The organism is Gilvibacter sp. CC01 (assembly GCF_055755295.1).
Map to the genome: position 1 here is coordinate 1,727,206 of NZ_CM146909.1, position 57,014 is coordinate 1,784,219.

Annotated in this window: 60 protein-coding genes and 1 tRNA gene (2 of these 61 only partly in view); 32 read left to right on the forward strand and 29 right to left on the reverse strand. The window is 41.7% G+C overall.

The window, feature by feature from the left end; translation table 11 throughout:
- A protein-coding gene (locus AC0J2F_RS08145; RefSeq protein ID WP_473007215.1) for a M4 family metallopeptidase crosses the window boundary here: on the forward strand, positions 1–607 show its end. 2,402 nt of this gene lie to the left of the window's left edge; 607 of the gene's 3,009 nt are visible here — the last part of the coding sequence; its start codon lies beyond the left edge, outside the window; its stop codon occupies positions 605–607.
- A gap of 58 nt (positions 608–665) precedes the next feature.
- Here the strand turns inward: AC0J2F_RS08145 and AC0J2F_RS08150 are convergent, their stop codons facing one another.
- The 13 genes from AC0J2F_RS08150 to hemA form a co-directional block, all read right to left on the reverse strand.
- The gene (locus tag AC0J2F_RS08150; protein ID WP_473007216.1) at positions 666–1,373 is read right to left on the reverse strand and encodes a 3'-5' exonuclease; all 708 of its coding nucleotides are present in this window, start codon (positions 1,371–1,373) and stop codon (positions 666–668) included.
- 30 nt (positions 1,374–1,403) lie between these two features.
- Positions 1,404–2,546: a serine hydrolase domain-containing protein gene (locus tag AC0J2F_RS08155; protein ID WP_473007217.1), complete on the reverse strand. Its 1,143-nt coding sequence runs from the start codon at positions 2,544–2,546 to the stop codon at positions 1,404–1,406.
- Between the two features lies 1 nt (position 2,547).
- Positions 2,548–3,021: a methylated-DNA--[protein]-cysteine S-methyltransferase gene (locus tag AC0J2F_RS08160; protein ID WP_087525490.1), complete on the reverse strand. Its 474-nt coding sequence runs from the start codon at positions 3,019–3,021 to the stop codon at positions 2,548–2,550.
- Between the two features lie 4 nt (positions 3,022–3,025).
- Complete coding sequence (locus AC0J2F_RS08165; RefSeq protein ID WP_374959098.1) at positions 3,026–4,123, reverse strand: CNNM domain-containing protein; 1,098 nt, start codon at positions 4,121–4,123, stop codon at positions 3,026–3,028.
- Positions 4,124–4,168: 45 nt separating this feature from the next.
- On the reverse strand, positions 4,169–4,669 hold the full coding sequence (locus tag AC0J2F_RS08170; protein WP_473007218.1) for a DinB family protein: 501 nt from the start codon (positions 4,667–4,669) through the stop codon (positions 4,169–4,171).
- Between the two features lie 147 nt (positions 4,670–4,816).
- Positions 4,817–5,791, reverse strand: a complete 975-nt coding sequence (gene hemB / locus AC0J2F_RS08175) for a porphobilinogen synthase (RefSeq protein ID WP_473007219.1) — start codon at positions 5,789–5,791, stop codon at positions 4,817–4,819.
- A 7-nt stretch (positions 5,792–5,798) separates the two neighbouring features.
- Positions 5,799–6,722, reverse strand: coding sequence for an oxygen-dependent coproporphyrinogen oxidase (gene hemF, locus AC0J2F_RS08180; RefSeq protein ID WP_473007220.1), 924 nt, complete (start codon positions 6,720–6,722; stop codon positions 5,799–5,801).
- The gene (locus AC0J2F_RS08185) at positions 6,712–7,473 is read right to left on the reverse strand and encodes an EI24 domain-containing protein (protein ID WP_473007221.1); all 762 of its coding nucleotides are present in this window, start codon (positions 7,471–7,473) and stop codon (positions 6,712–6,714) included. The genes hemF and AC0J2F_RS08185 overlap by 11 nt, the downstream gene beginning before the upstream one ends.
- A 2-nt stretch (positions 7,474–7,475) precedes the next feature.
- A complete protein-coding gene (locus tag AC0J2F_RS08190) occupies positions 7,476–7,961 on the reverse strand; it encodes a DUF6973 domain-containing protein (RefSeq protein ID WP_087523764.1) in 486 nt (161 codons plus the stop codon).
- A gap of 3 nt (positions 7,962–7,964) precedes the next feature.
- Entirely contained in the window at positions 7,965–8,990 is a 1,026-nt protein-coding gene (hemE, locus tag AC0J2F_RS08195; RefSeq protein WP_087523763.1) for a uroporphyrinogen decarboxylase, read from the reverse strand.
- Positions 8,987–9,640, reverse strand: a complete 654-nt coding sequence (locus tag AC0J2F_RS08200; RefSeq protein WP_473007222.1) for a uroporphyrinogen-III synthase — start codon at positions 9,638–9,640, stop codon at positions 8,987–8,989. Before AC0J2F_RS08200 ends, hemE begins: the two co-directional genes overlap by 4 nt.
- The gene (gene hemC / locus AC0J2F_RS08205; RefSeq protein WP_473007223.1) at positions 9,637–10,545 is read right to left on the reverse strand and encodes a hydroxymethylbilane synthase; all 909 of its coding nucleotides are present in this window, start codon (positions 10,543–10,545) and stop codon (positions 9,637–9,639) included. Before hemC ends, AC0J2F_RS08200 begins: the two co-directional genes overlap by 4 nt.
- Positions 10,545–11,813, reverse strand: coding sequence for a glutamyl-tRNA reductase (hemA, locus tag AC0J2F_RS08210; RefSeq protein ID WP_473007224.1), 1,269 nt, complete (start codon positions 11,811–11,813; stop codon positions 10,545–10,547). The genes hemC and hemA overlap by 1 nt, the downstream gene beginning before the upstream one ends.
- A 197-nt stretch (positions 11,814–12,010) precedes the next feature.
- Here hemA and AC0J2F_RS08215 point away from each other — a divergent pair, with 197 nt between their 5' ends.
- The 3 genes from AC0J2F_RS08215 (at position 12,011) to AC0J2F_RS08225 (ending at position 15,403) form a co-directional block, all read left to right on the forward strand.
- Positions 12,011–12,895 carry a helix-turn-helix domain-containing protein gene (locus tag AC0J2F_RS08215; protein WP_473007225.1) on the forward strand — a complete coding sequence of 295 codons (885 nt, stop codon included), beginning with the start codon at positions 12,011–12,013 and terminating at the stop codon, positions 12,893–12,895.
- Positions 12,896–12,979: 84 nt separating this feature from the next.
- Entirely contained in the window at positions 12,980–14,023 is a 1,044-nt protein-coding gene (gene hemH, locus AC0J2F_RS08220) for a ferrochelatase (RefSeq protein WP_473007226.1), read from the forward strand.
- A complete protein-coding gene (locus tag AC0J2F_RS08225; RefSeq protein ID WP_473007227.1) occupies positions 14,024–15,403 on the forward strand; it encodes an MATE family efflux transporter in 1,380 nt (459 codons plus the stop codon).
- Here the strand turns inward: AC0J2F_RS08225 and AC0J2F_RS08230 are convergent.
- From AC0J2F_RS08230 to AC0J2F_RS08245, 4 genes are read right to left on the reverse strand one after another with little or no spacing between them, the layout of a single operon-like run.
- Positions 15,400–16,557: a hypothetical protein gene (locus AC0J2F_RS08230; protein ID WP_473007228.1), complete on the reverse strand. Its 1,158-nt coding sequence runs from the start codon at positions 16,555–16,557 to the stop codon at positions 15,400–15,402. The genes AC0J2F_RS08225 and AC0J2F_RS08230 overlap by 4 nt on opposite strands.
- Before the next feature lie 4 nt (positions 16,558–16,561).
- Positions 16,562–16,978 carry a hypothetical protein gene (locus AC0J2F_RS08235; protein ID WP_473007229.1) on the reverse strand — a complete coding sequence of 139 codons (417 nt, stop codon included), beginning with the start codon at positions 16,976–16,978 and terminating at the stop codon, positions 16,562–16,564.
- Between the two features lie 52 nt (positions 16,979–17,030).
- Entirely contained in the window at positions 17,031–17,804 is a 774-nt protein-coding gene (locus tag AC0J2F_RS08240) for a CPBP family intramembrane glutamic endopeptidase (protein WP_473007230.1), read from the reverse strand.
- Positions 17,805–17,815: 11 nt separating this feature from the next.
- Positions 17,816–18,424 (reverse strand): hypothetical protein, encoded by a 609-nt coding sequence (locus tag AC0J2F_RS08245; RefSeq protein WP_473007231.1) that lies wholly within the window; start codon positions 18,422–18,424, stop codon positions 17,816–17,818.
- A gap of 334 nt (positions 18,425–18,758) precedes the next feature.
- On the opposite strand from AC0J2F_RS08245, the gene AC0J2F_RS08250 reads away from it, so the two are divergent.
- From AC0J2F_RS08250 to AC0J2F_RS08290, 9 genes are all read left to right on the forward strand, one after another.
- Complete coding sequence (locus AC0J2F_RS08250) at positions 18,759–21,857, forward strand: WD40/YVTN/BNR-like repeat-containing protein (protein ID WP_473007232.1); 3,099 nt, start codon at positions 18,759–18,761, stop codon at positions 21,855–21,857.
- Entirely contained in the window at positions 21,850–22,347 is a 498-nt protein-coding gene (locus tag AC0J2F_RS08255) for a S41 family peptidase (protein WP_473007233.1), read from the forward strand. Before AC0J2F_RS08250 ends, AC0J2F_RS08255 begins: the two co-directional genes overlap by 8 nt.
- Before the next feature lie 31 nt (positions 22,348–22,378).
- Positions 22,379–22,918, forward strand: a complete 540-nt coding sequence (locus AC0J2F_RS08260; protein WP_087523751.1) for a CopD family protein — start codon at positions 22,379–22,381, stop codon at positions 22,916–22,918.
- A gap of 87 nt (positions 22,919–23,005) precedes the next feature.
- Positions 23,006–24,442: a sensor histidine kinase gene (locus AC0J2F_RS08265; protein ID WP_473009380.1), complete on the forward strand. Its 1,437-nt coding sequence runs from the start codon at positions 23,006–23,008 to the stop codon at positions 24,440–24,442.
- Entirely contained in the window at positions 24,429–25,211 is a 783-nt protein-coding gene (locus AC0J2F_RS08270; RefSeq protein ID WP_473007234.1) for an enoyl-CoA hydratase/isomerase family protein, read from the forward strand. The genes AC0J2F_RS08265 and AC0J2F_RS08270 overlap by 14 nt, the downstream gene beginning before the upstream one ends.
- 84 nt (positions 25,212–25,295) lie before the next feature.
- Positions 25,296–26,363 (forward strand): PA0069 family radical SAM protein, encoded by a 1,068-nt coding sequence (locus tag AC0J2F_RS08275; RefSeq protein WP_473007235.1) that lies wholly within the window; start codon positions 25,296–25,298, stop codon positions 26,361–26,363.
- Between the two features lie 101 nt (positions 26,364–26,464).
- Positions 26,465–29,467, forward strand: coding sequence for a carboxypeptidase-like regulatory domain-containing protein (locus AC0J2F_RS08280; protein WP_473007236.1), 3,003 nt, complete (start codon positions 26,465–26,467; stop codon positions 29,465–29,467).
- Between the two features lie 139 nt (positions 29,468–29,606).
- Positions 29,607–31,586 carry a YfaP family protein gene (locus AC0J2F_RS08285; protein WP_473007237.1) on the forward strand — a complete coding sequence of 660 codons (1,980 nt, stop codon included), beginning with the start codon at positions 29,607–29,609 and terminating at the stop codon, positions 31,584–31,586.
- A 112-nt stretch (positions 31,587–31,698) separates the two neighbouring features.
- On the forward strand, positions 31,699–33,711 hold the full coding sequence (locus AC0J2F_RS08290; protein ID WP_473007238.1) for a hypothetical protein: 2,013 nt from the start codon (positions 31,699–31,701) through the stop codon (positions 33,709–33,711).
- 1 nt (position 33,712) lies between these two features.
- Here the strand turns inward: AC0J2F_RS08290 and AC0J2F_RS08295 are convergent, their stop codons facing one another.
- The 3 genes from AC0J2F_RS08295 to AC0J2F_RS08305 all read right to left on the reverse strand — a co-directional run bounded on the left by AC0J2F_RS08295 (position 33,713) and on the right by AC0J2F_RS08305 (position 35,571).
- Positions 33,713–34,369, reverse strand: a complete 657-nt coding sequence (locus tag AC0J2F_RS08295) for an HD domain-containing protein (RefSeq protein WP_473007239.1) — start codon at positions 34,367–34,369, stop codon at positions 33,713–33,715.
- Positions 34,356–35,096, reverse strand: coding sequence for a lysophospholipid acyltransferase family protein (locus tag AC0J2F_RS08300; RefSeq protein ID WP_473007240.1), 741 nt, complete (start codon positions 35,094–35,096; stop codon positions 34,356–34,358). The genes AC0J2F_RS08295 and AC0J2F_RS08300 overlap by 14 nt, the downstream gene beginning before the upstream one ends.
- A gap of 64 nt (positions 35,097–35,160) precedes the next feature.
- Positions 35,161–35,571 (reverse strand): BrxA/BrxB family bacilliredoxin, encoded by a 411-nt coding sequence (locus AC0J2F_RS08305; protein WP_473007241.1) that lies wholly within the window; start codon positions 35,569–35,571, stop codon positions 35,161–35,163.
- A gap of 136 nt (positions 35,572–35,707) precedes the next feature.
- Here AC0J2F_RS08305 and AC0J2F_RS08310 point away from each other — a divergent pair, with 136 nt between their 5' ends.
- Positions 35,708–36,454, forward strand: a complete 747-nt coding sequence (locus AC0J2F_RS08310) for a TerB family tellurite resistance protein (protein ID WP_473007243.1) — start codon at positions 35,708–35,710, stop codon at positions 36,452–36,454.
- A gap of 55 nt (positions 36,455–36,509) precedes the next feature.
- Here the strand turns inward: AC0J2F_RS08310 and AC0J2F_RS08315 are convergent, their stop codons facing one another.
- Both AC0J2F_RS08315 and AC0J2F_RS08320 read right to left on the reverse strand, forming a co-directional pair.
- Positions 36,510–37,121 carry a hypothetical protein gene (locus AC0J2F_RS08315; RefSeq protein WP_473007244.1) on the reverse strand — a complete coding sequence of 204 codons (612 nt, stop codon included), beginning with the start codon at positions 37,119–37,121 and terminating at the stop codon, positions 36,510–36,512.
- A gap of 196 nt (positions 37,122–37,317) precedes the next feature.
- Complete coding sequence (locus AC0J2F_RS08320; RefSeq protein ID WP_473007246.1) at positions 37,318–37,926, reverse strand: hypothetical protein; 609 nt, start codon at positions 37,924–37,926, stop codon at positions 37,318–37,320.
- Positions 37,927–38,120: 194 nt separating this feature from the next.
- Here AC0J2F_RS08320 and AC0J2F_RS08325 point away from each other — a divergent pair, with 194 nt between their 5' ends.
- The 7 genes from AC0J2F_RS08325 to AC0J2F_RS08355 are packed head-to-tail and all read left to right on the forward strand — an operon-like array spanning position 38,121 to position 43,935.
- The gene (locus tag AC0J2F_RS08325) at positions 38,121–38,780 is read left to right on the forward strand and encodes a metal-dependent transcriptional regulator (protein WP_473007247.1); all 660 of its coding nucleotides are present in this window, start codon (positions 38,121–38,123) and stop codon (positions 38,778–38,780) included.
- Positions 38,781–38,818: 38 nt separating this feature from the next.
- On the forward strand, positions 38,819–39,583 hold the full coding sequence (locus AC0J2F_RS08330; protein WP_473007248.1) for a transporter: 765 nt from the start codon (positions 38,819–38,821) through the stop codon (positions 39,581–39,583).
- Entirely contained in the window at positions 39,584–40,495 is a 912-nt protein-coding gene (locus tag AC0J2F_RS08335) for a metal ABC transporter solute-binding protein, Zn/Mn family (protein WP_473007249.1), read from the forward strand. It abuts the gene before it with no gap.
- Positions 40,492–41,229, forward strand: a complete 738-nt coding sequence (locus AC0J2F_RS08340; RefSeq protein ID WP_473007250.1) for a metal ABC transporter ATP-binding protein — start codon at positions 40,492–40,494, stop codon at positions 41,227–41,229. Before AC0J2F_RS08335 ends, AC0J2F_RS08340 begins: the two co-directional genes overlap by 4 nt.
- Entirely contained in the window at positions 41,226–42,338 is a 1,113-nt protein-coding gene (locus AC0J2F_RS08345; protein ID WP_473007251.1) for a metal ABC transporter permease, read from the forward strand. The genes AC0J2F_RS08340 and AC0J2F_RS08345 overlap by 4 nt, the downstream gene beginning before the upstream one ends.
- On the forward strand, positions 42,335–43,495 hold the full coding sequence (locus AC0J2F_RS08350) for a metal ABC transporter permease (protein ID WP_473007252.1): 1,161 nt from the start codon (positions 42,335–42,337) through the stop codon (positions 43,493–43,495). Before AC0J2F_RS08345 ends, AC0J2F_RS08350 begins: the two co-directional genes overlap by 4 nt.
- Before the next feature lie 32 nt (positions 43,496–43,527).
- Entirely contained in the window at positions 43,528–43,935 is a 408-nt protein-coding gene (locus AC0J2F_RS08355) for a hypothetical protein (RefSeq protein ID WP_473007253.1), read from the forward strand.
- Here AC0J2F_RS08355 and AC0J2F_RS08360 read toward each other — a convergent pair.
- The 4 genes from AC0J2F_RS08360 to AC0J2F_RS08375 form a co-directional block, all read right to left on the reverse strand.
- Positions 43,929–44,093, reverse strand: coding sequence for a hypothetical protein (locus AC0J2F_RS08360; protein ID WP_473007254.1), 165 nt, complete (start codon positions 44,091–44,093; stop codon positions 43,929–43,931). The genes AC0J2F_RS08355 and AC0J2F_RS08360 overlap by 7 nt on opposite strands.
- A 1-nt stretch (position 44,094) precedes the next feature.
- Positions 44,095–46,194, reverse strand: a complete 2,100-nt coding sequence (feoB, locus tag AC0J2F_RS08365; RefSeq protein WP_473007255.1) for a ferrous iron transport protein B — start codon at positions 46,192–46,194, stop codon at positions 44,095–44,097.
- A complete protein-coding gene (locus AC0J2F_RS08370; protein ID WP_473007256.1) occupies positions 46,194–46,421 on the reverse strand; it encodes a FeoA family protein in 228 nt (75 codons plus the stop codon). Before AC0J2F_RS08370 ends, feoB begins: the two co-directional genes overlap by 1 nt.
- 75 nt (positions 46,422–46,496) lie before the next feature.
- Positions 46,497–47,162: an SCO family protein gene (locus AC0J2F_RS08375; protein ID WP_473007257.1), complete on the reverse strand. Its 666-nt coding sequence runs from the start codon at positions 47,160–47,162 to the stop codon at positions 46,497–46,499.
- Between the two features lie 208 nt (positions 47,163–47,370).
- On the opposite strand from AC0J2F_RS08375, the gene rseP reads away from it, so the two are divergent.
- The 4 genes from rseP to AC0J2F_RS08395 all read left to right on the forward strand — a co-directional run bounded on the left by rseP (position 47,371) and on the right by AC0J2F_RS08395 (position 50,550).
- Positions 47,371–48,696 carry an RIP metalloprotease RseP gene (gene rseP / locus AC0J2F_RS08380; protein WP_473007258.1) on the forward strand — a complete coding sequence of 442 codons (1,326 nt, stop codon included), beginning with the start codon at positions 47,371–47,373 and terminating at the stop codon, positions 48,694–48,696.
- A gap of 65 nt (positions 48,697–48,761) precedes the next feature.
- Positions 48,762–48,835, forward strand: a tRNA-Asn gene (locus tag AC0J2F_RS08385).
- Positions 48,836–48,975: 140 nt separating this feature from the next.
- Entirely contained in the window at positions 48,976–49,257 is a 282-nt protein-coding gene (locus AC0J2F_RS08390; RefSeq protein ID WP_473007259.1) for a GIY-YIG nuclease family protein, read from the forward strand.
- Between the two features lie 333 nt (positions 49,258–49,590).
- On the forward strand, positions 49,591–50,550 hold the full coding sequence (locus AC0J2F_RS08395) for a hypothetical protein (RefSeq protein ID WP_473007260.1): 960 nt from the start codon (positions 49,591–49,593) through the stop codon (positions 50,548–50,550).
- A 43-nt stretch (positions 50,551–50,593) separates the two neighbouring features.
- Here the strand turns inward: AC0J2F_RS08395 and AC0J2F_RS08400 are convergent, their stop codons facing one another.
- Entirely contained in the window at positions 50,594–51,247 is a 654-nt protein-coding gene (locus tag AC0J2F_RS08400) for a hypothetical protein (RefSeq protein ID WP_473007261.1), read from the reverse strand.
- A gap of 179 nt (positions 51,248–51,426) precedes the next feature.
- Here AC0J2F_RS08400 and AC0J2F_RS08405 point away from each other — a divergent pair, with 179 nt between their 5' ends.
- The 6 genes from AC0J2F_RS08405 (at position 51,427) to AC0J2F_RS08430 (ending at position 55,245) form a co-directional block, all read left to right on the forward strand.
- Positions 51,427–52,155 (forward strand): hypothetical protein, encoded by a 729-nt coding sequence (locus AC0J2F_RS08405; protein ID WP_473007262.1) that lies wholly within the window; start codon positions 51,427–51,429, stop codon positions 52,153–52,155.
- A 106-nt stretch (positions 52,156–52,261) separates the two neighbouring features.
- Positions 52,262–52,633, forward strand: a complete 372-nt coding sequence (locus tag AC0J2F_RS08410; RefSeq protein ID WP_473007263.1) for a hypothetical protein — start codon at positions 52,262–52,264, stop codon at positions 52,631–52,633.
- Positions 52,620–53,093: a PH domain-containing protein gene (locus AC0J2F_RS08415; RefSeq protein ID WP_473007264.1), complete on the forward strand. Its 474-nt coding sequence runs from the start codon at positions 52,620–52,622 to the stop codon at positions 53,091–53,093. The genes AC0J2F_RS08410 and AC0J2F_RS08415 overlap by 14 nt, the downstream gene beginning before the upstream one ends.
- 22 nt (positions 53,094–53,115) lie before the next feature.
- Positions 53,116–53,577 carry a hypothetical protein gene (locus AC0J2F_RS08420; protein WP_473007265.1) on the forward strand — a complete coding sequence of 154 codons (462 nt, stop codon included), beginning with the start codon at positions 53,116–53,118 and terminating at the stop codon, positions 53,575–53,577.
- The gene (locus AC0J2F_RS08425; protein ID WP_473007266.1) at positions 53,571–54,488 is read left to right on the forward strand and encodes a hypothetical protein; all 918 of its coding nucleotides are present in this window, start codon (positions 53,571–53,573) and stop codon (positions 54,486–54,488) included. The genes AC0J2F_RS08420 and AC0J2F_RS08425 overlap by 7 nt, the downstream gene beginning before the upstream one ends.
- Before the next feature lie 106 nt (positions 54,489–54,594).
- Positions 54,595–55,245, forward strand: coding sequence for a hypothetical protein (locus tag AC0J2F_RS08430; protein WP_473007267.1), 651 nt, complete (start codon positions 54,595–54,597; stop codon positions 55,243–55,245).
- 410 nt (positions 55,246–55,655) lie between these two features.
- Here AC0J2F_RS08430 and AC0J2F_RS08435 read toward each other — a convergent pair whose 3' ends face one another.
- Positions 55,656–56,024, reverse strand: coding sequence for a winged helix-turn-helix transcriptional regulator (locus AC0J2F_RS08435; RefSeq protein WP_473007268.1), 369 nt, complete (start codon positions 56,022–56,024; stop codon positions 55,656–55,658).
- A gap of 55 nt (positions 56,025–56,079) precedes the next feature.
- Entirely contained in the window at positions 56,080–56,607 is a 528-nt protein-coding gene (locus AC0J2F_RS08440; RefSeq protein ID WP_374957619.1) for a hypothetical protein, read from the reverse strand.
- 55 nt (positions 56,608–56,662) lie between these two features.
- Between AC0J2F_RS08440 and AC0J2F_RS08445 the strand changes: the two genes are divergently transcribed.
- On the forward strand, positions 56,663–57,014 hold the start of the coding sequence (locus AC0J2F_RS08445; RefSeq protein ID WP_374957620.1) for a hypothetical protein. Its footprint extends 383 nt past the window's final position; only the first 352 of its 735 coding nucleotides appear in the window; its start codon is at positions 56,663–56,665; its stop codon lies off the right edge, out of view.

A 57,014-nucleotide genomic window follows, 5' to 3' on the forward strand; every position in this document is an offset into this window, starting at 1 on the left:
CTTAGGCACTTTCGATGTTAGCGGACACAGCACTATCGACATTGAATTCTATTTCTATGCTTATAGTATGGAGAACGGTGAGGATTTCTGGGTACAGTTCTATGACGGATCTGCTTGGAGAACCGTTGCCGCTTACGCGAGAGGAACCAACTTCAACAACAATACCTTCTATACTGCTACGGTAAGTATCGATAATGCATCGTACAACTTCCCGACCAATGCGCAGTTCAGATTCCGTTGCGATGCCTCTGCCAATGCAGATCACATCTATATTGATCAGGTAACCATTACTGCGGATGCAGGAACTACCTTAATGGGTGATCGCATCACAGCACTTGGTGGAATTAACGGTTTTGCTGATGACGAAGGTCTTGATATTGACGGAGACTTTATGATGTATCCTAACCCAGTTGGAAGCACGCTTAATGTACGTCTGCTTGAGCCAACAGGACAGGAGACCTATAGAATCGTAAATATTCTTGGACAAGTAGTTGCTCAAGGAACCTTGATGCAATCTATCGACGTTTCACGTTTACAATCCGGAGTTTATATCTTAGAGATAAACGAAGGCGAAGAGATCGTAACAGATCGCTTCATCAAAGAGTAATAGCTTACTCATCAACTAACTAATCGGAAAGACCTCGCCTTCGGGCGGGGTTTTTTTGTTAGCGGTATTTTATCTGATCTTCTTGAAGGATAGGCTGATTGCGATAGCGCAAAAAGATCTGGGCAACGGTTATGGTATCGCGTTGGCAGTATTCAATAATGCGCTCCAAGTCATTGTCGGTATAATAAACCTCGCGAACCTGATCTCCGCTAATGTCTTCTTTAGGAGAAGGAATTCCCAGCACTTTTGCCAAAAGGCGTAGGGAAGTATAGTGTTTAAAATCACCGAACTTCCACAGTTCCATGGTATCCAAATGTGGAACTTCCCACGGTTTTTTACCAAACAGTTGCAATTGGTTTGGCAGCGGAATCCCTAAAATAGTCATACGTCTGGCCAGATAAGGGAAGTCAAATTCTTTGCCGTTATGCGCACAGAGCCTGTGATAGGGTCTGTTAAAATGAGTTTCTAGAAGGCTGTTAAACTCACGGAGCAGATCTGCCTCGTCTCCACTAAAAGAGGTCACGCGAAACTCTCCGCCATCCGCAGCTGTAAAGTAACCTACTGCAATGCAAATGATCTTACCAAACTCCGCCCATATACCCGCACGTTCATAGAACTCCTGTGCAGAGATCTCCTTGCGCTGATATTGGGTCTTAGCGGCATACAACTCCTGAGTTTCTGTATCTAAGGAATTAAAATCTGCTACCTCAGGAACGGTCTCAATATCTAAGAAAAGGATGTTATTTAGTGGGATCTTGTGTAACACAACAAGCGGATTTGCTCGTGAAATTACACTTTAATTGCCAATCATGGCGTAGGTCTCTTCTATATATTTATAAAAGTCACTGGTAAAATCATCACCTGCTTCTCGGGTTCCTAATTGGTGACCCAAACGCACAATGATGAGGTCATCTTCTGGGATGGTGATCACGTATTGCCCTAGTATTCCGCGCATTACAAAAATGTGTTTGTCCAAATGGTCAGATATCCAAAAGCCATATCCATAAGGTTCACCTTCAAAACGCGCTAGCGTAGCTTTGGCTACAAAGGCAGAATCCAAGATCTGTTTGCCGTTCCAGCGGCCGTGATTTTTAAAAAGTCTTCCGAATCGAGCAAAATCTAAGGCATTACTAGCTATACAACAATAACTTTTAGCTAACCTATTGTCTTGGTCGTCAACTTGCCAAAGCGCATTCTGTTGCATTCCTAGCGGTTTCCAAAAACTTGTTTCTAAATAATCGGAAAGCGACTGGCCTGTAGCCTTTTGTACGATCATACCGAGTAACTGGGTGTTTCCACTTAAATAGCTAAACTCTTGTCCAGGCTCGTCGACAACTTTTTGCCCCAAGATAGTTTCGGCCAGATCGTCATCATAATAAGCACGAGCCGTAACACTAAAGGGGCTTTTATAGCTCTCTTCCCAATCGAGGCCAGAAGCCATAGAAGACAGGTCTCCTACGGTGGTCTTTTGTCCTTTGTATTGCTCAAAAAAATCACCAATGGGCTGATCAAGTCCCTTTATATAACCGTCTGCAATAGCCTTCCCTAAGAGGGCAGTTGTAATGCTCTTGGCCATAGAAAAGGAATTGGTTTGCGAGCTCGCTGAATAGCCGTCGCTATAGTGTTCAAACCAGAGGCTGTCGTTTTTAATGATGGCAAAGGCAACAGTCCCCAAATCCTCATGGGTCTGTTTTAAACGTTCTGTCATAGAAACGCTGTTATAGGCGCTGTGCTTGGGCCATTCCCAAGGTTGTTCGGCATTTTCAATAGTATCATTTTCAAAATAGACATGATCGTCTATAAAAGCTGTGGTGTGACCGGTCATATACACAACACGGACACCTTTTAAGATGTATTCGTAGTCCGTGATATAGAGCAAGGCAACCAAAGCGATCAGCAGGATAACTAGGCCTTTTAAGAATTTGAAAAGTCCTCTCATTTTAAAACAGTTTTTCTTGTCGTACTGGCGATTCGTGTTCCAAGAGCCATTTTTTCCGCCACAGTCCACCGGCATAGCCAGTTAAACTTCCATCGGAGCCAATTACACGGTGACACGGAATTATTATCATTATCGGGTTCTTACCGTTGGCGCTCGCCGCTGCTCGAATACTCTTAGGGTCGCCCAAACGCTTGGCCATGTCCATATAGGTAGCTGTTTTCCCGAAGGGAATTTCAGCGAGTTGCGTCCAAACTTGTTTTTGGAAAGAAGTTCCTTGCGGGTTCAGTTTAAGGTCAAAACTACTTCGCTGACCTTGAAAGTATTCATGAATTTGTTGTGCTGCGGATTGCAATTCGGCGGGAATTTCTGCGGATGGGTCTTGAGGGTCTTCCACCACGCTTAGCTTCTGAATTCCGTCTGCATCGCCTTGTAAAAGAAGGCTGCCCAATGGCGAATCCAGATAAGCTTGTGCAATCATCTTATTGGTCTTGATCGTCTTCTTCTGCCTTGGTGATCACAATTCCTAAACGCTTAGCGCGTGCCTCCCAAGTACGACGCGCCATTTGTTGCAGATCTGCAACATTATCGCTTTCGTCCATGATCTCTAAGCCTAGTAAGGTTTCAATAATATCCTCCATAGTAACCAATCCAACAGGGTTGCCAAATTCGTCCATTACAATGGCCATGTGCGCGCGTTTGCCTATAAACAGCTCAAAGAGGTTTGGAATCGGTGTGCGGCTATCAGTGACCAAAAGCTCGCGTTTGATGCTTTTAAGAGGCTCGTGTCCTTTCTTGTCAATAATGGCTTCCAACACATGATCTTTCAAGATCACTCCGGTAACATTATTGGCGTTTTCATTGTATACGGGAATACGGGAGAACTTCAGGTTTTTATGGCCTTCGTGGAAGGCTTCAATGGTGGTGTTCTCATCTTCGGTAATGGCCACAACCCAAGGGGTCATAACGTCTTTGGCCATTATAGATTTAAATACCAGTAAGTTCTTAATTACAGTGGATTCATTCTCGGCAAAAACCCCTTCTTCTTGCGCCGCATCTGCAATGGCGATAAATTCCTCGCGGCTCAAAGTGCTAACATGGGCAGATTTTCCAATAAGGCGGGTTGTGAGTTGCAAGAACCACAATATGCCCGTGTATTTAAGTGGGAATATCAGCAATGATAAAGCTTTGGCTGTAAAATTGGCCAGCTTCTTCCAGTAGGTCGCACCGATGGTCTTTGGAATGATTTCAGAGAGTACCAAGATCAGAAAGGTCATGATCCCAGAAACGATTCCGACTATATTGATTCCAAAGAAATCGATCTCAAAGTCTAAACTTTCGGCCTGAACTCCCACTAAGATCGCTCCCACGGTATGGGCTATGGTATTGAGTGTCAAGATCGCAATAAGCGGCTTGTCCACATCTTTCTTTAAGTTTTCTAAAGTATCGGCATAGCCTTTTCCTTGTGACTTTTTAATGTTTATGAACGAGGGAGTAATGCTGAGCAGTACTGCCTCTAGAATCGAACATAGAAACGAAAAAAAGATAGAAAGTACGGCGTAAACGATGAGTAAGGTCACTGTGCTGGCTTATAGTTGACTAGACAAAAGTAAAAATACCAAAAATTACCAACCCACATAGCGTGGAGGCGCTACTTGTTTGAGGTTTAGATAAACGATCAGTTGTCCACGATGATGTGTCAAGTGGTCTTGCAGTAAATTCAAGATCTGCAATTTGCTTTTTGGGCCTGCAAAGAAATCCACCGTTTCGGCAAAAGTCTCTGGGTCTGTTGCAGCAACAGCCGCAGCAACTCCGTCAAAAGAGGCTTCAAGAGATTTAATGATATTGGCTTTGGTATCGGTAACTGCCTTGGGCTCTGTGCCCTTAAAATAAGTTGTACTGAGCCAATCCATATTCGCTTTTATATGAATCAATTGCTCTTTAAAACTCATTTGTCTTTCAGAAGGTTTAAAGCCAAAGGCATCTTCCGGCATGGCTTCTGCAAGTTCTATAGTGTAATTCTTTGCGTTTTCCCACTTTTCAAGAAAAGCGGTTTTCGGTGTAGTTTGTTGCGCTATAGCGAGATTAGACCCAATAGCGACAAGGGTGATCAGTAGATATTTCATCTATTTAATAATTTTTATTTCTGAGATAATCAAGCAAATAAAAATTATCTGCATAGATCAAGCGCTTCGCTTTCGCACAAAAAATTTAATTATTCAGGTGGGTATACTAGTAATTAAATTTATTTGCGCTCATTTCATGCACCTAAGTTACGAAAGTAATCGCACAGCTTCCTTAGCAAAATAACTGGCTATGATGTTCGCGCCTGCTCGCTTAATACTGGTAAGTTGCTCTAGCATCACAGCATCGTGGTCTAACCAACCTTGGGCTGCCGCTGCTTTTAACATGGCATATTCACCGCTGACTTGATATACAGCCACGGGAACATCTACTTCGTTGCGGATCTCACGAACTATGTCCAAATAAGCCAATCCAGGCTTGACCATGACAATATCAGCTCCTTCGTCTATGTCCATTTGGGTTTCCTTAATGGCTTCAAATCTATTGGCTGGATCCATTTGATAGGTCTTTTTATCGCCAAATCCAGGAGCAGAATCTAAGGCATCTCTAAACGGACCGTAAAAGGCAGAGGCGTATTTGGCGCTATAGCTCATAATAGCCGTGTCGATAAAACCTTCATCTTCTAAAGCTTCACGAATGCTGAGTATACGTCCGTCCATCATGTCACTTGGTGCAACAACATCGGCACCGGCAGCGGCATGAGAAACACTCATGGCTGCCAGCACTTCGTTGGTTTCGTCGTTTAATATTTTCCCATCGGCTACTATACCATCGTGTCCGTAGCTAGAAAAAGGATCCAAAGCCACATCGGTCATGACTAACATACCAGGTTGTGCATTTTTCACCTCTTTAATGGCGCGTTGCATCAATCCATCTGGATTCAAGGCCTCTGTGCCTTCGTTATCTTTTAGGTTGTCCGGTACTTTTACAAAAAGCAATACCGCCTGTAAGTTCATGTTCCAGAGCTCATTGACCTCACTGGCCAACTGATCCAAACTCAAACGGTAATAACCCGGCATGGAAGGAATCTCCTCTCGCACGCCTTTACCTTCTGTCACAAATAAGGGTACCAAAAAGTCGTGTGGAGTTAAAATCGTTTCGCGAACCAGATTTCTCATGGCTGCGGATGCGCGTAATCTTCTGTTTCTTATGATGGGATACATAGTTCTATTAAGAATTTGCCGGTATCATCGCCGCCCAGTCTTTAGGGTTTTGCAATACGTCAACCAAGGCAGCTTCTGGGCTACCTGGCTGTGGCTGATGGTTATAATGCCACTGTACGTGTGGCGGTAAACTCATTAAAATACTTTCTATTCGACCGTTGGTTTTAAGGCCAAACAGCGTGCCTTTGTCGTGAATCAGGTTGAATTCCACATAACGCCCACGACGCACTTCTTGCCAATCGCGCTGGGCTTTGGTGTAATCGAGGTTCTTTCTGCGTTCCACTATGGGCACATAGGCCTCAACAAAGCTGTTGCCAACTTCGGTCACAAAGTCATACCACTGCTCCAGACTAAAGTCGGCCGTAGGCTTACAATAATCAAAGAAAAGTCCGCCAACACCACGGGCTTCATTGCGGTGCGCGTTCCAGAAATAGTCGTCACATTTGGCCTTGTATTTGGTGTAAAATTCTGGGCTGTGTTTATCGCAAGCAGTTTTACATACCTCGTGAAAGTGAATGGCATCTTGCTCAAACAAATAGTAAGGAGTTAGGTCTTGTCCGCCTCCAAACCATTGGGTAACAACATTGCCTTGTTTGTCATAGAGTTCAAAATAACGCCAGTTGGCATGCACTGTCGGCACCATAGGGTTTTTTGGGTGAATTACCAGAGAGAGTCCGCAGGCAGAAAAGTCGGCCTCTTTAACTTTAAAGTAGTCTTGCATGGCTGGGGGCAATTCACCGTGAACGGCAGAGATATTTACACCGCCTTTTTCAAACACGGCTCCATTTTCGATAACTCGTGTACGACCTCCGCCACCTCCAGGGCGTTCCCAGTGGTCTTCTTTAAACTTGGCTTGCCCATCTACGGCTTCTAAAGCGGTTGTGATCTGATCTTGTAGGGTTTGGATGTACTCGTGAAATTTAGTTCGCATAATCGATTAACTTAGGTTGTTCTTTGTCCATTAATTGTACAGTTCTCAAGCTTGCCGCTGTTACCGAAAGAGGGAGCACCAAAATAAGTCCTACTATCGGAATGATAAGTACGGTCATAAAGACCAGGCCGTTGCCAATGGCCGAACCGCGATTGCGTTTTACAAATCGTATGCTATCACTATATCCGAAGTGTCTTTCTAAGGTGTAATCCATGTTCCCGAAACCAGCGTAATAAGCTTGCATGCAAAAGAGCAAAATCGGAGCAATCAAACCTATGACAGGGATCAGTCCTAAAAAGAAAATTGGGACAGTCCAAAGTAATTCCATTCCTAAATTACGCGCGTTGATACGAATACCTCGCCACAATTGGTCGTTAAAGTCGGTGTTTCTGTAAAAGTGTTCCCCCGGACGCAGATCGGCCTCTATCTTTTCAGATACGGGACTCATGAAAGGTGCACTAAAAGCCATCACCACAGCCTTGTATACGATAAGTCCAAAAGTGATTATCATGACAGCTCCTAAGATCTCTGCAACAACTGCAAAGGTCTCTTTTCCCCAATCAAAGATCCAAGCCTTGCTTATCAAAGCACCCAAGTTGTCGCTGAGTCCGTATGCCGCTAGGCCGATACCAACCGCAGCAAGCACACTGATAATAATAGGTACGACAAAATAGCGCCACAGCCCTAAGCGGTTCATCAGCGGAATGGCATCCGCATAAGCTTTGATACTTGAAAAAACTGCTCCAATCATAGTTATTCGCTTATAAACACCAAGCGGCCGTAAGCCCCTCTAACGTCTGTTACATCTTGTATTTGACGCGCTTTGGTAGCTCGTTGTTTCAGACTGTTGACAATTTCTTTTTCTGATGCGAATTTATAATCCGAAAACCATTTACGCCCCACCTCATTGTTGTGTAGGTCCATGGCTCTTTCTAAGGGTTCGTTGACCGAGAAATCTTCGTGCCAACTCGTGATCTTTTCGGCCCAAGCCATAATGGCGACCATATTGGTTCGCTTGCCATAAAGGCTTTTTATGATCAAAATATTCCACAGGGCGTGTCGTATGGCATTGGCTCTGTTGTGCAAATGATGGGTTTGCCCAAATTCACGATTACAGATCTGAATGCATACTTTGGTGGCCCAAGCGGTTTTGATCATGCGAATAGGAGCGCCTAAAGTGATTCCTAACAACTGCAGCAGTTGCGAAAAATTGAGTCGCTTTAAGGTTCTCCAAAACATCTCTTATTCCTTGTAACTTTTTACAGCCTCTATAAAGGCGCCTGCATTTTCCGTTGGGATGTTGGGTAAAATTCCGTGACCTAGATTCACGATATAGCGGTCTTTTCCAAATTCACGGATCATTTTATGTACGCTCTCTTTGATCACACTTGGTGGAGATAATAACCTGCTCGGGTCAAAGTTTCCTTGCAAGGTTATATTCCCACCGGAGAGATAACGTGCATTACGCGGAGAACAAGTCCAATCTACACCCAAGGCGGAAGCCCCAGATTTGGCCATATCACCTAAAGCAAACCAGCATCCTTTACCAAAGACAATCACCGGAGCCAAAGGTTTCAAAGCAGCTACAATTTGATTGATGTATTGCAGGGAGAATTCTTGATAATCTTCTGGCGATAACATACCTCCCCAGGAATCAAAGATCTGAACAGCGTTCACTCCGGCTTCTACCTTTGCCTTTAAATAATCGATGGTAGTATCTGTGATTTTTTGCAACAATTGATGCGCTGCTTCTGGCTGGGTAAAACAGAATTCTTTGGCCTTGTCAAAGGTCTTGGAACCTTGCCCTTGTACCGAATAACAAAGAATAGTCCAAGGCGAACCTGCAAAACCAATTAGCGGCACTTCGTCATTGAGTTTTTCTTTGGTGGCTTTTATGGCCTCCATCACATAGTTCAACGATTCTTTAGCGTCTGGAACAATTACCCGTTCCACATCGGCTGCGGTGCGCACCGGATTGGGTAAGTACGGGCCAAAGTTCGGCTTCATCTCTACCTCGATATCCATGGCTTGTGGAATTACCAGTATATCACTAAAAAGAATAGCGGCGTCCATTCCATAGCGGCGAATAGGTTGCACGGTGATCTCACTAGCGAGTTCTGGGGTGCGACAACGCGTAAAGAAATCGTACTTCTCTTTGATCTCCATGAACTCTGGTAAGTATCTTCCGGCCTGACGCATCATCCACACTGGAGGACGGTCTACTGTTTCGCCTTTTAAGGCGCGTAAAAACAAATCGTTCTTTATCATGCTTTTTCTAAGTGTTGTATGGCAGCGTCCAATACACCGTCTACAGTGGTGTGCAGAGCGGTCGCTGTGTGTGTGGTGAATTTGACAGCTTCTGAGCGGGTAGTTTCGCCTATGCAGATGGCTGTATAATTCGTGTTTTGGTTGTTTTTATGGTAGCTCTGAACCCCGGTTGGGCTGTAATAGAGTACGGTTTCAAATGCGGTTTCGAACCTTGGATAGTTCAATTGTGTTTCGTAGGCTGGAACTTCGTGAAATACCACTTGATTCTGGGCGAGCAATTGCGGTAATTCAGGTCTTCTCAGATTTCCGCTGAAATAATAAAACGGCTCGTTTTTATAATTTTTTATGATCTTTTGGGCTAAATCGGCTGCATTTTGCCCAATTTCTAACACTTTTTGCCCATTTTCTTCTAAAAGTAGAGCAGCTTTTTCTCCCACACAATACACCTCATATTGTTTAATGCCTGGGTGGTTCTCAACAAATGCTTTTGCGGCGTTTTGGGAACTGAAGATGCAGTGAGTAGCTGCCTCTGGAATCTCGAAATCCAATAAAGCGATAGTCAGGCTGTCATAATGACTAACTTCAAAACCAGCTTGAGTAAGTCTTGTAACTTGCTCTTCGGTCAATATTTTGGTCGACAGCAGTTTCATATTTCCTTTCTGATTTGTTCCATCAATGCTGAGCCCCCTTGATCGAGCAGCTCTTTGGCCAATTTTTCACCAAGCCCATCTGCTTCGCTTTTGGAAACGCTGCGTTCTATATACAAAGCTTCTTGTCCATCTAGACTGTGTAGGCAGCCTTTAAAGTGGAGTTGTTCGTTCTCAATTTTTGCAAAAGCCCCTATAGGAGCTGTACAACCGCCTTCTAGAGTTCTTAAGAATTGGCGTTCTACAGTTGTACAAATCGTTGTTTGCTTATCTGCAATGGCTTCACACTGCATTAACAGCTGACTATCTTTTTGCTTGGCAACCACGGCTACTGCACCTTGAGCAGGAGCAGGGATCATCCAATCTAATTGATGGTAATTGGCTGGAAGTAAATCCACACGCTGCAGACCAGCTTTGGCAAAAATGGCACCATTCCATGAGTTGTCTTGCAGCTTTTGTAAGCGGGTTTGTACGTTTCCGCGTAATCCGACCACCTCGTGTTGCGGATATTTATGTAACCATTGTGCCTTTCGTCTAAGAGATCCGGTGGCAATTATACCAGGCCCGTTTAGAAAATCAGTGCCTTTATGTACCAGAATATCATGCGAATCGGCTCGAGTTAAAACGGCTGCCATTGCAATACCTTTAGGTAGGGCCGTCGGCATATCTTTCATGGAGTGTACAGCCAGGTCGATCTTGTCGGCTAAAAGGGCAGCATCTAAGGTTTTGGTAAAAACCCCCACTACACCCAATTCGTATAATGGCTGTTCTAGGTTTAGATCGCCCTGAGAATTGATAGGCACCAAAACACAAGTATGACCTTGCGCTTCTAAAAGGGATTTTACCTTGTTGGCTTGCCAAAGTGCCAGTGGACTTTGACGGGTTCCTATACGAATAGCAGCCTCCATTATTGTTCTGTTTGCAAGTTGAACACTTTGCGGATCAGTTCATGCTGATCGGTCTCTGCGGTGTCCATTTGGTTGAGGTGGTTTGCCACCTGTGTGGTGATTTTTTGAACTATCCTGTCTGTCAGGATCTGCGCTTGTTGTTCGTTGAAGTCGCTTAATTTTTTACGCTGATTGTCTATCTCCGCAGCAGCGTATAAATTGAGTTGTTGTTTTAAGGCGCGGAGGGTAGGAGCAAATTTCCTTTTTTCTACCCACTCATAGAATTCGGCTTCAATACTCTCAATGATCTTGTATGCTTTGGGAACTTGAAGGGCGCGCTCCGAAAGTGTGTCGTCCGCTATCTGGCTAAGCTGATCTAAATGTACTAGGTGTACCAGTGGGTTGTTTTCCACATCTTGAGCCACGTTTTTCGGAATCGACAGATCTAGGATCAAAAGCGGTTTTTTCAAATGCAACAAAGCGTTAGAAACGGTTGGCATTTGTGCTCCAGTGGCGACAATTAGAATATCGGCTTGCGCAATTTCGGACTGGAGATTGGCGTAATCTGAAACGATCAAGTTGAACTTACCTGCAATTTTTTCCGCCTTGGATCTGGTGCGATTAATTAAGGTAATGTGATCGTTTCGGGTATGTTTGATGAGGTTTTCACAAGTGTTACGACCTATCTTACCAGTACCGAAAAGCAAAATATTCTTGTTCGTTACATACGGTACTCTGGCCAAGATGTATTGCACGGCTGCAAAGCTAACCGAGGTAGCTCCGCTAGATAAAGCTGTTTCGTTCTTAATTCGCTTGCTCGCGCGGATCACCTCATTGATGAGCCTTTCCATAAACGGATTGAGCAAGCCCAGGTTCTTGGCTTGCTTAAAGGAACGTCTGAGTTGACTTATGATCTCAAAGTCCCCAAGAATTTGAGAATCGAGACCAGTTCCTACACGAAACAAATGTCTTATTGCATCGTTGCCTGTGTGAATGTATGATGCCGCCAAAAATTCCTTTTTGTTTCCGGCTGTATTCGAGCAAAGCAGATCTATCAGTTGATCTGCAGATCTGGCAAAGCCGTAGATCTCGGTTCTATTACAAGTGGAGATTACGCTCAAGGCAGAAACACCTTGGGCTCTAGCGTCATTTAGAAGCGCTAATTGGGCCGCCGGACTCACGCTAAAGTGTCCACGAGTCTCGGCATCGGCCTTTTGGTAATTCAGCCCGATGACCATGAATCTTGAATCGGCAACAGCCGTATTTGTTTTTGGGGTGTTCTTGCTCATACAAACGCCGCAAAATTAATAGCTACGATTTTTAAAAAATAACGCTAGCGGTATTTATAGTATCGAAGCCTGTTAATATTGACTTAAATTGAAACCTTGGCGCGCAAAATGCACTATTTTTGGGCCTTGAGATATGATAAATATCAATTCTTTATTTAGAATCAGTCTAAATAATTAAAGAAAATAAAAAACGCAAAATGGAAAAAAGTGTCGCTAACGGCATTTATGAGCAAACAGGTATAGATCCAGGTTTTTATATCCTGGAATTCCTGAACGAAGAAGAGGCTAATGCGTTCTACAGCAGAGAAGTACGCCAAGATTGTTTGCAGTTTCACTTCTGTGTGAAAGGGAGCGGGTTTTTTCAGTTCAACAACAATACCTATACTTTTCCTGCTTCAGAGGGAAAAGCGATCTTGCTTTATAATCCAAAAAAGGAACTGCCCATTAACCTAACGTTAAATGCCAATTCTTGGTTACTTTCTATAATTGTTCCTATTTCTAAGCTGCATAGTTTCTTTTCTAACGAGGCAAATTATATCACTTTTCTATCCGAAGAGAACAGCAGGCAGAAATACTATCAAGAGACTTTGATCACCCCGTCAATGGCTGTTGCTTTGAATCAGTTGTTGCAATTCAATCTGCATCCAAGTGTAAAGCCTCTATATTTTAAGGCCAAAGCCTATGAACTTTTGAGTTTGTATTTTAACAAGCCAGAGGAATTGGATATAGCACAATGTCCTTTTTTGGCTAGTGAGGCTAATGTGAATAAGATAAAACAAGCTAAAGAGATCATTATAAAGCGAATGGCCGAACCCCCGAGTTTGCAGGAATTAGCAGATGAGGTTCAAATGCCCATCAATAGACTAAAAGAAGGTTTTAAACAGATCTATGGAGACTCTGTGTTTAGCTTTTTGTTGGAGTATAAAATGGAAGTAGCACGGCAATTATTGGCTTCAGGGACTCTGAATGTCAACGAGGTTGGCCTAAAATTGGGCTATAGCACTGCTTCACACTTTATAGCAGCTTTTAAGAAGCGCTATGGAACCACTCCGAAGAAGTTTACCATGGGTCAAACAGTATAAAGGAAGTCGATTAATCTATTGTCAAATAGTAGAACAGAAACTAAAGTCAAGGCCAACAGCGGCTTAACTTCGCAAAAAAATATCATGAGCAAGAAAGGTGTTTTAATGGTAAATCTAGGGTCTCCCGATAGTACAGATCCCAAAGATGTAAAGCGATATTTGGACGAGTTTTTAATGGATCCACGAGTGATAGACGTACCCCGTTGGGCTCGAATTCTGCTAGTTCGTGGAATTATACTCAACACCCGGCCTAAAAAATCCGCAGAAGCGTATTCTAAGATCTGGTGGGAAGAAGGTTCACCACTCATAGTGCTTTCCGAACGCCTACAGGCCAAAGTTCAAAACCATTTGAATATTCCTGTTGCTCTAGCCATGCGATACGGAAGTATGACCATAAAAGACGGCATGCAACAATTGGTGGATCAAGGTGTGGATGAGGTTTTGGTGATTCCGCTTTATCCGCAGTTCGCTATGGCAACTACAGAAACTATTACGGTTAAGGTAGAGGAGCTGCGTCAGGAATTTTTTCCGAATTTACAAGTGGACACTTTAGACCCTTTTTACAATGACAAGCGCTATATCAAAGTCTTGGCGGAATCCATTAAAAAGGGCTTAGAAGGAAGTGACTATGAGCATTTGCTATTTAGTTATCACGGTGTTCCGGAGAGACATATCCGCAAGAGCGACCCGACAAATTCACATTGCAAAATAGACGGTAGTTGTTGTAAGACGCCAAGTGCTGCACATGCTTTTTGTTACCGTCACCAATGCTATGAAACTACCAGACAGGTTGCGGAATATCTAGATCTTAAAGAAGATACCTACACCACTACTTTTCAATCCAGATTAGGCTTTGACCCTTGGTTGCAGCCCTACACCGATAGAACCATAGAGAAAATGGGCTTGGCAGGGACCAAGAAAATGGCCATTGTGACTCCTGCTTTTGTAAGTGATTGTTTGGAGACCTTAGAAGAGATCGCCATGGAAGGTGAGGAGATCTTCCACGAAGTAGGCGGAGAGGATTTTACTGTAATTCCCTGTTTGAATGACAATGACGATTGGGCCAAACTCTTGGCCGACTGGATAGAGCATTGGCGCATAGCCGATCTAAAAACTGCTATCGCCTAAATGGCTAACAGAAAATCCAAAGCGCTGGGCACAGCCCCAATTAGCAAGTTGTTGATACAGCAGGCGGTACCAGCTTCTATTGGTATTTTGGTGATGTCCTTGAACATGATAGTCGATACCATTTTTGTGGGTCGATGGATAGGACCATTAGCCATTTCTGCAATTACCGTTGTTATACCTGTTACCTTTTTTATAGCAGCTATTGGTTTGGCTGTCGGGATTGGCGGCGGATCTGTTTTGTCAAGAGCTCTTGGAGCTGGAGACAATGAAAAGGCCTTAAAGGTTTTTGGAAATCAAATCACCTTGACCTTTTTCACTTCTGGGATATTGGCAATACTCGGTCTTGTTTTTCAGGATTACCTCATTGGTTTTTTTGGAGCGGGAGAATCTTTTAAAGAGCTAGCACTTACGTATTACAACATCGTGTTATACGGGATAGTGATGTTGGCTATGTGTATGATGGGCAATAATGTGATCCGCGCAGAAGGCAAGCCAAAGTTCGCCATGTATGCCATGATGTTACCCGCAGTTGGAAACATTTTTATGGACTGGCTGCTTATTCGCGTTTTCGATATGGGGATGGAAGGTGCGGCCTGGGCCACATTTATCAGTTATGCGATCTGTTTTGGATTCATTCTCTGGTTCTTTGTAGTAAAGAGTGAGCTGCGAATAAAATGGAGTTCCTTTTTCTTACAACGCAATATTGTTAACGAGATCAATGCCTTGAGTTTTGTTACCCTCTCCAGACAAGGAGTTATTGCTGTCTTGACCATACTTTTGAACAATGTACTAATCCGTTATGGCGATGATTTGGATGTAGCCGTTTACGGAATAATCTCGCGCATGCTTATGTTTGCGCTATTTCCTGTTATTGGTGTTAACCAAGGATTTTTACCCATTGCTGGCTACAATTATGGCGCTCAAAAATTCGAGAGAGTACGAGAATCTATTAATACCTCTATCAAATATTCTGGGGCCTTGGCTGTGTTGATTTTTGCGATTATAATGACCTTTCCAACAGAGATCGTAACCGTTTTCATTGGCAACGGAACCAATGCCGACGCCCAAACAGCTCTTAACAATGCAGATATCTTAGAAAGAACTCCAAACGCCTTGCGCTGGGTGTTTGCAGCAACTCCGATCATTGTAGTGCAACTCATTGGCGCAAGCTACTTTCAGGCAATAGGAAAAGCAGTACCTGCTCTCTTATTGAGCCTCACTAAACAGGGCTTTTTCCTAATCCCATTGATCTTGATCCTACCTACCTATTTGGGGGTATTTGGCGTTTGGATATCCTTTCCAATAGCCGATATCTTGGCTACTGTGGTTACGGGCTATTTCTTGCATGCCGCCGTACGGAAAATGCGAGATTCGGTCTAATCGTATTCGTTGAGTCCGTAGAGCACTTCTTTTAATTTACTACCGTTGATCTCTGCGGGTTTATAAGCGTTGTTAAACTTGTCTATCGAGTTATTGATCTTTTCCTTGAGTACAGCAAACTCTCCGGGAATTTGATCTCTGCAGAAAGCTTCGTTTTCATAACTGCTGAGCATAATAGCGAACTTCTTGTAAAACTTTGCTCCTTGATCGATAAAACTGTTGTACTGAGTTATGAATTGCAACAGTCTGTCTATACTAAACTCTAAATTCACTTGCAGCTTAAACGCCTTGTCGCTTTTACTGGCGTCGGCTATCGCTTCATGCATTTGAGATAGGTAATTGTCTAGTGCTTCTTTTAGCGCATCCCAATCGTCTAAGCTCCTGCATTGTTCCAAGGATTTTTTATATCCAATTGGCAAAGTGTAGGACCTGAAAAGTTCTTCCAAGCCCTCTAATAGTCCATCGCTACTGGATTTTAAAAATGCGGTTTCAAAGTAAATTGTGTTCAGATCCTGATGCATATTCAAGCTAAAATCTAGGATACATTCAATCTCTTTTATAGCAGCTTCTTTCTCTTTTTTGGTCTGATTGCTATTAAAGAGAGACACCACAGAATGGACTATGGAAGTGTAGATGTTATCACCTAACAATGATGGCAATTCAAAACTTGTCTTTTTGTTCTCTTGTTTGAGAATTCCTTTAAGTTCGTTGAACACCGGATAGGCATTGGGGTTGGCCATGGCGCTCATCTCTCCTAGGGTAGTCACAGCTTCGAAATGATGATCTAAAGCCAACATTTTCTCGTAGAGTAAGCGAATTAACTGAAGGCCTTTTAAATATCGAACTTTACTTATATCCGCGTATTCAGACTGCTTGGTAATATCTAAGAGTTCTAAAAGGTGATCCTTTCTGTAGATCAGCTTTACCAGTTGTTCCGTGGATTGGGCGTACTGCATTTCACTGCGGACTTGGGCAATGCCAATTTGCAAAGTTTTGTATTCAGGTAAATAGCTCGTGTGAATTCTATGAATTTCAATTTCAAGTGCCTCTAGGATACCTTCAAAACTAAGACCGGGTGGTGCATTTATCTCTGTAGCGCTTACAGGGTTGACACAGGCGGAATGGAGTAAGGTAAAAACAATTAGTGCTTTCATGATCTTATAATTTTGTGAGATAGATATCTACTTGTCCTGGCTTGACGTTGATGGGGTAATCACGGGCATTGAGCATGCTTATATCGGAACCTAGTTCATGCAACTTGGTCTGGCAGTCTTGATCGAGCTGAAAACTCCTTTCTATTTTCAGATAGCCGGGTGATGAAGCAATAATACTTGCAGTCAGTAGCGACTTAGAGCTAGCATCCAACTGCTCAGTGTGTATCCTGAGAATTACATGCCCTTCTAACTTTAACAGACTGGCATTGCTTTGTGCTTTACTGGTTTCAGTGCTGATGGCGCAAATACCGCGACCGGTGTTGCATGCTCCGTGGCGCCCAAATTGGACCTGAGCAGCTTGCGCATAATTATGTTGGACCAAGGCAATAAAAGCCAAGGCCACTAAGATGTGGTTTTTCATAATAAGATAATATTAAGATTGAAGCCCGTTACAGGCTTAAGGGTTTAAAGGGTTAAGCAGTCGCGCCCTTTTCGATTGCTTTTCGCGTTAACAGTATGACCAGTGGGATGCTGATAATAGCGCAAACCAAAGTCAGCGAACCAAGGCTTATCAAGTCCTCACTAAGAGCAGTTTCTTCATATTGGACCGGTATCCCTAAACGAGATTTATACGCTCCGAAATAGTTCACCAATCCGTGTAGTGCACCAATTAGGATCACAGATCGAAATCGAATTAACAAACCTTGGAACACCAAGCCAATAAAGAAGGCGAATATAACCTGAGAGACAATCCCAATTACTTCATTTTCTGGATTGATAAGATTAGTCAAGTGCACAAGCCCAAAACCTATACTCGCCCATACCATGGACCAGAAATACCTTTTTTTGATCGGTTTATGCTTAAAGACTCCGTAAAATAAACCAGAGAATAAAAGCACTCGAAACAAAAGCTCCTCAAAGAATCCGGTGCCTAAACAACGGGCCCCGTAAACTACATTAGCATACGTCTGATTTGCTATCTCATATGGAGCTAACACCTCCTGCATTTGGTAGAAGCCTAGTATAACTAAAATAGCAGCAAGGATAGTCCACAGAAGGCTGTTTTTCAGATAGGGCCAAACCTTTGTTTTTCTAATGGCTAAAACGGTCAAAAGAACCATTCCGTATCGGATTATTGCTTTGTATAAGTTGTCTGCACTCTCACTGAGGTCTAAGCTGAATAGAAAGAGCGATAAAACTAATTTCACGATCAATATTACGATAACGATACGGATGGTCTTTGACATGCTAGTGGTATTTAAAATTCAATATCAACTTCGATTTCACAGTCGTAGAACTCTACACATTGGCATGGGCTAGAAAAGGGCCAGCAAGAGTTCCACCAATTAGTTTCAGGACAAGTTACGGTTCTTGTTTCACAACTGATCTTGATGCCTGTCTTGGCGATTCCGTAAGTGCCACTCAAGTAATCGTCCATAGCCGCTTTATACTTAAAATCTGGCGATGCAAGATACCTGCGATTTGGTAAGGCTCTGTCTGCTTTTACATAAACGGCTTTGGTTGAGGTAAAAACCCCATCGCCGGCAACTTTGTCTAGATATTTTCCGTCGTCATTATAGGTGATTCCGCCAAAGGTGTAAACAGGCAGCAACTTTTTGGACTGGTGAAAATTCAGAAGCAAAAGTTCTAATGGGGCCTTGTAAGATTTTGGCTTTCCTTGAAACGGCTCTAATTGCTGAATTGCAACGACAGAATTAGCAAATTCCGAAGCAGAAAGGGCTTCTAGTTTGCCAGCTTTTTGCGTGTCGATAATTGTGGGATTCTTTTGCGGTGATTGCGCAAAATTAGTGGTGCTTAAAAAGGTGCAGAGGAGTAACATTATGAACATGCGTACATTGATTTTCATAATATTGAGATTGTTTAATTAGTTTTTGGCTTTTCGCCTGAATTGCGGGAACCTGGATGCCTAGCATCCTAATGATTCGATGGTTGAGTTGTTATGTCATTGTCATTGTCTTTTAAATAGTTAGCCTAGCCTTCTCTTTTGGCCGGAGGATAAATGTATGGTTCTATTGTGCTGGTTTCCAAGCCAAAGCAATCCATATTTATGTATTTGTTGCAAAATTTATGAATTGACATCTCATAAAGATCGCTGTTAGTCAACCCCTTTTTTAACAGCTTCTTAGAAAATTGTTGGGCTTAATTTTGGTTATCTTTACGTAAACCAAAAAACCATCCTGATGTTTTACGCAAAGATCCGTGCGGCACTGCTCGCACTCTCACTCGTTTTTGTAGCAATTCCTTTCGAATCCCTAGCCCAAGTAGACCAAGCTATTTACGATGCCATGGAGTATCGTTTAGTAGGTCCATTTAGAGGCGGTCGAAGCGCTGCGGTGACCGGTGTTCCCGGAAAACCTAATTTATTTTATTTCGGAGCCACTGGGGGCGGAATTTGGCAAACCAATGACGGAGGCCGCACTTGGAAGAATATCTCTGACGGCTTCTTTGGAGGCTCTATTGGCGCCATAGAAGTAGCAGAAAGTGACCCGAACGTGATTTACGTTGGTGGTGGAGAGAAAACTGTTCGCGGTAATGTGTCTTCTGGATATGGCGTATGGAAAAGCGTCGACGCCGGAAAGACTTGGAAACAAATGGGCTTAGAAAAGAGTCGCCATATTCCTAGAATAGCTATAGACCCTAACGACCACAATGTGGTCTACGCCGCAGTTATGGGCAACATTTACAAACCAACAGACGAACGCGGGGTTTACAAAAGTACAGATGGCGGAAAGACTTGGCGAAAGGTCCTGTTCGCTAACCGCGATGCCGGAGCTGTAGACCTAACAATAGATCCTAGCAACCCGAGAGTCTTGTATGCATCAACTTGGAATGTACGCAGAACACCATATAGCTTGAGTAGTGGTGGAGATGGCTCTGCGCTTTGGAAAAGTACAGATCGCGGAGAGACCTGGACTGAGATCTCTAAGAATCCAGGCTTCCCTACAGATACTTTGGGGATCATCGGAGTTACCGTATCGCCAGTTAACGCAAACCGCGTTTGGGCTATAGTAGAGAATAAAGATAAGGGTGGTGTTTACCGCTCAGAAGACGGTGGTGCAACTTGGAGTCATATCAATAGCGAAAGAAAACTAAGACAACGCGCTTGGTATTATACACGTATCTATGCAGATTCTCAAGACGAGGATCTAGTGTATGTACTCAATGTGCGTTATCATAAAAGCACAGATGGGGGAAAGACCTTCAGCACCTATAATGCTCCCCATGGTGACCACCACGATCTGTGGATCGCACCAGAAGATCCGAAGCGTATGATCATCGGAGACGATGGTGGCGCACAAGTGTCTTATGACGGCGGTGAAACTTGGAGTACGTATCACAATCAGCCCACCTCGCAGTTCTATCGTGTGACCACAGACAATGCGTTCCCGTATCGAATTTATGCGGCACAGCAGGACAATTCTACTGTTAGAATCAACCACAGGAATGAAGGCTTTAGCATTGGCGAAGACGACTGGGAATCTACCGCAGGAGGTGAGAGCGCCCATATTGCAATAGATCCACTAGACAACGACATTGTTTATGGAGGTAGTTACGACGGATTCTTGACGCGCTACAACCACAGAACAGGTACTGTCCGCAGTATTAGTGTTTGGCCAGACAATCCTATGGGTCACGGCGCAGAAGATATGAAATACCGCTTCCAGTGGAATTTCCCGATTATCTTCTCTCCTCACAATCCAAAGAAAATGTACACCTTCTCTAACCATGTACACGTAACCACTAATGAAGGACAAAGCTGGGATATCATTTCTCCAGACCTTACCAGAAACGATCCGGAGAAATTAAAATCTTCTGGAGGCCCGATCACCCAAGACAACACTTCTGTAGAATACTATTGTACCATTTTTGCCGCTGCGGAGTCGCCAGTTACAGAAGGTCTGATGTGGGTTGGCTCTGATGACGGTTTGGTACACCTTACTCGCAATGGAGGAGCTTCTTGGGAGAACGTAACTCCTAAAGGTATGCCGGAGTGGATGATGATAAATAGCATTGAGCCTTCGCGCTTTGATCCCGCTGTTTGTTATGTAGCCGGAACCAAGTACAAAACGGGTGATTTTGCTCCTTATTTATATAAGACCAGCGACTACGGAAAGACCTGGAAAAAGATCACCAACGGAATTGCTGCAGAGCATTTCACACGCGTTTTGCGTGAAGATCCAAAGCAAAAAGGACTCCTATACGCAGGTACGGAAACTGGGATGTATGTTTCTTTTAACGATGGTGCTTCATGGCAAGAATTCCAGTTGAACTTGCCTATTGTTCCTATCACGGATTTGGCCTTAAAAGAGGACAACCTCATTGTGGCCACTCAAGGGCGCAGCTTGTGGATCATTGACGATCTGACCTTCTTACGTCAGGCTGCTAAGGCAACCAAGGCAAATGCCATGCTGTTCCAACCTAAAGATACCTATCGTATGGGTGGAGGCGGAAGAGCTGGTTCTCTTACCGAAGGTGCAAACCATCCGGGTGGAGTAATGACTTATTTCTACGTAAAAGATCCGAAAGACAAAGACATTCGTTTGAGTTATATGACCCAAGCCGGAGATACCATTATGAGCTACGGAACCAAAGATCCGAAGAACAAATTGAAGGTATCAGAAGGCAGCAACCTCTTCACTTGGAACATGCGAGGAGAAGGAGCTGAGCGCCTCAAAGGGATGATCCTTTGGTGGGCAAGTACCAATGCACCTAAAGCTGTGCCTGGAACTTATAAAGTTGCTTTGAGTGTGGACGGCGAAAATCAGCAGAAAACTTTCAATATTCTGCCAGATGAAAACGCAGAGACCGACATTGCAGGAATGCGCGCCCAATTCAACTTCATCAACGATGTTAACGAGACGGTAGACAAAGCGCACAAGGCTATCAAGAAGATCAGAAATGTAAACAAGCAATTGGAAGCCTTCCAAAAGCAATACAAAGGAGACGATCGCGTTGCAGACTTGTTGGAGCAGGCCAAGACCTTGAGTGAGCAATTCTCAGAGATCGAGAAGGCCCTGTATCAGACCAAAAATCGTTCTGGGCAAGATCCTTTAAACTTCCCGATCAAGTTGACCAATAAGTTGGCTCACCTTAATTCTCTAGTGGGAATGGATGACTTCCCACCGACAGAGCAAGATATTATGGTAAAAAATGAGCTTACTGCTCTTATAAATGAAGAATTGAACAAGTTTGATGTGCTCATTACCCAAGAGATCGCCAATTTTAATGCTGCATTCAACAGCTTAAATCTGAACTATCTCTTTGTAGCTGATGAATAAGCTTTTAATCTTATACCTTTTTTTATCTGCTGCGCCTCTACTTCAGGCGCAGCAAGATTTTAAGTCTGATTTTGATTTTCTCTGGAACGAGATCGATAAGAACTACGCTTATTTCGAGCGTCAGAGAACCGATTGGAACGCGGTTAAGACCCATTATCGCGTATCCGAAGATAAACGTTGGACAGAAGTGGTTAAACCGCGAGGCAAAACTTACGATAAGCCCATTTATGTTCTGGTGAACTATTGGGCCGGAAGTATGGGAGAAGGTATGACCATTGGTTTAGATGCTTTTGGTAACAATACTGTGATCGGGACTTCTATGGCGGGACTTCTAGGCGCGAATTATTCGGTTAATTTGCCCAATTCAAACTACAGATTAAACATTACCTTTGAACGGTTGTATCATGTAGATGGTACACCGCGAGAGGACTATTTACCTGGAGTGATGCTAGGCATGCAAGAATTACTTACACAGATGACGCGTGGTTAACAAAAGCTCTTGCTCTGATTAAGAAGTAACCGTGGAATACAATTACATAAAAGCTTTACACTTGATCTTTGTGATCACTTGGTTTGCCGGCCTTTTCTACATTGTCCGGCTATTCGTGTATCAGATTGAGGCATCTCAGAAACCCGAACCAGATAAGACCATTCTAGGAGACCAGCTTAAGATCATGGCCAAAAGACTGTGGTTTATCATTACTTGGCCTTCTATGTTCTTGGCCATTGGTTTTGCGATCTGGCTCTTGGCCATCCGACCATTTTATATCACAGATGCATGGATGCAAGTTAAGCTCGGCTTTGTGGTGGCGCTTATTGCTTACCACATCAAATGTCATTTAATATACAAGGACCTTCAGGCCGATAGGGTCAAATACAGCTCCAACTTCATGCGTTTGTTCAATGAGGGAGCTACCTTGATACTTTTTGCAGTAGTCTTTTTGGTGATCTTAAAGAATGCCGTGAATTGGATCTACGGCACCTTGGGTCTTATTGTATTTGCCCTTTTCTTAATGATGGGATTCAAGCTCTACAAAAGATATCGGGCCGAAAAAGAATGATTCTGGTCTAATATTTGTAGTTTCAACAGAGATTAAAAGCTTCCAAGCCCGGTGAAACTCAGCCTAAGAACACGTATTTTCCTTTCCATGTTGTTGTTGGTAATAGCAGCTTCTGTACTTATTGCTGCGGTTTCTATTTACCAATACAGCGAAGAGGCCAAAGACTATCATACCGAGCGTTTAGAGCGCAAAGAGGCTGCCATTAAGTCGAGCATCAATTATGTGCTTAAAACAACGACCTATCCGGTTGAGACCGAGAATTTATCCCTGATATTCCGCACCAAGATCTACGAGATCAAAGACATCCACAATTTGGAGGTATATATATATGACTTAGAAGGGAAATTGCTCAAAAGTTCAAAGGCTTCTTTAATGCGCGATACTACTAGAGTACAAATTCCTGCGGAGGCCTTATCGGGATTGCAAAATTCTGCGACCAAGAAATACGTCGAGAAGTTCACCGAAGATGGTCGCGGATTTCGAACCTCGTACTCTTATATAACAGACAATAAATTCAAGCCCATTGCCATATTAAACCTTCCTTATATAGAGGAAGACGATTTTATCAGCCGGGAATTGGTAGAGTTTCTAACACGATTAGCACAAGTATATCTGCTGATGTTAGGCATCGCGATCTTCTTGGCCTTTTTCCTATCCAAATACATCACCAAATCGCTGCAATCTATCAGCGATAAGATGACAGAAACTTCTCTGGGCATCAGGAACGAGAAAATTGTAACAGACGACACTAGTCCGGAGATAGTCAATCTGGTAGAAGCCTACAACGCCATGATAGATGAACTGGAGATCAGCGCAGCTAAATTAGCTGCCGGCGAACGCGAAGCTGCTTGGCGAGAAATGGCCAAACAAGTTGCACATGAGATCAAGAATCCGCTTACGCCAATGCGCTTATCTGTCCAGAGCTTTGAGCGTAAGTTCGACCCGAACGATCCAGACGTAAAAGAAAAAGTAAAAGAATACAGTAATACACTGATACAGCAAATAGACACCATGAGTTCTATTGCTTCTGCCTTCTCAACCTATGCCAAGATGCCGGCTCAAAAGGACGAGACGCTCAATGTGGTAAAGATCACCAAATTGGCCTTGGATATCTTCAATGAGTCATACATCTATTTCGAGGCCGATCAGGAAGAAGTGATCGCTACTTTTGACAGAACACAACTTATTCGTGTGGTAACCAACTTAGTAAAGAATAGTACTCAGGCGCTGGTCAATACACCTGAGCCAAAGATCTTTGTGCGTGTACTCACCGAAGGTGAAGATGCAATTATCCGTGTAAGTGACAACGGTGTAGGTATTTCGCAAGCCAATAAGGAACTCGTATTCGAACCCAAGTTCACTACCAAAAGCAGTGGTATGGGACTGGGTCTGGCAATGGTGAAAAATATTGTGGAAACTTACGGGGGAAGTATTAATTTTACAAGTGAGGAAGGCGTAGAAACCGTTTTTGAGGTGCGCTTTCCGAAACTTACTGAAAAACTGAGCAATCATGTCATACAATAACCTTCTAAGCGAATCCGCAAATGGTGTTTGCACTATTACCATTAACCGTCCGAGCAAGTTAAATGCGCTCAATACAGAGACCATTGCAGAGTTGCACAAGGCTTTTAAAGCTGCGGATCAAGACCGAGATGTAAAAGTCATTATAGTAACTGGAGCTGGTGAAAAGGCCTTTGTGGCTGGAGCTGATATTAGCGAGTTTGCCGATTTCTCCGTTTCCGAAGGTGAAAAACTAGCCAGCAGCGGACAAGCCTTGCTTTTTGACTTTGTGGCTAATTTGTCTACACCAGTAATTGCAGCTGTAAATGGTTTTGCACTTGGTGGAGGGCTTGAACTCGCCATGGCAGCACACTTCAGATTAGCAAGTGACAACGCACGCATGGGCTTGCCAGAAGTTTCTTTAGGAGTTATTCCTGGTTATGGCGGAACCCAACGATTACCACAACTTGTTGGGAAGGGTCGCGCTATGGAAATGATCATGACTGCTACCATGATCAAAGCCGATAAGGCTCTAGAATACGGTTTGGTGAACCATGTGACAACGCAAGAGGATCTAATCCCAAAGTGTCACGAGATTGCTGGTAAGATCATGACCAATTCTTCTGTTGCCATCGCTGCAGCCATTACAGCGATCAACTCGAATTACGAAGAAGGTGAGAACGGTTTTGACACCGAGATCACCGAATTTGGAAAGTGCTTTGGCACAGCGGACTTTAAAGAGGGTACTCAAGCTTTCTTAGAAAAACGCAAGGCTATCTTCCCTGGAAAATAAGTACTGTTTTAGGAAATAATCCTAAAATTTGGAAATATTCCTAATTAGTTTGTATTTTGGTAGGAGAAATTCCCACTAAAGTACATGCAAGTTCATCTTAAAGGTCGGGGCGCGCAAGAGCGTGTCCACAACAAATTCGCCTCCGAAAAACACGAGTGGCTGGATGACTTTTTAGAGTATTGTAGCAAAGAGGAAGAAGCGTTCGAATCTAACAAAACCCGCTATCTTACCGTATACCCAAAGAGTTTTGTGAACCCGGTGAATAGCCCCGACGTGGGTATGGAATTCTCGGCAAATCCCTACCAAGGTTGTGAACACGGCTGTGTGTATTGCTATGCTAGAAACTCTCATGAGTATTGGGGTTATGGCGCCGGATTGGACTTTGAACGAGTTATCATGGTTAAAAAGAATGCCCCGGAGCTGCTCATCAGAAAACTAAAGAGCAAGAAATGGGAACCAAGTCCTATTGTGTTCTCAGGGAATACAGATTGCTATCAACCTGCGGAAAAGAAGTTTGAACTCACCCGCCGCTGTTTGCAAGTCCTTTTAGATTGGAAACATCCTGTGGGGATCATCACCAAGAATTCCTTAGTGTTAAGAGATCTGGATCTTTTAAAGGCCCTAGCAGACCAAGAGTTAGTGCAAGTTGTGATCTCTATTACATCCTTATCTGAAAAGACCAGACGCTTGTTGGAACCCAGAACAGCCACAATAAAGAAACGTTTACAAACGGTAGAGACCTTGGCCAAGAATAATATTCCTGTCATGGTAATGATGGCTCCCATAATTCCATCCTTGAATTCGCATGAGATCTTGCCTTTAGCAAAAACTGCAGCAGATGCTGGGGCCTTGCGTATTGGACATACTATTGTCCGACTAAACGGTCAGCTGGAACAGATTTTCTCTGCTTGGCTAAAGGCTGCTATGCCAGATCGTGCAGAACGTATTTTGAATCAAATAGCAGACTGTCATGGCGGCCAAGTGAACAGCTTTGAATTTGGACTTAGAATGCGAGGTCAAGGTGCCATAGCCCAGCAGATCAACGACCTGATCGCCTTGGCCAAGAAGCAGTATTTTCCATCCGTAGAAAAACCTAAACTGAGAACAGATCTGTTCTCCAATCCTTACCAGAATCAACTCAAGCTATTCTAGCATTATCTTAGCGAAGCGTTAAAGACAACAACTTTGAGTTTAAATTTCATTAATTTTAAACCAACCTGGTTACTCCCCGTCTAAACCTAAATCTATTGAATATGCTAAAGAAGCTTGTTCTTGCTATCGTAGCCGTGTTATTCGTTTTAAATACATCGGCTCAAAACACCTCCAAGCCAATGGAGGTGACCATCAATGCCTATGTATTGGACGGGACTACCAATACGCCAATTGCCTTTGCCAACATTGGCTTTGTAGAAAAAGGAGTCGGTACCGTTAGCGATGAAAATGGCAAGTTTCGTTTGAATTTTGACGAGGCAGAAATTGGCCTTAACGGGGCGCTACAGATCTCCACCCTGGGTTATCAAACCAAGACCTTTAAACTGGTAGATCTCTACAGGCTGCTAGCGAAAAATAACATCATATATCTCAATCCTACGACCTATAGTTTAGATGAGGTGGTTTTGACCAACGAGAAACGCAAAACAATAGAAATAGGCAATATTATGCGCACCAGAGCTACTTTAGGCTACTGGAAAGACAAAGAAGGCTTGGGTGGTGAGATCGCAACTCGTGTTCGCATTAAAAAAGACAACACCCGTTTGGACACCTTGAAGTTTGACGTGGTAGAGAACCAGGCAGATAGTTTAAAGATTCGGGTTAATATTTACGACTATCAAAAGCGCTATCCGGCTAAGAACCTGCTGAGCCAGAATATCTTTTACACGCTTAAATCGGACATGAGAGCTGTGGCGATTCCACTATCAGATTACAACATTTATGTGAGCGAAGATATCGTGGTGAGTATGGAATTGGTAGAGGTCTATGGCGATAAGATAGAATTTGCCATAGCTGCGAGTGCAGATCGAGGAGTAGCTTATACCCGAAGTATTAGCCAAGATAAATGGGAACGTTATTCCGATACAGGCATGGGTTTTTATTTGATCGCATCAGTTCCGACGGGTTCGGGTACTAAGAGCGAGGCTCGAGAAGATCCAGAACGTATTACCGTCTATTGGGATGCTTCTCTTTCGCAGCTTAGCAGAAGTTTTGACGAGGAATTCGACCTGCTGGAATCTTATCTAAAAGCCGTGAGAGCTAAAGAAGTTCGGGTTATTCGTTTTGGAGCCGGATGGCAAGAAAGCCAGGATTTTAATTGTGGGGACTGTAGTGAAATACTAGCTTATTTAAAGAGCAGTACTTATTTTGGAGGCTCCGGATTTGAGCAGGTGTTGCAAGACAATAATTTCAATGCAGAGACCATACTCTTCTTTTCCGATGGTGAGTCCGTCTTTGGCCCTCCCTTATCACCGCTTAACATCCCAATTTTCAGTATAAATAGTCGAGCTGAGGCCAATCACACTGCCTTACAAGACCTCTCCTTATACGCCGATGGACATTATATCGATCTGAGTAGAATCAACCCAAAAGAGGGGTTAGGGCTTATGCTAAACGAGGTTGATGACAAGGTGGTTTACGCACAGCGCAGTGAAGAGCTTTCCTTGAAAGGGCAGGTAACTGCTTCTTCTGGACCCATTCAAGGGGCCAAGGTTTGGGTAAAGAATACCTACAATCAGGTGCTTACCGATACAGAAGGTAATTACAAGATCAATGCCAACAGTGGAGATGTTTTGGTGTTTTCTTTTTTGGGTATGCTGGACAAGGAAGTAGTTGTCCCTGCTGGGGGTTCTTTGAATGTGTTCTTAGAGACTGATGGTGAGCTTTTGGATGAGGTGGTCATTGAGGCTGAGAAAAACGAAGATGAAATCAAGACTCCTTATGGGAAAAAGTCGAGAAAGGCGCTTGGTTTTGCTGCGGATTTTATTCTTGCGGAGGATATTCCTCCTTACTACACCAATCTGAGCCAGCTATTGGCCGGATTGTCGGGCGTACAGGTAATAGGCTTTGGTGAAGATGCAGAGTTCATCTTCACACGAAGTATTGCTTCTTCGATCTCTAACAGCAGTTTGCCTGTCATTGTTGTGGACGGGATAATCTACACTCAAGACCAAAGGCCCTTGATAGATGTGCAGAATATCGATAATGTTGCTATTTTCCGAGGGTTAGCCGCGACCAATAGGTACGGTTCCATTGCTGCCTACGGCGCCATTCGTATAGAGACCAAGACTTTTGCACTTACCGGAGCTCCGCCAGAGACTAAACCTTCTGCTTTGGTTACCGGCAACGATTATCAAGAGGTGCTTTTACCCAGTTTGGATTCTGGGGCAGTGATACCCGAATACTTGAAATCGTTATACACTGCTTCAAGTTTTGAGCAAGCTAAAGAGATTCATCTGGCACAGCGCAAGCGTTACAAGCAGGACATTGTTTACTTTGTTGATGTGTCAGAATACTTCTTAAAATGGGATGCAGGCTACGCTAAAGCTATTTTGAGCAGTTTGGCAGAAGTAGCGCCGAAGAATGTTCAAGCGCTGCGTATTATGGCTTATGCTATGGAGTCCTATGGTTTTGCACACCAGACCATTGGTTTACACCGACAGATCATTGCTTTAGAACCCACACAGGTGCAAGGCTATCGCGATTTGGCCTTGGCGCTACAGCAAGATGGGCAATATCAAGAGGCTTTTGAGGTCTACAAACGACTTTTATCTGGAACTATAGATGGTTTAGTCCTTGGAGCAACGCAAGGACTGCTTGAGCACGAGCTGCAACATTTAGTTGCACAGCACAAGGATCGAATTAGCTATACGGATCTTCCTACTAGTTTACTTAAGACCGACTTTGATCTCGATCTGCGCCTGGTGTTCCAATGGACAGATCCTAACGCTTCCTTTGAGCTACAATTCGTGAATCCGGAGAAGAAATACTACCAATGGTCACACACGCCGTTTCTGACTAAAGAGCGGATGTTAGAAGAAGCTCAAGCCGGTTTTACCATGGAGGAATTCATCCTAGACGATAATAGATCTGGCAAGTGGTTGATCAACGTGGAGCACTTAGGCGAATCTGATTTGCTGTATCCTTCCTATATGAAGTATACAGTATACACCGATTACGCAACAGATCAGCAGCAGATCCGCACCAAATTGATAAAATTGTATCAACAAACAAGCAAGGTGACTTTAGATAGTTTCTACTATTAGCCAAAAGGCGCTCAACGCCCGTAAATTCTGCTCACAAACAAACGTTAATTTCTATCGGGGATTACTTTTTTCCCCATTTGCGTTGTATCTTAGGTATCAGTTAGTTGTGCATGCAGTGATAACTTTTAAAGTTGCTATTATGAAAACAGTTTTATCTTATTTTTTAGCTCTGCTGAGTTTACCGATGTTAGCTCAGATGAATGTGGTGACCATAGACGCCTATGTCTTGGACGGATCTACACAACGACCAATCGAATTTGTAAATATCAATGTATTGGACCGCGATATGGGTACCATTACTGCCTCCGATGGTAAATTCCATTTGGAGATCATTGAAGACCAAATTGGACCTCAGGACCAGATCAAGCTGGCCGCTTTAGGTTACGCGCCCAAAACCATGTCTATGGAGCGTTTGTACAACCTATTGGAAAAGAACAATATCCTGTATTTGAATCCCTACAACGAATCCATAAGTCAAGAAACCCTTAAAAGCGCCAATCAAGGTAGCAAAGCTAAAGGCGTTACTGGAGTGGTTATGGCAGAGGGAGCGCCTATCCAAGGAGCCACCATTCGTGTAAAAGGAAGCTATAAGCAGGTAAAAACAGATGCAGACGGAAAGTTCGAGATCGATGCGCTTTCTGGCGATGTTTTACAAGTGGATTATTTGACAACTTTCCCCAAAGAGGTAAGCGCTCAGCCAAATATGAATATTGCATTGACGGTAGATGGCGAACTGCTAGAGCAAGTGACCTTAAAGTCAGAGAAAAGAGAGTTCCTCTCAGACAGAAACATTGAAACCGCTTATGGGAAGAAGAAATTCGATCGTCTTGGGTATCGCGCAGCGCAGATCACTTACGATGAGATCTCCGATGGGGCATTGACCTTTGAACAAGCCTTGTTAAGATTACCTACCATTGGCGTAGTGAATCCTACCTCTATAAACTTGAGCAATGGACGCGCTATTGTTATCGATGATGTGGTTTACGGACCTGACCAAGTTGGGCCGGGTGGGTTAAATGGATTGCTCGATATAAATAATGTATACAGTATGACAGTTATTCCTGGAATAGTTGGTTCAACGCGTTATGGTACCTTAGGTAGAAATGGTGTAATTATTATTCGCACCAAGACCTATGCTGCCGCCCAAGGAGATTATAAACCAGAGGCCAAACAAGAAACGGCACTAGTTACTGGGAATAATTACAACCAATCTTTAGTGATGATCGATGATCTCCCAAAGAGTGATTATATCGCAAGGTTGAATCAGGCTAACTCTTTTGAAGCCGCAAAGTCGATCTACGATCAGCAGCGTTCTCTGGCAAATTCTGCCGCTTATGGCATAGACTTCTTTGTCAATGCTTCTGAATACTTCGAGAAGTGGGATATGGAATTTGCTGCGGAGGTGGCACGAGAGATGTTGAATATCGCACCAAAGAACGACAAGGCGCTAAAAACCTTAGCTTACCGTTTGGAGGATATGGGCGATCTGGAAGGTGCTAAAGCAGCCTATCAGCGCTTAGCCCTGTTAAATCCAAGTGATGCGCAGAGTTTTAGAGACCTGGCCTATATCTACAAAGAAACCGGCGAGTATACCAAAGCCTTTGCGCTTTACAAGCGAATCTTGGCCAATCAGACCGATGGTGTTGACTTTAGCGGAATCCAAGGGGTGGCAGAGGCCGAATTGCGTCAGCTTTTGGCTAACCATAAAGACAAGGTATATTACAAAGACCTGCCAAACTCTTTATTGCAAACCGATTGGAAGCGCGATATCCGAATTGTGTTCGAATGGAACGATCCGGCGGCTGAATTTGATATTCAGTTCGTAGATCCGACAAAAAAATACTTCACCTACAAGCATACGCGTTTTGACAATCTGGATCAGATGGAAGACGAGTATACCAAAGGATACTCGATAGAACAGTTCGAGATAGACGACAGTGTAAGCGGAAACTGGCTTATCAATATTGAATCTCTAGCAGGAGATGCCAGTATTAATCCGGTGTATTTAAAATACACAGTCTACACCAACTATGGCAAGAGTAATGAGACTAAGGAGACCGGAATCGTTAACCTTTCAGACCTCAAGCAAAAAGTGACCCTTAAGCAGTTGCGCTACTAGGCCGCGACTAAGCAGAGTTTTACAGCATTGACTCCCGAGGGAGTCTGGGTTTACAAGCCGGGAATCACCTACGTTCCCGGCCTGTCACCTACCACTTTAAAAACTAAAAACTATGAAGAAGGTCATTACTATTTTCCTTGCTTTATTAAGCATTCCCATGTGGGCACAGATGAACGTTATCTATGTTGATGCCTATGTGTTGGATGGTCAATCACAGCAGCCAGTAGAATTTGTGAATCTCAATATTCTAAACCGAAATTACGGTACCGTCACCCAAGCAGATGGGAGTTTTAAACTTCAGATCATTGAAGAACAGATCGGCTTGCAAGATCAGATAGAGATCTCGGCGATTGGCTACGCTTCTAAGACCATGAGTATGGAGCGCTTTTACAATCTATTAGAAGCCAACAACATACTGTATCTGAATCCTTATAACCAAACCATCAGCAATGAAACCTTGAAACAACCAGATGCAAAAGCAAAAGGTGTTAGTGGTATTGTAATGACAGAAGGCCAGCCCGTTCAAGGCGCGGTGGTTCGAGTAAAAGGAAGTTATAATGAAGTGAAAACAGACTATCTGGGTCGATTTACCATAGATGCTTTACCCGGCGATGTATTGCGTGTAGATTATCTAACCACTTATCCAAAAGAGTTGGTAGCGGGAAATTCTAGTCTTGAGATCAATTTGGAGACCGATGGAGAATTGTTGGAAGAGGTAGAACTTCGGGCTAAAAAAGAGCGTAAAGAGCGTATAGGGTCTAGAAGCATTAACACATCAATCGGAACCAAAGATTTCGATGCCTTAGGTTATTCTGCTTGGCAGATCACAGAGGAGCAAATTTTGCCGGCCTACACCAATATTGGACAAGTGCTCATCAAAATGCCAGGTGTATTTGTATACGATATGTGGGGGCCAAATCCGGCTTATGGCTTTAACCGCTCTATTGCTACTTCAATTACTGGGAGTTCCTTGCCTATTATTGTGATCGATGAGGTCATTTACGAACAAGGACCAAATCAGGTGCCGCCTATAGATGTGCAAAACATTTATAGCATTACCACCATACCAAGTGTTATTGGAGGGGTTCGTTATGGAACTTTAGGCAGAAATGGAGTGATCCGCATAGAGACCAAAACCTATGCGGCTGCATTGGGCAAGTATGAGGAGCGCACTAAAAAACGTTTAGAAAACCTCAAAGCAAAGAACAACGATTACACAGAAGGTATTTTGGTAGCAGAAGACATTACCAAAAGCGAGTATATGAATCAGCTCAATGCGGCAACATCATTTGATGAGGCCAAGGCTATTTACAAGCAACAAAGTGCTTTGGCTAATGCTTACGGTGTGGAGTATTATCTGAATGCCTCCAAATATTTTGAGGCTTGGGATGTCGATTTTGCTGCACAAATAGCTCAGCAGATCTTAAACGAGGCTCTAAACAACCCTAAAGCTTTAAAGAGTCTTGGGTATCGCCTGCAAGAGTTAGGACAAATCCATGAGGCCAAAAGTGTATTCCAACGCATTGCAATACTAACACCAAACGACGCGCAAAGCTATAGAGATCTGGCTTATATGTATAAGGAAACAGGTGAGTTTCAGAAGGCTTTTGAACTTTACAAGTTTATTTTGGACAACGATTATCCGGCGCTAGATTTCTCTGGAATCCAGGCCATTGCAGAAGCCGAAATGCGACAGCTTTTGGCCAACTACAAAGACAAGGTGGACTATAAGACCTTGCCGAATAGGTTGCTTAACGTGGGCTATAAAAAAGACATTAGAATTGTCTTTGAATGGAACGATCCGGCTGCGGAATTTGACCTACAGTTCGTAAGTCCGGATGGGAAATTCTTTACCCACAAGCAAACGCGTTTTGACAATTTAGAAGCTATGAAGCTGGCTTATAGAGGCGGTTATGCCATTCAACAATTCGAGATAGACGATGCAGAAGCAGGCCAGTGGCTCATCAATTTAGAGTCGCTTAATCCGCAGGCATCTATCAATCCGACCTATTTGAAATACACCATCTATAGAAATTACGCTACGCCAGAAGAGATCAAAGAGGTTAGAACTATTAATCTGTCAGATCTGGACAAAAAGATCACCTTGGAGCAACTGACCAATTAGATCAGCGCTTACCTTCCCATTCTGCATAGAACTGGGATAAGAAGTTTTCCATAAATTCATGCCGACCGGCTGCCATTTGGCGGCCGGTTTTGGTATGCATAAGGTCTTTTAGCAACAACAGCTTTTCGTAGAAGTGATTTATGGTCGGAGCCGCACTTTTTTTATACTCTTCTTTACTCATATTGAGTTTAGGAGTGATCTGCGGATCGTAAAGGGCTCGGTTCTTAAAACCTCCATAATTGAATGCGCGTGCTATACCAATGGCTCCTATAGCATCTAAGCGGTCGGCATCACGTACCACATGTAGCTCTAAAGAATCATAAGTATTCTCCTCTAGGGAATTTTTAAAGGACATGTGCTTAATAATATTAACCACTGCATCTATCGCTGCGGAGTCTAACTTTTGATTCAACAAGAATTCTTCTGCCTTTTTAGGCCCTATGGATTCGTCTCCATCGTGGAATTTAGAATCGGCGATATCGTGTAAAAGTGCCGCAAGAGCCACCGTTTGCAGATCGGCTTTTTCTTGTTCGGCTATGGCGAGGGCCGTTTTGTAGACACGCTGGGTGTGAAACCAGTCGTGACCACCTTCTGCGCCAAGAAGCTCTGCCTTTACAAATGCAATGGTTTTGGTAATTAGTGCATCATTTAAGGGCATGGTGAACTGTTTTTTCTAGCTGAGTTATTAGTGCTTGTCTGTCGGAAATTGTTTCTAAAACGATGGGTTCGTGAACCGAAAAGGAAAGCTTGTTGCCTAAGCCTAAAGGGAACGAGCCGTAACGCCACAGCTTCCAGGAGTTGTTTATAGTCACCGGGACTATAAGAGCAGATGGAATGGTATCGAACAAGGTAAGCAGTCCCTTTGCTTGGAACGGTTTGGGTTGGCCATTTCTGCTGCGTGTGCCTTCTGGGAAGATCACCGCGGCGCGCTTGTTGGTCTCTATATATTCACCAAATTGAGCGATGGCCGCAACTGCTTGGGCCGCATTTTTTCTATCTATCAGTACGCTGCCTCCATGTCTTAGATTAAACGATACCGATGGTATTCCTTTTCCTAAAGATTTTTTGCTGATAAACTTGACATGATTCTTTCTGAAATGCCAAATCAGCGGAGGAATGTCGTACAAGCTTTGGTGATTACAAACCAAGATCAAGGGCCTGTCTGTACCTATTTTGTCTTTATAAGGATTTTTAAAGCTGTAGCGCGTACCGAGTATGGCTGTTCCCGCCATGATCCAAAATTGGAGCCAATCTACTGTGACTTTGTGGGCGCCATAACCAAAAACACGTAGCGCTATCCATTGGATCGGATGAAAGATCACCAAGGTCAGCCCAAAGACCAAGTAATAAATGGCAGATATAGGATAGGAAATGAGTTTGGCCATGGCTCAAAATTAGGCATAAAAAAACCACGTTTTAAAACGTGGTCTTATTTTTTCTGTGGGCCGCCTAACAGTATTCGTTAAAGGCGTCCATTAGATTCTCCGCTATCATACCTGCAGGACGACCTTCAATGTGGTGACGCTCTAGCATATGTACTAATTCTCCGTCTTTAAAAAGACCCATAGAAGGGGAGCTTGGTGGAAACGGGATCATGCGCTCGCGAACAGCGTTCACGGCTTCCGTGTCCACTCCTGCAAACACAGTTACCAAATGGTCTGGAGTCTTCTCATTGTTCAAGGCGTGTTTCGCTCCTGGACGTGCATTTGCAGCTGCGCATCCGCATACCGAATTAACCACCACTAGGGTAGTTCCTTCTTTGCTTAGCGCTTGCTGAACTTCATCAGCGGTATATAATTCAGAAAAGCCTGCGACAGTCAAATCGTCGCGCATGGGCTGTACTAATTCTGCTGGATACATAATTTTTCTTGTTTTTGTGTAACAATTTGAGTGTAAAGATAACCAATTTTGTACTAGTATATGCGAACAGAGCAGCCCGCACAAGCAGTGAATTGGTTATCTTTAGTCGCAATTTTAATCCTTATTATACACCACTATGTTTCGATGGGCTGGAGCCTTATTAGGATGGGTTGTTGGCGGCCGTTTCTTTGGAGCTGTAATAGGCTTTATCATTGGTAGTTTTATCGATGAGATCAACAAAGGAGGATCCAAAAAACAACCGTACAAACGAGTATTTAATCAACCAAAGGGAGATTGGGTAACTCCTGCGGATTTTGAGCTGAATCTATTGTCTTTGGCCTCCTTGGTTATCCGAGCAGATGGCCGCGTTAAAGACGATGAGCTCAATTATGTTAGGCAGTACTTTGTGCAGGCCTACGGTAAAGATCGAGCCAACGCCGCGTTTAAGGTGTTCAACGATGTGATCAAGAACAGAGCTATCTCCGCAGAGAATATCTGTAAGCTCATGCGTCAGAAAACACGCTATGAATCACGTTTACAGATCCTTCACTTTTTATTTAGCGTGGCCAATGCCGATGGAGCCGTAGACAAGGCAGAAGTTGATGAGATTGGCCGTATTGCGCGTTATCTGGCTATAAGTCAGGCAGATTTTGAAAGCGTAAAAGCCATGTTCTTAAAATCTGCAGATAGCGCTTACAAGATCTTGGAGATCGAAAAGACGGCTTCGGATTCAGAGATCAAAAAGGCATACCGAACCATGGCTAAGAAATATCATCCAGATAAGGTGCAGCATATGGACGAGGCCTACAAGCAAGGCGCCGAAGAGAAATTCCGTAAAGTGCAAGAAGCCTACGAACAATTGCAACAAGAACGCGGATTCTAATAAAAAAGCCCGATCACTTTACCGATCGGGCTTAATTCTAAGATCAATTAATCGTTTATCTTCTGCGTACAGGTCCGTTATCAGAGGTTGGACAACCTGAAATACAGAAATCAGTGGCCATGGCCCAGTTAGAGCCACCAATGGCCTCTCCCTCTGTCCAAGCGGTCTCTGTAGCTACGGTGTTACCATTGGTATCTACTTTAGATACAACTGAATGTGCTGCTAGGGTGAAGCAATTTGGAACTGCGTTCTTAGGAATAGTGTACACTACTTCATTGGTGTTGGTATAATGAACGGCGCTGTAAGGAAAGTGGCCAATGCGGGGGTTGCCACCACCATTTACAGGGATTTCTTCGCGATTTCCAATGAACATGTGGGTCTCCTCAATGATCCAATCAGAAATAGTTCTGTAAGTAATGTAAAGGTTGTCTGCATCTGCTAGGATGAATAGTTTACCTGCAATGGTATGCTGTCCGGCCATGATGTAGGTTATGGAACAGATCTCTGCGGATCCGGATCCGGTTGCCGTGCCAGCAGTCAGGATAGACTTAGAGGTTACCTCAAATTGTACTTGATCTGTTAGTGTCAGATCGTCGTTTACAGTTTCTGTGGAACAGCTGCTAGTTAAAACTGCTATCATTGCCCCAATAAAGAATAGCTTTTTCATGTTGTTGTTAATTAATCTGGGACGAATATAGGAGGTTGATTTTTACCTGTAAGAAAAAACCGACACTTTGCAGGAATATTCGTTCAAATACAATTTTTTGCCTGTAGACTAGTCTTTTATGAAGCTGTATAGTATACATAATAAAAAACCTGCCAGGAAAACTGGCAGGTCATGCAATATCATTACGTCTTATTTATTAACGAGTCGGATTGTCTGCAGGGCCATCGTTATTTTCGGTACAGCCGTCTAAGCAAAAATCAGAATACATTGCCCAGCTGTTACCGTCAAAAGAGGTGCCATTACCCCAAGCAGTTTCTGATTGGATCACGTTTCCGGCATCATTTAGCAAGCTAACTTCGGCATGCGCGGCTACACAAAAGCACTGCTCAAAGAATTCGATGTCTAGCGCATAAGTCACTTCGTCCACGCTTGCACTGTGCGAGGTGGCGTGGTCAAATACTCCAATTTTAGGATTTCCAGCTCTGTTTTGTGGAATGTCTTCACAAACACCAGCAAATAAATGTGTCGCATCAATTACCCAGCCGTCATACGTTCTGTAGGTAATGTAAACTGTAGATTCATCCGCAGTAACCAAGATCTCTCCCGCTACATAATTTTGACCTGCTATAAGCTCCGTAGCAGCACAGGTTACAACTTCATCTTTTCCATCAATATCATCTGTGGTACGCTCAGTAATTGTGAATTGTACATCCGGACTGTTCTCGTAGGTATCATTCGCATCATTACTACAACTTGCCATTACAAGAACAAAAGCAAAAACCAATAGTGAGTAGATTTTTTTCATGGTCTAAAATTTAGGGTTAGATGTCAAATGTAATAAATAATCGATTAAATGTAATAAATAATCGATAAAAAGCAATTTTTTATGTTAAATCATAAGAAACAACTTATTGACAGCATGAATTTGTTAATAGTTTATCAAATTATTTAGGCTTGTCTAAAAATAAATTTACCTTTGCATAAAGTTAAATATAGTACATGTATAGTCTTTCAGAAGAAAACTATTTAAAGGCAATTTATCACTTGGAGCAGGGAGCGGCTAGCGAGGTAAGCACTAACGCCATTGCAGACCGCATGCAGACCAAGGCGTCCTCTGTGACAGATATGATCAAGAAACTTGCAGACAAGCAGCTGCTCACTTATATTAAGTATAAAGGAGTTAGTTTAACCGAGTCTGGTCAAAGGACTGCCTTGCGTATCATTAGAAAGCATCGCCTTTGGGAAGTATTCTTGGTCGAGAAGTTAAACTTCAAATGGCATCAGGTACACGATCTGGCAGAACAATTAGAACATATTCAATCCGCAGAGCTGGTTGATCGTCTAGACCACTTTCTTGGACATCCGCAGTACGATCCACATGGAGATCCTATTCCAGATGCCAATGGTAATATCACCACCAGACAAAAGAAATTGTTGGGGCAATTAGATGCCGGGCAGTGCGCTGTGTGTATTGGTGTAAAATCTGCTTCGGATGACTTCTTGAAATACCTCAGTAAGAATAACATCGGAATCGGAACTCAACTAGAAGTTCAAAAAACAGAAGACTTTACAGGGGCTCTCACCGTTGTTGTAGACAAGGCTCCACTTTTTCTAACCAAAGAAATAGCAAACAGTATTTACGTAACCCTTACCGCATAATGAATTTTAAAAACGCTTTAATAACGATCTCAATATTAATGCTTGGCAGCTACGCTTATGCCCAGCAAGATAACGGCCCTGGCCCCTTAATTACAGACAGGCCAGACGCTACCGAAGCTCCAAACACCGTTGGAGCTGGATTTCTCCAATTCGAGACTGGGGCATTCTTTACCAGAGAAGAAGCTAATGGTTTACAAACCGAGTCCACCACTTTCAACACCATGTTGGTTCGATATGGGATATTTGACAATTTTGAACTACGCCTCGGATGGAATTTCACGGAGACCCGTTTCGAATTCAATGGGATGGAAGTCCCCGGCGTTCTGAGTGGCTTAGACCCTCTGCTACTGGGAGCTAAAGTTGCCATTACAGAAGAGCGAGGTCTAATTCCGAATATTGGACTTATTGGCCATGTCTTTTTGCCTTTCACAGCGGGTAGGGATTACAAACCCGAATATACTGGAGTAGATTTTCGATTTTCCTTTGCACACACCTTGAGTGAGCGTTCGAGTTTGTCTTACAATCTCGGAGCCCAATGGGGAGGAGACAGTCCAGAGGCGGAATACATTTATACCTTGGCGTATGGATATGCGATCACCGATGCCTTTGGCTGTTATGTAGAACTCTACGGAGAGTTGCCAGAAGATAGCGGGCCTAATCATTTATGGGATGCCGGTTTTACCTATCTGGTAAATGACGATTTACAACTAGACGCCACTATTGGGAGCGGAATCCGCTCTGATCAAGAATTATTGTTAAGTGCTGGCCTGAGTTACCGTATTGATACACGAAATAGCAATTAGATGAGAAACAGTCTTATATTTTTCGGATTTCTACTGATCTTGGTTGGATGCAAACCATCAGTAGATAAGAATTCAAAACCTAATGTGGTTGCCACCACAACCATGATAAGTGATCTGGCCAGACAGATCGGTAAAGATTCTATTGATGTACAAGGCCTAATGGGTAGTGGAGTAGACCCACACCTTTATAAAGCCAGTGAGGGTGATGTATCTAAGCTCTTTAATGCCGATCTTATTGTATACAACGGCTTGCATTTAGAAGGGAAGATGGGAGAGATATTTGAAAAGATGCGGTCGCAGAATATTCAGACCGTTGCTTTAGCAGAGACACTAGATCCTTTAGTACTTATGGGGTCTGAGTACTTTGCTTCTAACTACGACCCTCATGTTTGGTTCAACATCACTTTTTGGAAGCGCATGGCAGGAGCACTGAAAGACGAGTTGATTGCTTTAGATCCTGAAAGTGCTGACTATTATAAATCCAATTACGAGGCCTATATAGAGGATTTAAACAATCTTGAGACCATAGTAGAGCAAATTATTGGTAGTCTGCCAGAAGATAAAAGATATTTGGTTACGGCTCACGACGCCTTCAACTATTTTGGACGCGCCTACGGCTTTGAAGTAGTCGGATTGCAAGGTCTTAGTACCGCCACCGAAGCTGGTGTGCAAGACGTGCAACGCCTAGCAGATTTTATCATTGAAAAAAAGATCAAGGCCATTTTTGTAGAAAGCTCTGTACCTAAACGCACCATAGAAGCGCTGCAGGCTGCGGTTCGGGCTAAGGATTTTGAAGTGAGCATAGGTGGAACCCTTTATTCTGATGCATTAGGCTCCGCAGGAACCGATGAGGGGGAATATATCGGAATGTTCCTTTCCAACGTAAACACCATAGTAAACGCGCTTAAATGATGGAAAAGATAGCGGTAAGTGTAGACGATTTAACCGTAGCCTACAACTACAAACCAGTCTTATGGGATATAGATCTGGCCATACCAGAAGGCGTGCTAATGGCGATAGTTGGCCCAAACGGAGCGGGAAAATCAACGCTTATTAAGGCCATACTCGGAATAATCGACCCCATTGCCGGAAGTGTGGGTATTTATGGAAAACCTTATGAGCAACAGCGACAATTGGTGGCCTATGTTCCTCAAAAGGGCAGTGTAGATTGGGACTTTCCTACCACTGCTCTAGATGTGGTTATGATGGGAACCTACGGCAGCTTGGGTTGGATAAAAAGACCGGGTAAAGCTCAGAAAAAAGCGGCATTAGAAGCGCTTGAAAAAGTGGGGATGCTGCCTTTTAAGAACAGACAGATCTCGCAACTCTCCGGAGGGCAACAACAGCGTATTTTCCTAGCCAGGGCATTGGTGCAGAACGCCTCGATATATTTTATGGACGAGCCTTTCCAAGGAGTAGATGCCACAACGGAGAAGGCTATTGTCAATATTTTAAAGGAACTCAGAAAGACTGGGAAAACGGTGATCGTTGTTCATCACGATTTGCAAACGGTCCCGGAATATTTTGACTGGGTTACTTTTTTGAATGTCAAAAAGATTGCCACTGGTCCGGTCTCCACAATTTTCAATGACGACAACTTGACCAAGACTTACGGAATCAATTATAAAGTGAGTTTACAACAATGAGTTTAGGCGAGTATTTCGAATTGCTTTTTACGGACTACACCTTGGGTGTGATCACTTTGGGCACCGCTGTTTTAGGGGCAGTTACCGGAATGCTCGGTAGTTTTGCTGTACTTAGAAAGCAAAGTCTTTTGGGCGATGCGATCTCTCACGCAGCCCTACCTGGAATCGCCTTGGCATTCTTGTTTACAGGAGCCAAAGACAGCAATGTATTGCTTATAGGTGCCTTGATAAGTGGTTTGTTAGGAGCTTTTTGGATCCGCGGAATGATTAAGAATACACATTTAAAATCCGACACAGCCTTAGGTTTGGTGCTTTCGCTCTTCTTTGGATTTGGGATGCTACTGCTTACTTATATTCAGAAGTTACCCAATGCTAATCAGGCGGGGCTAGATAAGTATCTCTTTGGTCAGGCTGCCACCTTGGTAGCCAAAGATGTCTGGATCATGGTGGCCATAACGGCAGTTTCACTCTTTATTCTTTTGCTTTTTTGGAAGGAATTCAAGTTGCTGCTCTTTGATGCAGATTACACCAAGACCTTAGGGTTCAATACCCGCATTATCGACACTTTGATCACCTTTTTTATAGTGATCGCCATAGTTATCGGATTACAGACGGTGGGCGTTGTGCTAATGAGTGCTATGCTTCTGGCGCCGGCTGCTGCGGCGAGGCAATGGACCAATAAACTCAGTGTCATGATAGCGCTAGCGGCTTTCTTCGGAGCTTTTTCAGGGGTGTTTGGCACGGCCATATCTGCAACACAAAGCAATCTGTCAACAGGTCCGGTTATTGTATTGGTGGCTGCTTTTTTTGTGCTGATCTCCTTTGTTTTTTCACCCGGCCGTGGTTTGCTTTTTAGAGAGATCCGTTTCCAGAAGAACCGCAGGGAACTCGAACTCAAAAAGACCTTGCAATTCATGTATTCTATTGCTAAAAACCACGAAGATATCTCGCATCCGCATGCGGTGAAAATTCTAAACAACTTTCAAGGTTTTACTAGAAAGACGCTCCAGCAGATGGTAGACAAAAAATGGGTAACCCTAGACGGAACCATGTGGTCTATGACCTCCTTGGGATACGAAGAAGCAGAAAATCTTTACAGTCAAACATGAGTACACCACAAATAGAAATACAACTCATTGCAGCAGTGGTAGCTGTAGCCTGTGCCATTCCAGGAGTGTTTTTGGTCTTGCGCAAAATGGCCTTAATTAGTGATGCGATCTCGCATTCTATATTGCCGGGGATTGTATTGGGATTCTTTCTAACTCACGATTTGAATTCTCCTTGGTTGATCTTATTGGCAGCCCTTACGGGAGTCATTACTGTGGTCTTGGTGGAGTTAATCCAAAAGACAGGCTTGGTCAAAGAGGACACAGCCATCGGGCTAGTGTTTCCAGCACTCTTCAGTATAGGCGTGCTCATGATCTCTAGAAACGCCAACGATGTCCATATGGACGTAGATGCGGTCTTATTGGGCGAGTTGGCCTTTGCTCCGTTTGATCGATTAGTTGTTGGCGGAGCCGATCTTGGTCCGAAATCCTTATGGGTCATGGGAATCATACTTCTGATCACCTTACTACTGTTGTGGGCCTTTTTTAAAGAACTCAAGGTGAGTACTTTCGATGCTGGTCTTTCTGCGGCACTAGGATTTTCTCCTGTTGTCTTGCATTACGGACTGATGTCTGTGTCTTCTATCACCGTTGTGGGCGCCTTTGACGCAGTGGGAGCTATACTCGTGGTCGCCTTAATGATCGCACCTGCTGCAACGGCTTACTTGCTTACCCACGATTTAAAACGAATGCTTTGGTTGTCTGTCGGATTCGGCATAGCCTCGGCAATAGGAGGCTACTGGCTTGCCCATTTACTCGATGCCTCCATTGCAGGTTCTATAACTGCAGTACTTGGGTTGATCTTTTTGATAGTCTATTGCTTTGCACCCAACAAAGGAATCATTGCCGTGCTTTACCGTAAACGTCAGCAGCGAATAGAAGTGTCTTTACTTACTTTTCTATTACACCTCAATAATCATAAGGAGGAGTCAGAACGCCATATCAATCACTTGAATGAACATATCAATTGGCAACGAGTGCGCTCCGAAGCCGTTGTAAAACTTGCCTTAGAGAACAATATGATCACTGTAAAGGATCAGCTGGTATCTCTTACAGATAAAGGTAGAGCGTTCACAGATCTGGCCTTGGAGTATATTATCACGAATAAGGACGAGCATATCGAGCACCTTAAAAAAGACTTCTTTCTGTTTAGAGGGTAGCAATTTGGCACGATTTTTTAGTACACTTGTGTATGAGATCGATTCTTACTTTATTACTCCTGTTAAGTACAGGCTTGACTATGGCTCAAGATGAAACTTTAGAGAAACTTCAACTTAAAGTTGGAGAAACGGCCAGCACACTGGACATGCAATTGCAGTTCACTGCAGTGGTTATGGATTCTCGTTGCCCAAGTGATGCCCAATGTGTCATGGCAGGCTGGGCAGATGTTGAGGTTTTATTAATTACTGCGGATGGAGAAAAGCAAGCCTTAAAGGGGCGCATTAACGCAAGTGAGCAGCACATGATCCATCCAATAGTTATGGAAAGAGCCGATGGTGTGAGAATTGTTGTTGGAAAGCTTACGCCTTATCCCTTATCAACAGTGCAGTTTGCCGACAGAGAATACTGCTTAGAACTTTGGGTTTACGAAGATCAGTGACAGCCGCAATCTTTATTGCCGCATTTGGTCTTACCGCCGTCTAAGGTACCCACAGTCGGTTTGCGTCTGGATTCAAAAATAGGGTTCCACACAAATTTTTTGAGCAGATAACCTACCGCGATCGCAAAGACTACAAAGACAAGAATTTTCTGGATCATCTTATTTGAGGATTTGATAGGTTATTAATGCTACAATATACGCTATTGCCGACATTGTTAGTAATTGCCACATGGGCCACTTCCAGGAATTGGTCTCCTTCTTTACAATGGCTAATGTACTCATACATTGCATAGCAAAGGCGTAAAAGAGCAGCAGTGAAATACCACTGGCAAAATTGAATAGCGGTGTTCCAAGCACCGGGTTAACCTCTGCAGCCATTCTGTTTTTAATGGTCTCTTCTTCCTCACTACCCACACTGTAAATGGTAGCCAAAGTACCTACAAAGACCTCACGTGCTGCAAAACTGCTTAAGATCGCTATCCCGATCTTCCAGTCGTAACCCAGTGGCTGCACGGCAGGTTCTATGCCTTTTCCGAGAATTCCGATATATGAATGCTCCAGTTTAAAGGAGGCGATCTGAGCGTCGAGTTCCTCTTCGGAAAGACCATTATTTATATTTTCTTGCTTAACGATTTGCTCTGCTTTGTTGAAATCTCCAGGGCCATAAGAAGCCAACACCCAAAGAATTACAGAGATCGCCATAATGATCTTCCCTGCGCCGACTACGAAAGACTTGGTCTTTTCTACAACAGTCAAAGCCACATTCTTAAACAAGGGAACTTTGTAGTTGGGCATTTCAATGACAAAAAAACTTTTGGATCGGATCTTTAGAAAACGATCTAAAAGCCAGGCAGAAATGATAGCCGCGGCAAATCCTAAGAGATACAAGAACATTAAAGTAAGCCCCTGAAGGCTAAAGATTCCCAAAACACGCTGCTCTGGAATAACCAATGAAATGATAATCAGATACACGGGCAGGCGCGCCGAACAGGTTGTAAAAGGGGTTACCAAAATGGTGATCAGGCGTTCTTTCCAGTTCTCTATGTTTCGGGTTGCCATAATTGCCGGAATGGCGCAAGCAGTACCAGAAACTAAAGGAACAACACTCTTTCCGCTAAGGCCGAATCGGCGCATACTGCGGTCCATTAAGAATACAACACGACTCATATAGCCGCTCTCTTCTAGTATGGCGATAAAGAAGAACAAAAAGGCGATCTGCGGAATAAAGATCACAATTCCACCGAGCCCGGGAATTATTCCTTCCGCCAATAAATTGGTAAAATCTCCGGCTGGCATAGCGGCTTTGATCCATTCGCTAAGGGAGCTAAAGGTTGTATCTATGAGATCCATCGGATAGCCAGACCAATCAAAGATCGCTTGAAAAATCAAGGCGAGTATGCTAAAAAAGATCACATAACCCCATACTTTGTGGGTAAGGACGCGGTCAAAACGACTGCGCAAGTCCTTGGCATTGGCCGTATCGACAACCAAGGTTTCTTTTAGCGTTTCGTTGATGAACTGATAGCGCTTAATGGTCTCCTTTTGCTGCAGTCGCTTTAAGTTGCTTTTAGATTCGGTCTGAAAGGTTGCTATAAGATCGGCCGTATTACGTTCTACCTTTCCAAAGTTCACATCTTGGGTAATCACCAACCACAGCTTGTATAGCTCTTGATTTGGGAAAGCTTTTTTAAGACGATCAAAATACTCCGGCGCAATCACTGAGGCGTTCATACACGGTTCTGTAGAGACCTGTCTGTAATTGGCAATCAGCTCTTTGAGTTCGTCAAAACCTTGGTTCTTGCGCGAGCTGATCAGTGCGATCTTGGTTTTGAGCTTTTCTTCCAGCTTCTCGAGATCTACTGTTATGGCTTTGCGCTTCATACGGTCTGCCATATTTATAGCCAATATTGTCGGAATCCCCAAGTCTTTGATCTGCGTAAAAAGTAGCAGGTTGCGCTTTAGATTCTCTACATCGGCAACCACCACCGCGACATCTGGAAAATCTTTGTCGTTCTTGTTGAGCAGCAGTTCAATGACTACGTTCTCATCTAAAGAGGAAGCATTAAGGCTGTAAGTGCCGGGTAGATCTAGTATATGCGCCTTGACGCCTCGCGGCAGCTTGCAGATACCTTGTTTTTTTTCTACAGTGATCCCCGGATAGTTTCCTACCTTTTGGTTGAGTCCCGTAAGTTGATTGAAAACAGAGGTCTTCCCCGTGTTGGGGTTTCCAATGAGCGCAACATTGAATTGTTTGGCCATTAGCTCAGCAGTTCGATTTCTATTTGCAGGGCGGTTTCTCTGCGGATGGCCAGATGACTCCCGTTGATATTGAGGTAAAGTGGATCACTAAATGGCGCGAGCTGAACCAATTCTACCTCCATGCCAGGTAAACAACCCATTTCTAACAATTTAAGCGGCACAGTTTCTATGGGAAAATCCTTGATTATTCCCTTTTCCCCGCGATTTAAATTGGCTATGGTAGGCATTGCGCTTATTTAGACTGATTTTAAACAACAAAAATAGCACTTCTGCATAAGTTCCGAAAGCAAAAGGGGTTTTTTCTAGTATTCGGCTTTGAGAATGGCGATATCCTGAAGCAAGCGCTCTATATCATCTGGTGCAGTACCGTCATAATAACCGCGAATGCGCTTTTCTTTATCTACAAGCACAAAGTTTTCGGTATGGATCATACCGTACTCACCAACAGCATCTTTTTTGGCAGCGAAATAAGCTTTGCGAGCCAGATCGTATATTTGTTCCCGATCTCCGGTGACCAGATTCCACACCGAATCGTTCACACCTTTTTCTAAGGCGTATTTTTTAAGCTGAGGCACCGAATCGATCTCTGGAGTAACCGAATGTGATAGCAACTTGACCATAGGATCGCCTTGCAATTCTCGCTGTATTTGTGTCATATGCTCGGTCATTACCGGACAGATAGTAACACAGGTGGTAAAGAAGAAATCGGCAACGTAGATCTTGTCCTGGTAATCGGCCTGACTAATAGTATCTCCGTTCTGATTCAAAAGTGAGAAGTCTGGTATGCTGTGGTATTTTTTTACGAATTGCATACTGGGGTCCACCAGTTCTTCACTCACGCTCACAGGTTCAATTATTGGGAGTTTGTCCTGAGGTTTTAAAGCGCGGTACATCAATGCTATGATAAGAGCAGATAACACTAACATTACCAATCCGAAGAACTTGTATTTGGCAAAGAAATCGAGCATGATAAGACTGCTTTTTGCAAAGGTACGATGACCCGGGAAGACCCCACAATTCCCAGAGAAGTTTTTAAAGATTTTAACGCCACCCCTGCAATTGAAAGCTCCCAATGATAAAAATGCGTTAAAAATTAACGGACAAGGCCTATAGCAAGTCCGCAGCATTTTCTAAAGCCATACGAATAAGTTACTTTTGTCCTCTAATTTTTATGCTATGAGCGAATTTTGGGTCAAAGCCGCACAGCTCCTTTTGAGTTTGTCCATTCTAATTGTACTACACGAGCTGGGGCACTTTATACCTGCCAAACTATTTAAAACCCGAGTAGAGAAATTCTACTTGTTCTTCGATATAAAATATTCCTTGTTCAAAAAGAAGATCGGCGAGACCGTTTACGGGATCGGGTGGCTGCCTCTTGGCGGATATGTAAAGATCTCCGGGATGATAGACGAATCCATGGACAAAGAACAAATGGCACAACCTCCGCAGCCATGGGAATTCAGATCTAAACCCGCCTGGCAACGTCTTATTATTATGGTCGGTGGTGTAACAGTGAATATTATTGTTGGAGTTCTTATTTACATCGGGATCTTTTATGTCAATGGAGAGCGCATTATTACACCAGAACTTGCCCCCAGAGGTTTCTCCGTGGCGCAAAGCTTTAAAGAATTAGGCTTTAAAGATGGCGATGATATCTTGGCCGTGAACGGAGAAGAGTTTAAAGATCTGGGCGATTTGAACCGCTATATCTTTTTAAGAGATGTAGAGAATATCACGGTAGCACACTCCAACGGAGACCAAGAGACCATTAGTTTACCAGATGATATCGGTATGCGCATGTTCAAATCCGGAGACACCAATCCTTTTAACCGTTGGCGCAAACCAGTGATTGATACCGTAATTCCAGGCATGCCTGGAGCCGAGGCCGGTTTGTTAAAAGGAGATGTGGTTCTTGAGGTCGGTGGTGTAATGACCGCTAGCTGGAAAATGGTTCAGGAAAACGTAGCCGCAAATGCAGATAAGCCTATTCTTTTTGCGGTAAATAGAAACGGTCAGAAGGTGGAGATCACTGTAACTCCGAATGAGAAAGGCAAGGCCGGAATAAACAATTACGGTAAGGAATACGACGGTAAATTCGAGGTGATTAAATACAGCTTTTGGGAAAGCCTTAGCGGCGGAACCGTTTTTGGCTATAACATACTGGTAGATTACGTAAAGCAATTCAAATATGTATTTACCAAAGAAGGAGCTACGCAGATCGGTGGTTTTGGGGCTATTGGAAACCTGTTTCCCGGTACTTGGAGCTGGACAGCGTTTTGGTTCAACACCGCACTTATCTCTATCATTTTGGCCTTTATGAACATACTGCCTATTCCTGCTTTAGACGGAGGACATGTTATGTTCTTGCTCTATGAGATAGTCTCTGGCAGAAAGCCTAGCGATAAGTTTATGGAGTACGCGCAGATGATAGGATTCTTCTTATTGATCGCCTTAGTACTCTTTGCAAATGGGAACGATTTATATCGATGGCTATTTGGATAGAAAAAAGTATAATTTGCTTGTAGTGGAATAAAAATAAATTTATATTTGCGTCCGCTTAGCGAAATTCCTCCATAGCTCAGTTGGTTAGAGCACCTGACTGTTAATCAGGGTGTCCTTGGTTCGAGTCCAAGTGGAGGAGCCGAGAAGTAGAAAAAAGCAACCTTCGGGTTGCTTTTTGCACTTCACGGCAGTAAAGTGAACTTGTTCTACTTTACTGCCATTTAAGATTTAACCCACCCTATTGGTTAATAGAGGTGGGTTTTTTTATATCTATATGTTATGATTTTACCATTTTGCGTTTATGTATTACAAAGCGAAAAAGATCTTCTTCTATACCATGGTTTTACAACAAATCTTGAGCAGCGATTAATTGATCACAACAGTGAACGTACGAAAAGTACGTCGTCAAGAATTCCTTTAAAATTAATTTATTGCGAGTTTTTCATAACAAAAACGGATGCCTTAAGAAGAGAAAGATACTTTAAGACATCAACAGGGAAGAAAATGCTAAAATTATTACTTAGAGATACTTTTGAGAAAGTAAATTATCCCAAGCTATAGTCTAAAAGCCGTCAGAAATGATGGCTTTTTCTTTTGGCATAACTTGGACCCTTCCAAGGCCACATCCAGCCCGGCAAGCTGGCCCCTCGGGCAAAATGTCCACTGGACATTTTGTGATCCCTCGGTCAGGTTCGAGTCCAAGTGGAGGAGCAAAAGCTTTACAGAGATGTAGGGCTTTTTTTTTGCCTTGATACATTACCTCAACTTTAGTAAAAAACACGTCAACTGCCTCATTACTGGCAGTAAATAGACAGTTAATTATATACACCGACAAACAATTAAAAATTATTTTTAGATTGTAGTTTAAGTATATAAATTTTAAATAAATTAATCATGACCATAACTCAATCTCAGTTAATGCAGCTGAAAAAAATTTCTAAAGGGTTGCATAAAATGGACTTTTATGAAACGCAAATTAAGGCCATGCTAGTTGTTTTAAAAGGAGATGAAATACCAACCATAGAAAAACTATCCTACCTTTACAAAAATGGTTATATCAACGATTCATGTTTGTGTTATTATTTCATTTCTGAATTATATCCTGAAACTAGTCCAGAGGAATTTGAAGTTGTACTACAGAATTCAATCAGAAATTTGGGATTAAAAGATTTTTTAGTCAATAATTATGATCATGCCCTATCACTTTTTTTACAAGAACTTGACAAGCAGGGGCCAACTGCTTCAAGACTGGAGCGCACTATAAAAGCATGTTTTACAATCTGCGCATATGAGTTTGGAGTTCATAACTTTCGTATCTCTAATAAATTTCACAAAACATTGATTAACCTAAATTCTTTAGAAAATCACTTGCCTTTGAATTTAGAAATGAATGAAAATGATATTGCTGGATTAGATTGGGTTGGAGATTTGGTTTTTAAATCAATTGTGCAATTTGCTGACAATAAAATTGATAAGCTAAGTAAAAGCTATTTTTCTTCAGAAATACATGTAACTTATTTCCCAGATATTTCACTAGACTTATTAGATAACCGTAAAAGACTAAAGGAATTATCATCAATAAATAGTTCTAACCAACCCTCAATTCTGATTTGCTCGTCAGAAGCTAATCTTGAGCATTTTGGTTCACATCATTGGAATACAAATACTATAAACTTTATTGGAAGGCATTGTTTTATTAAAAATTTATATAGGGTAAACGGCTACCCAAGAATTTTGATTTGTTTTTATGGTGTTTCATACAAGAATTTATTCAAAGGGTTTTCAACTAGTTTTTCAGACACCACATTTAAAGTCAATACTGTAGAAGAGGGTGTTCTTTTTGATTTTAGATAAACTAAATCTTCTTATAAACAAGTTAAATTACATCAATAATAATTTAACCTCTGCCATAAAGATCTTTTAAAATTTCCCCGTTACGATCTAATAAAAAACAATCTAAAAATTCTATTTCAGCGAGTTCTGAAACAGCAGGACTGTATGTAACCTTTATAGGGCTTTGCTTGTAGAAGATACTTTTACTTTTTTCTAAACAGTTCCAAAAATTTCCTTCAAGACCTGTGAGATTGAAATCTCGAACTTCTACTCCTACTGTTTTAAATCCAAAATCTTTCTTTTTTGGCATCTCTTCTGCTTCAATTTCATGTTCCCATAATACGTATCCATCAATATCGTGATATAGTCTGCAGACTAGACAAGGCTTATTATCACCAAATCTATCCCAAAAATATTTAACATGGTGTGTGATTTCATTCTCTGCCCAAGTTAGAGGTAAATGATCAAGATCATAAAGTTTAAATTCAGACAAAATCAAGGAGTTTTCATCAAGAATTTTAATATTTATATGTTCTGATTCTTCTGCAAAGGTGAAAGATTTACCACTGCTATCGTCGTATTTTGGTATATCATTTATCCATGGGGCATGACCATGTAACTTAATAAATTCTTGTGCGCTTTGGTAATGGTCCTTATTTAGTGGGTAAACTACTATAGTAAGGTAACTAGGCGCTTCTAATTGTATGGTATATTTCATATATATTTTTAAATAAAAGTTTAGTTTAATGAAACTTAGTTAATAAATATGAAATTTTTCATGAATTTGAAACACGGATAATATTTCAATCCAAAAATTATAAAATTATAAAAGTCAAAAAAAATGACTTTCATTAAAATATTTTTATATATTTGTACCAACAAAAGTAAATTAAACTAATGTTATTATTAATTTTTAATCCTAACAATCCTGATATGCATCAATTTAATGATACATTTATTGATTTGATTAATCAACTCAAGGAGCGGGATATTCCAAAATTCACATTTGTTAAATCTGTTAAATTAAGTGATATATCAAACCTTTCTGTAAGAGAAGCTAAACAATTTATTGAAAATGAAGGTTGTGTAATGTTTGAATTTGAACATCAAATGATAAAACAAGAGAGAGACAATTTGATTCGTTTCTGTAATTCGTTTTATACTCAGCTCAACCAAAAATATTGTATTGATGGAAAAATTAATACAACACTTCAAGAAATGATTTATGAGTTAAATCAATGGGAGATTAGATTAAAAAGAATGTTATGTATTTTAAATCCAAAATTTAATATTACTGATGGCTTCAATAAAACCACAAACAAAAGTTACAGACTTTTAAAAGGATATTGGATAAATGATCAAAACCAAAAAAAGAGAATTTTTAATAAAAATGTAGGAATCTCAGATGGTTCTATTGAGCATCATTTTGAAAGATTCTTTAAGAATAGAGGTTATGATGTAACTATTTACATGAAATTATTAAATGGTTTTATAACTGATTTAGTAATTGAAAAAGATGGATTACAAGAGGCAGTAGAATTTAAACTTAGAAACAAAGAAGAATTTTATAATCAGTTCATGAGCTTGGAAATGTGGTTTAGATATAAAGAGATTTATATGGATTAATTTTTTTTATCTGAATTTAAAAAAAGTCAAATTTTATGACTGAAAAAATAAAAATTTAATATTTAAAACCGATAAGTGTAATGGTATATAATCACACAAAAAATTTATGAAACATTTACCAAAAATAGTGAAAGAAACAGCAACAGACATTGTCCTTGATTTACACAATAATGGATGGTTTATTAATCAAAATATTGCAGACCCAAGATTTGCATTAGAATTCTTGTGTGACAGAATTATGGTAAAGTATTTAGAGTGCTGTTATGATCTTCCTCCTAAACAAGAAATCTTTACAACTAACGAATTTAAGGGGATACAGGACCGTATCATTCAACATAATATTTTAATGCTCATGAAGAATAAAGGATTAGTAGTGCCAGTCGAACAGGGGAATGCGTTTAAATTTTTATTAACCCCTAAAGGAATTAACAACTTGCCTTATTTAATAAACAAAAACATGTTTTATGATGAACAATAAAGACTTCAAAATAGCAAAGCAGTTTGATTCTGATTCCCAGTTGATTGTTGATAGACCGTCACAATGGTTGAATATTGGTTACTTTCTTTTAACTATAGGGCTGACCTTTGTATCAATGGAATTGGCCTTCATATCATTAATCATTCTAATATGGAAATCATTGGTGCTTTATTTCACCAAATGGTCTTATACAACAGATACAATACTGGAAAGAGTGGGAGTATTCAACGTAACCACTGATGAAATACAATTTTTTAGGATAAAAGATTTGAGGTTATACCAACCCCTTTTATATAGGATTGTTGGGATCTCTAGATTAATACTGATTACTTCAGATAAGTTTAAACCAGTCCTAGTTCTTAACGGAATCAGAAATGGCAAAAGAAAAAGAGATATGCTCAAAGCGTTAGCTATCTCATCAAGGCGTGAGATGGGCGTTAGAGAGTTTGATGTTAGATAATTAACGTTAAAAATGGTTTTTGATGATAGGAATAACAATAAGCGTAGTGCTCCTTATAATAATTTTCTTTTTAGAAAGAGAGAATGAGAAGTATTATAACAGTCTTGAAGTAAGGGATTTGTTAATCCCTGCAACATCATTTATTAAGGCTGTGCTCTTAGATCTAGAGAACAGATTTCCATCTCAAAAACCATATTCTTTTGAAGTAAAATATTATCATAATAAATCAGTTATGGGAAGATACTACTTCAACAATAACACTATGGAGATATATTTAACAAAGTCAACCAAACTCATTGAATTAACTGACACAATTGCGCATGAATACTGTCATCATCTTCAAAATCATTCTGGGAAAAAAGTCATTAAATCCGCGCTTAAGCTTTATGAAAGTGAATATGATAACCATCCTTGGGAAGTTGAAGCTAGGGAATTTGCATCGCGTGTAAGTTTAAAGATTTTAAAAAAAATTATAAAATGGTAAATCTAACTAAAGTAGTATTGACAATAATTTTATTGTCCTCAAAAATTTTAAATGCGGATTCACCCTTAACTTCAGTTGAGTTTTGGCGCTCATCATCAAACAAATATGTTTTAAAGATTGGCAATAAAATAGGGAAGCAAAAACTAAACCAGTCCATGTTTAACTTCCTTACTGATCAAAAAACTAGCTCTTTTGATAAGTACTGTTTGGTTAATTCAATGGGTTGGGAATACAATAGTAAAATTCAAAATCATACATTGTTTTTAAAATTCATTTACAAGAAAAATGGAGTTCAAAAAAATCAATTTGATTATGATTACCCCACACCTTTTTTGTTGGAATTAGGGGAAACCTACTTTCTCATTTATGAATATCTCAAGGCCATGGATAATTATACTAATGTAATAGAAGTAAAAAATGAAATTTTATTAAATATATCACCCGAATTAAACCCACAAACCCATTTTATTTACACCTTAATTGAATTACAAGACAAACTTATTAATTCAGATTTTTGCTCAGTTTTTGAAACATATAACTCTTACATCTCTGATGATTGTATCAATGGGGGAAAGGTCAAAAATGCTGTAGAATTATTAAGAAAATATATTTATGACTATTCCAGATCCTGTGACACTATTGATGTTTACTTAGAAAGTTTGTGTAATGTAAAGAGTTTTACTGTAGGCTCTAATCAAAATTTATCAATTGTAAATTACCCAGTTTTTGTTTATGGCACTATGAAGGTTTTTAATGATAAGAATCAATTAATCATTGAAGAATACTGCTCTGGTGATGATTTGTTTTATATTCCAGCTAAAACATTACAGTTAGGGGATTATAAAATTGAATTAATTAATGATAATCAAACAGCCTATAATCTATATATTAACATTATAGATTATGACTAGGTTTGTCATATCAAACAAAAAAAATTGGTTTAAAAAGATCATAGCTTGAGTAGCTAAAGAAATGGCTACAGTTATTTTAGTAAAATGATATTAAAGAAAATGAACATTGGATAGATTAAAAAAAATTAATTATATGAATTTTGATAAATTGGAAAAAAGAGCTGAGGTTCTTGCTAAAGTTGTTGTATGTATTGCTGATTTGTACCATGATGGTAATTTAGATGCAGGACAAAAAGGATTATTAGAAACCTTAATAGGTGCTGGAATTTGGTATCTACCCTCAGGCAAAGAATTATTTACTGGAAAAATCAGTAAGGCTGCATTAGAAAAAATAATTACTGACCCTAAAATAAAGTTAGTTGAAGAGCACGGATTCCCGCGTAAGGTAGCGGGTAAATCATTATTTTGTGATCATCTTGAAGATCTAAAATTAGATTATACTAAATTACAGAATTTGTATTTGAACAAAATGGGGCGGTATAATTTGGTATTAAAAGAAGAGAACAACAAATTAAAAAAGTTCCAGAAAACTAACACATTTATCTCGGAGGAAGAAGCGTATAAATCCGCAGGGATAGAGCTAGTTTCTATTGATGAGTCCCATTATAATTTACCTCAATTGAAAAAATTCAATCCTAATCCTCCAGTAGAATCAAATAAAGTTAAAAAAGAAAAAAAGGGAATTACAACAAAAACGATTTCTAAATCTATTCCTACACAGAAGGAAACAAATACCTTGTTTAAAGAATCAGTGTGAACTTTAGGAAATCGTAGTGTCATTTGACAGTGCTTAGACAGTTAAACATAATTATCTGCATAAGGCACTGATAATCAATTGCTCAGTTGGTTAGAGCACCTGACTGTTAATCAGGGTGTCCTTGGTTCGAGTCCAAGTGGAGGAGCATAAGTCTAGAAGCCATCAGAATTGATGGCTTTTTCTTTTGGCATAACTTGGACCCTTCCAAGGCCACATCCAGCCCGGCAAGCTGGCCCCTCGGGCAAAATGTCCACTGGACATTTTGTGATCCCTCGGTCCGGTTCGAGTCCAAGTGGAGGAGCCATATTAGAAAAGCCATCGATTTTCGATGGCTTTTTCTTTTTCTTCAAGGCTCTAACCCGGTTGCATTTATTGAATTAAGAATATAGAACAATTGATATATAAGCTTCTCAGCTATTCTTAATGATATTAGTTAAATGCTGACTTAATGGCTCAGGTTCTGCATAGATATGCTTCTCGTACCATAGAGCTAATTCAGCCATTACTGGCAATAGACCCTTCCCCATTTCGGTTAAAGAATAGTATTTGATGTTCTTCCTATCCTTATCTTTTCTTACATCGATAATACCATATTCTTTAAGGGTTTTCAATCGAGTAATTAAAACGTTTGAAGCAATATTTTCAGGAGAAGATAAAAAATCAGAATAGGTGTTTTTACCCATTAATAAATCACGAACAATGAGAAGAGACCACTTGTCTCCTATTAGTTCCAAAGAAGAACTTAATGGACAGCATGACCTAAAATCTGTTTTATTCATAGAGAGTATTTAAACCACAAAAATAAGTATTCATAAATTATTTCATGGCTGAATACTATTCCATTGGGCGCATCCACTGAACTATCCGAACTACTTTCTCATTCTCAACATGAATTCTCTCAAAATAATGACCAGAAGAAGTACTACCGTCTTTGTGCGTAATTACTTGAGTGTAATTAATACCAACTACAGTATAGTTTTCAGAGCCTTCAACGGCTATAGGAGTTATATTATAGACTGTTCTGTCAATAGATTTAAATGTTGACTGTATTTGATCAATGAACTCAGTATTTGAAGCATCAACATCAATTATCCCTGCCATTTCGCCAGGATGGAATTTTACAACATCTGCAGATAGCTCAACCATTCTCTGAGAATTTAAGTTTGTATACGCATCGAAAAGTTCCATTGCAATTTCAAGGTCTTTTTCTGAACCAATTACCGCCTTTTTACTTGTTCCATCGGCATTAAAAATACCATCATTTAAGTGCCATATACCTCCTGATTTTTGAACATTTACATTTTGATCTTTACAACCAGTAAAAATTGCCATTAAAAATAAAAGTGATAAAATTTGTCTCATAATAAAATTGTTTCTTGTAATTTACAAGAATATAAACAATTTAACTCAATTAATTATGAAAACTTTACTGTTTATTTTATCCCTGCTGTGGTTTAATTTATCTGCTGCACAAGTCGTAACACTTATGTATGTAGAGGTTTCAAATGAGAATCAGCAACGCTTTGAAAGGCTCGAAAAGGACTATTGGTCTCAAATTGCTAAAAAAGCGATTGATGACGGAAAAATGAGCTCTTGGATTATGCTCAAAGAGGTATCTGTTCCTGGCGTTCATCGGTACCTATTCGCCAACTATTTTGAAAATCTTACTCAGCTTACGCAAAGCGCTTCTATATGGAACCCTGAGGTAATAGGAATGAATTTATCCGATATCGAGACTAATTCAATCAAAACAATCTCAGATGTCGAAT

What these genes read in the sequence shown, in the direction of transcription:
- AC0J2F_RS08155 (WP_473007217.1), bottom strand. Translation starts at nt 2,546, where the DNA reads ATGAGAGGACTTTTCAAATTCTTAAAAGGCCTAGTTATCCTGCTGATC.
- AC0J2F_RS08170 (WP_473007218.1), bottom strand. Translation starts at nt 4,669, where the DNA reads ATGAAATATCTACTGATCACCCTTGTCGCTATTGGGTCTAATCTCGCT.
- hemB (WP_473007219.1), bottom strand. Translation starts at nt 5,791, where the DNA reads ATGTATCCCATCATAAGAAACAGAAGATTACGCGCATCCGCAGCCATG.
- hemF (WP_473007220.1), bottom strand. Translation starts at nt 6,722, where the DNA reads ATGCGAACTAAATTTCACGAGTACATCCAAACCCTACAAGATCAGATC.
- AC0J2F_RS08185 (WP_473007221.1), bottom strand. Translation starts at nt 7,473, where the DNA reads ATGATTGGAGCAGTTTTTTCAAGTATCAAAGCTTATGCGGATGCCATT.
- AC0J2F_RS08190 (WP_087523764.1), bottom strand. Translation starts at nt 7,961, where the DNA reads ATGTTTTGGAGAACCTTAAAGCGACTCAATTTTTCGCAACTGCTGCAG.
- hemE (WP_087523763.1), bottom strand. Translation starts at nt 8,990, where the DNA reads ATGATAAAGAACGATTTGTTTTTACGCGCCTTAAAAGGCGAAACAGTA.
- AC0J2F_RS08200 (WP_473007222.1), bottom strand. Translation starts at nt 9,640, where the DNA reads ATGAAACTGCTGTCGACCAAAATATTGACCGAAGAGCAAGTTACAAGA.
- hemC (WP_473007223.1), bottom strand. Translation starts at nt 10,545, where the DNA reads ATGGAGGCTGCTATTCGTATAGGAACCCGTCAAAGTCCACTGGCACTT.
- hemA (WP_473007224.1), bottom strand. Translation starts at nt 11,813, where the DNA reads ATGAGCAAGAACACCCCAAAAACAAATACGGCTGTTGCCGATTCAAGA.
- AC0J2F_RS08215 (WP_473007225.1), top strand. Translation starts at nt 12,011, where the DNA reads ATGGAAAAAAGTGTCGCTAACGGCATTTATGAGCAAACAGGTATAGAT.
- hemH (WP_473007226.1), top strand. Translation starts at nt 12,980, where the DNA reads ATGAGCAAGAAAGGTGTTTTAATGGTAAATCTAGGGTCTCCCGATAGT.
- AC0J2F_RS08225 (WP_473007227.1), top strand. Translation starts at nt 14,024, where the DNA reads ATGGCTAACAGAAAATCCAAAGCGCTGGGCACAGCCCCAATTAGCAAG.
- AC0J2F_RS08230 (WP_473007228.1), bottom strand. Translation starts at nt 16,557, where the DNA reads ATGAAAGCACTAATTGTTTTTACCTTACTCCATTCCGCCTGTGTCAAC.
- AC0J2F_RS08235 (WP_473007229.1), bottom strand. Translation starts at nt 16,978, where the DNA reads ATGAAAAACCACATCTTAGTGGCCTTGGCTTTTATTGCCTTGGTCCAA.
- AC0J2F_RS08240 (WP_473007230.1), bottom strand. Translation starts at nt 17,804, where the DNA reads ATGTCAAAGACCATCCGTATCGTTATCGTAATATTGATCGTGAAATTA.
- AC0J2F_RS08245 (WP_473007231.1), bottom strand. Translation starts at nt 18,424, where the DNA reads ATGAAAATCAATGTACGCATGTTCATAATGTTACTCCTCTGCACCTTT.
- AC0J2F_RS08250 (WP_473007232.1), top strand. Translation starts at nt 18,759, where the DNA reads ATGTTTTACGCAAAGATCCGTGCGGCACTGCTCGCACTCTCACTCGTT.
- AC0J2F_RS08255 (WP_473007233.1), top strand. Translation starts at nt 21,850, where the DNA reads ATGAATAAGCTTTTAATCTTATACCTTTTTTTATCTGCTGCGCCTCTA.
- AC0J2F_RS08265 (WP_473009380.1), top strand. Translation starts at nt 23,006, where the DNA reads ATGTTGTTGTTGGTAATAGCAGCTTCTGTACTTATTGCTGCGGTTTCT.
- AC0J2F_RS08270 (WP_473007234.1), top strand. Translation starts at nt 24,429, where the DNA reads ATGTCATACAATAACCTTCTAAGCGAATCCGCAAATGGTGTTTGCACT.
- AC0J2F_RS08275 (WP_473007235.1), top strand. Translation starts at nt 25,296, where the DNA reads ATGCAAGTTCATCTTAAAGGTCGGGGCGCGCAAGAGCGTGTCCACAAC.
- AC0J2F_RS08280 (WP_473007236.1), top strand. Translation starts at nt 26,465, where the DNA reads ATGCTAAAGAAGCTTGTTCTTGCTATCGTAGCCGTGTTATTCGTTTTA.
- AC0J2F_RS08285 (WP_473007237.1), top strand. Translation starts at nt 29,607, where the DNA reads ATGAAAACAGTTTTATCTTATTTTTTAGCTCTGCTGAGTTTACCGATG.
- AC0J2F_RS08290 (WP_473007238.1), top strand. Translation starts at nt 31,699, where the DNA reads ATGAAGAAGGTCATTACTATTTTCCTTGCTTTATTAAGCATTCCCATG.
- AC0J2F_RS08295 (WP_473007239.1), bottom strand. Translation starts at nt 34,369, where the DNA reads ATGCCCTTAAATGATGCACTAATTACCAAAACCATTGCATTTGTAAAG.
- AC0J2F_RS08300 (WP_473007240.1), bottom strand. Translation starts at nt 35,096, where the DNA reads ATGGCCAAACTCATTTCCTATCCTATATCTGCCATTTATTACTTGGTC.
- AC0J2F_RS08305 (WP_473007241.1), bottom strand. Translation starts at nt 35,571, where the DNA reads ATGTATCCAGCAGAATTAGTACAGCCCATGCGCGACGATTTGACTGTC.
- AC0J2F_RS08310 (WP_473007243.1), top strand. Translation starts at nt 35,708, where the DNA reads ATGTTTCGATGGGCTGGAGCCTTATTAGGATGGGTTGTTGGCGGCCGT.
- AC0J2F_RS08315 (WP_473007244.1), bottom strand. Translation starts at nt 37,121, where the DNA reads ATGAAAAAGCTATTCTTTATTGGGGCAATGATAGCAGTTTTAACTAGC.
- AC0J2F_RS08320 (WP_473007246.1), bottom strand. Translation starts at nt 37,926, where the DNA reads ATGAAAAAAATCTACTCACTATTGGTTTTTGCTTTTGTTCTTGTAATG.
- AC0J2F_RS08325 (WP_473007247.1), top strand. Translation starts at nt 38,121, where the DNA reads ATGTATAGTCTTTCAGAAGAAAACTATTTAAAGGCAATTTATCACTTG.
- AC0J2F_RS08330 (WP_473007248.1), top strand. Translation starts at nt 38,819, where the DNA reads ATGCTTGGCAGCTACGCTTATGCCCAGCAAGATAACGGCCCTGGCCCC.
- AC0J2F_RS08335 (WP_473007249.1), top strand. Translation starts at nt 39,584, where the DNA reads ATGAGAAACAGTCTTATATTTTTCGGATTTCTACTGATCTTGGTTGGA.
- AC0J2F_RS08340 (WP_473007250.1), top strand. Translation starts at nt 40,492, where the DNA reads ATGATGGAAAAGATAGCGGTAAGTGTAGACGATTTAACCGTAGCCTAC.
- AC0J2F_RS08345 (WP_473007251.1), top strand. Translation starts at nt 41,226, where the DNA reads ATGAGTTTAGGCGAGTATTTCGAATTGCTTTTTACGGACTACACCTTG.
- AC0J2F_RS08350 (WP_473007252.1), top strand. Translation starts at nt 42,335, where the DNA reads ATGAGTACACCACAAATAGAAATACAACTCATTGCAGCAGTGGTAGCT.
- AC0J2F_RS08355 (WP_473007253.1), top strand. Translation starts at nt 43,528, where the DNA reads ATGAGATCGATTCTTACTTTATTACTCCTGTTAAGTACAGGCTTGACT.
- AC0J2F_RS08360 (WP_473007254.1), bottom strand. Translation starts at nt 44,093, where the DNA reads ATGATCCAGAAAATTCTTGTCTTTGTAGTCTTTGCGATCGCGGTAGGT.
- feoB (WP_473007255.1), bottom strand. Translation starts at nt 46,194, where the DNA reads ATGGCCAAACAATTCAATGTTGCGCTCATTGGAAACCCCAACACGGGG.
- AC0J2F_RS08370 (WP_473007256.1), bottom strand. Translation starts at nt 46,421, where the DNA reads ATGCCTACCATAGCCAATTTAAATCGCGGGGAAAAGGGAATAATCAAG.
- AC0J2F_RS08375 (WP_473007257.1), bottom strand. Translation starts at nt 47,162, where the DNA reads ATGCTCGATTTCTTTGCCAAATACAAGTTCTTCGGATTGGTAATGTTA.
- rseP (WP_473007258.1), top strand. Translation starts at nt 47,371, where the DNA reads ATGAGCGAATTTTGGGTCAAAGCCGCACAGCTCCTTTTGAGTTTGTCC.
- AC0J2F_RS08390 (WP_473007259.1), top strand. Translation starts at nt 48,976, where the DNA reads ATGATTTTACCATTTTGCGTTTATGTATTACAAAGCGAAAAAGATCTT.
- AC0J2F_RS08395 (WP_473007260.1), top strand. Translation starts at nt 49,591, where the DNA reads ATGACCATAACTCAATCTCAGTTAATGCAGCTGAAAAAAATTTCTAAA.
- AC0J2F_RS08400 (WP_473007261.1), bottom strand. Translation starts at nt 51,247, where the DNA reads ATGAAATATACCATACAATTAGAAGCGCCTAGTTACCTTACTATAGTA.
- AC0J2F_RS08405 (WP_473007262.1), top strand. Translation starts at nt 51,427, where the DNA reads ATGTTATTATTAATTTTTAATCCTAACAATCCTGATATGCATCAATTT.
- AC0J2F_RS08410 (WP_473007263.1), top strand. Translation starts at nt 52,262, where the DNA reads ATGAAACATTTACCAAAAATAGTGAAAGAAACAGCAACAGACATTGTC.
- AC0J2F_RS08415 (WP_473007264.1), top strand. Translation starts at nt 52,620, where the DNA reads ATGATGAACAATAAAGACTTCAAAATAGCAAAGCAGTTTGATTCTGAT.
- AC0J2F_RS08420 (WP_473007265.1), top strand. Translation starts at nt 53,116, where the DNA reads ATGATAGGAATAACAATAAGCGTAGTGCTCCTTATAATAATTTTCTTT.
- AC0J2F_RS08425 (WP_473007266.1), top strand. Translation starts at nt 53,571, where the DNA reads ATGGTAAATCTAACTAAAGTAGTATTGACAATAATTTTATTGTCCTCA.
- AC0J2F_RS08435 (WP_473007268.1), bottom strand. Translation starts at nt 56,024, where the DNA reads ATGAATAAAACAGATTTTAGGTCATGCTGTCCATTAAGTTCTTCTTTG.
- AC0J2F_RS08440 (WP_374957619.1), bottom strand. Translation starts at nt 56,607, where the DNA reads ATGAGACAAATTTTATCACTTTTATTTTTAATGGCAATTTTTACTGGT.